Source organism: Singulisphaera sp. GP187, assembly GCF_900129635.1.
Lineage (GTDB): Bacteria > Planctomycetota > Planctomycetia > Isosphaerales > Isosphaeraceae > Singulisphaera.
Genome location: NZ_FSRB01000002.1, coordinates 2,595,221 through 2,652,891 on the forward strand (window position 1 = coordinate 2,595,221; position 57,671 = coordinate 2,652,891).

The 57,671-nt window shown below is 62.3% G+C and carries 39 protein-coding genes (2 of these 39 running past the window's edge); 23 read left to right on the forward strand and 16 right to left on the reverse strand.

The genetic code is table 11. The annotated features are described in order from the left end of the window. Positions 1-132, reverse strand: partial view of a PEP-CTERM sorting domain-containing protein gene (locus BUS42_RS34435; RefSeq protein ID WP_143206609.1) — the 5' portion only. Its footprint begins 981 nt before the window's first position; 132 of the gene's 1,113 nt are visible here — the first part of the coding sequence; the start codon lies at positions 130-132; its stop codon lies off the left edge, out of view. Between the two features lie 1,578 nt (positions 133-1,710). Continuing rightward, entirely contained in the window at positions 1,711-3,405 is a 1,695-nt protein-coding gene (locus tag BUS42_RS34440) for a hypothetical protein (RefSeq protein WP_074314695.1), read from the reverse strand. A gap of 856 nt (positions 3,406-4,261) precedes the next feature. Between BUS42_RS34440 and BUS42_RS34445 the strand changes: the two genes are divergently transcribed. After that, positions 4,262-5,797: a S10 family peptidase gene (locus BUS42_RS34445; protein WP_143206610.1), complete on the forward strand. Its 1,536-nt coding sequence runs from the start codon at positions 4,262-4,264 to the stop codon at positions 5,795-5,797. Between the two features lie 190 nt (positions 5,798-5,987). Here the strand turns inward: BUS42_RS34445 and BUS42_RS34450 are convergent, their stop codons facing one another. Next, positions 5,988-7,022 carry an alpha/beta hydrolase family protein gene (locus tag BUS42_RS34450; protein ID WP_074315699.1) on the reverse strand — a complete coding sequence of 345 codons (1,035 nt, stop codon included), beginning with the start codon at positions 7,020-7,022 and terminating at the stop codon, positions 5,988-5,990. A gap of 744 nt (positions 7,023-7,766) precedes the next feature. Here BUS42_RS34450 and BUS42_RS34455 point away from each other — a divergent pair. The 9 genes from BUS42_RS34455 (at position 7,767) to BUS42_RS34495 (ending at position 20,686) form a co-directional block, all read left to right on the forward strand. Beyond that, positions 7,767-8,237, forward strand: a complete 471-nt coding sequence (locus tag BUS42_RS34455; RefSeq protein WP_254054032.1) for a hypothetical protein — start codon at positions 7,767-7,769, stop codon at positions 8,235-8,237. Positions 8,238-8,528: 291 nt separating this feature from the next. Next, the gene (locus BUS42_RS34460; RefSeq protein ID WP_074314699.1) at positions 8,529-9,701 is read left to right on the forward strand and encodes an acyltransferase family protein; all 1,173 of its coding nucleotides are present in this window, start codon (positions 8,529-8,531) and stop codon (positions 9,699-9,701) included. A gap of 92 nt (positions 9,702-9,793) precedes the next feature. After that, complete coding sequence (locus BUS42_RS34465) at positions 9,794-11,305, forward strand: carboxypeptidase M32 (RefSeq protein WP_074314701.1); 1,512 nt, start codon at positions 9,794-9,796, stop codon at positions 11,303-11,305. 236 nt (positions 11,306-11,541) lie between these two features. Further along, positions 11,542-12,174, forward strand: a complete 633-nt coding sequence (locus BUS42_RS34470) for a hypothetical protein (RefSeq protein ID WP_143206611.1) — start codon at positions 11,542-11,544, stop codon at positions 12,172-12,174. After that, the gene (locus tag BUS42_RS34475) at positions 12,167-13,294 is read left to right on the forward strand and encodes an AAA family ATPase (protein ID WP_074314703.1); all 1,128 of its coding nucleotides are present in this window, start codon (positions 12,167-12,169) and stop codon (positions 13,292-13,294) included. Before BUS42_RS34470 ends, BUS42_RS34475 begins: the two co-directional genes overlap by 8 nt. Before the next feature lie 4 nt (positions 13,295-13,298). Then, positions 13,299-14,033, forward strand: a complete 735-nt coding sequence (locus tag BUS42_RS34480; protein ID WP_074314705.1) for a hypothetical protein — start codon at positions 13,299-13,301, stop codon at positions 14,031-14,033. After that, complete coding sequence (locus BUS42_RS34485; RefSeq protein ID WP_074314707.1) at positions 14,030-16,822, forward strand: hypothetical protein; 2,793 nt, start codon at positions 14,030-14,032, stop codon at positions 16,820-16,822. Before BUS42_RS34480 ends, BUS42_RS34485 begins: the two co-directional genes overlap by 4 nt. Then, positions 16,819-19,578 (forward strand): hypothetical protein, encoded by a 2,760-nt coding sequence (locus tag BUS42_RS34490; RefSeq protein WP_074314709.1) that lies wholly within the window; start codon positions 16,819-16,821, stop codon positions 19,576-19,578. Before BUS42_RS34485 ends, BUS42_RS34490 begins: the two co-directional genes overlap by 4 nt. 274 nt (positions 19,579-19,852) lie before the next feature. Next, positions 19,853-20,686 (forward strand): leucine-rich repeat domain-containing protein, encoded by an 834-nt coding sequence (locus tag BUS42_RS34495; RefSeq protein WP_074314711.1) that lies wholly within the window; start codon positions 19,853-19,855, stop codon positions 20,684-20,686. Between the two features lie 102 nt (positions 20,687-20,788). Here BUS42_RS34495 and BUS42_RS34500 read toward each other — a convergent pair whose 3' ends face one another. The 3 genes from BUS42_RS34500 to BUS42_RS34510 all read right to left on the reverse strand — a co-directional run bounded on the left by BUS42_RS34500 (position 20,789) and on the right by BUS42_RS34510 (position 27,009). Next, complete coding sequence (locus BUS42_RS34500) at positions 20,789-22,138, reverse strand: alkaline phosphatase family protein (RefSeq protein WP_074315702.1); 1,350 nt, start codon at positions 22,136-22,138, stop codon at positions 20,789-20,791. Between the two features lie 91 nt (positions 22,139-22,229). Then, positions 22,230-25,541: an efflux RND transporter permease subunit gene (locus tag BUS42_RS34505; RefSeq protein WP_074314713.1), complete on the reverse strand. Its 3,312-nt coding sequence runs from the start codon at positions 25,539-25,541 to the stop codon at positions 22,230-22,232. Between the two features lie 55 nt (positions 25,542-25,596). Beyond that, positions 25,597-27,009, reverse strand: coding sequence for an efflux RND transporter periplasmic adaptor subunit (locus BUS42_RS34510; protein ID WP_074314715.1), 1,413 nt, complete (start codon positions 27,007-27,009; stop codon positions 25,597-25,599). A gap of 358 nt (positions 27,010-27,367) precedes the next feature. Between BUS42_RS34510 and BUS42_RS34515 the strand changes: the two genes are divergently transcribed. The 5 genes from BUS42_RS34515 (at position 27,368) to BUS42_RS34535 (ending at position 35,063) form a co-directional block, all read left to right on the forward strand. Continuing rightward, positions 27,368-28,069, forward strand: coding sequence for a response regulator transcription factor (locus BUS42_RS34515; protein WP_074314717.1), 702 nt, complete (start codon positions 27,368-27,370; stop codon positions 28,067-28,069). After that, a complete protein-coding gene (locus BUS42_RS34520) occupies positions 28,066-29,544 on the forward strand; it encodes a sensor histidine kinase (RefSeq protein WP_074314719.1) in 1,479 nt (492 codons plus the stop codon). Before BUS42_RS34515 ends, BUS42_RS34520 begins: the two co-directional genes overlap by 4 nt. Positions 29,545-29,717: 173 nt before the next feature. Continuing rightward, positions 29,718-30,083: a hypothetical protein gene (locus BUS42_RS34525; protein ID WP_074314721.1), complete on the forward strand. Its 366-nt coding sequence runs from the start codon at positions 29,718-29,720 to the stop codon at positions 30,081-30,083. A 177-nt stretch (positions 30,084-30,260) separates the two neighbouring features. After that, positions 30,261-31,883, forward strand: coding sequence for an efflux RND transporter periplasmic adaptor subunit (locus BUS42_RS34530; RefSeq protein ID WP_074314723.1), 1,623 nt, complete (start codon positions 30,261-30,263; stop codon positions 31,881-31,883). A gap of 27 nt (positions 31,884-31,910) precedes the next feature. Continuing rightward, positions 31,911-35,063, forward strand: a complete 3,153-nt coding sequence (locus BUS42_RS34535; RefSeq protein ID WP_074314724.1) for an efflux RND transporter permease subunit — start codon at positions 31,911-31,913, stop codon at positions 35,061-35,063. 118 nt (positions 35,064-35,181) lie between these two features. Here the strand turns inward: BUS42_RS34535 and BUS42_RS44500 are convergent, their stop codons facing one another. The 7 genes from BUS42_RS44500 to BUS42_RS34570 all read right to left on the reverse strand — a co-directional run bounded on the left by BUS42_RS44500 (position 35,182) and on the right by BUS42_RS34570 (position 43,770). After that, on the reverse strand, positions 35,182-36,186 hold the full coding sequence (locus BUS42_RS44500) for a hypothetical protein (RefSeq protein ID WP_216821112.1): 1,005 nt from the start codon (positions 36,184-36,186) through the stop codon (positions 35,182-35,184). A 559-nt stretch (positions 36,187-36,745) separates the two neighbouring features. Next, positions 36,746-37,336: an EF-hand domain-containing protein gene (locus BUS42_RS34545; RefSeq protein WP_083670978.1), complete on the reverse strand. Its 591-nt coding sequence runs from the start codon at positions 37,334-37,336 to the stop codon at positions 36,746-36,748. Between the two features lie 53 nt (positions 37,337-37,389). Beyond that, entirely contained in the window at positions 37,390-38,091 is a 702-nt protein-coding gene (locus BUS42_RS34550; RefSeq protein WP_410001731.1) for a dioxygenase family protein, read from the reverse strand. A 67-nt stretch (positions 38,092-38,158) separates the two neighbouring features. Continuing rightward, a complete protein-coding gene (locus BUS42_RS42235) occupies positions 38,159-39,109 on the reverse strand; it encodes a hypothetical protein (RefSeq protein ID WP_083670981.1) in 951 nt (316 codons plus the stop codon). Between the two features lie 327 nt (positions 39,110-39,436). Beyond that, on the reverse strand, positions 39,437-42,001 hold the full coding sequence (locus tag BUS42_RS34560) for a serine/threonine-protein kinase (protein WP_074315706.1): 2,565 nt from the start codon (positions 41,999-42,001) through the stop codon (positions 39,437-39,439). A gap of 93 nt (positions 42,002-42,094) precedes the next feature. After that, positions 42,095-43,099 (reverse strand): hypothetical protein, encoded by a 1,005-nt coding sequence (locus BUS42_RS34565; RefSeq protein WP_074314730.1) that lies wholly within the window; start codon positions 43,097-43,099, stop codon positions 42,095-42,097. A 29-nt stretch (positions 43,100-43,128) separates the two neighbouring features. Beyond that, positions 43,129-43,770, reverse strand: coding sequence for a sigma-70 family RNA polymerase sigma factor (locus BUS42_RS34570; protein ID WP_074315709.1), 642 nt, complete (start codon positions 43,768-43,770; stop codon positions 43,129-43,131). Between the two features lie 452 nt (positions 43,771-44,222). On the opposite strand from BUS42_RS34570, the gene BUS42_RS34580 reads away from it, so the two are divergent. Then, positions 44,223-44,453, forward strand: coding sequence for a hypothetical protein (locus BUS42_RS34580; protein WP_074314735.1), 231 nt, complete (start codon positions 44,223-44,225; stop codon positions 44,451-44,453). Positions 44,454-44,726: 273 nt separating this feature from the next. Here the strand turns inward: BUS42_RS34580 and BUS42_RS34585 are convergent, their stop codons facing one another. Together BUS42_RS34585 and BUS42_RS34590 are read right to left on the reverse strand one after the other, a co-directional pair. After that, positions 44,727-46,325, reverse strand: coding sequence for an FAD-dependent oxidoreductase (locus tag BUS42_RS34585; protein ID WP_074314738.1), 1,599 nt, complete (start codon positions 46,323-46,325; stop codon positions 44,727-44,729). A 31-nt stretch (positions 46,326-46,356) separates the two neighbouring features. Continuing rightward, complete coding sequence (locus tag BUS42_RS34590; RefSeq protein WP_254053982.1) at positions 46,357-47,901, reverse strand: serine hydrolase domain-containing protein; 1,545 nt, start codon at positions 47,899-47,901, stop codon at positions 46,357-46,359. Positions 47,902-48,106: 205 nt separating this feature from the next. On the opposite strand from BUS42_RS34590, the gene BUS42_RS34595 reads away from it, so the two are divergent. Genes BUS42_RS34595 through BUS42_RS34610 form a run of 4 tightly spaced genes read left to right on the forward strand, consistent with a single transcriptional unit; the run spans position 48,107 to position 52,253 of the window. Next, complete coding sequence (locus tag BUS42_RS34595; protein ID WP_074315714.1) at positions 48,107-48,826, forward strand: GntR family transcriptional regulator; 720 nt, start codon at positions 48,107-48,109, stop codon at positions 48,824-48,826. Between the two features lie 29 nt (positions 48,827-48,855). Beyond that, entirely contained in the window at positions 48,856-50,037 is a 1,182-nt protein-coding gene (locus BUS42_RS34600) for a sialidase family protein (RefSeq protein ID WP_083670983.1), read from the forward strand. A gap of 39 nt (positions 50,038-50,076) precedes the next feature. Next, the gene (locus BUS42_RS34605) at positions 50,077-51,336 is read left to right on the forward strand and encodes an MFS transporter (RefSeq protein ID WP_074314740.1); all 1,260 of its coding nucleotides are present in this window, start codon (positions 50,077-50,079) and stop codon (positions 51,334-51,336) included. 2 nt (positions 51,337-51,338) lie between these two features. Continuing rightward, positions 51,339-52,253, forward strand: coding sequence for a dihydrodipicolinate synthase family protein (locus BUS42_RS34610; RefSeq protein ID WP_074314742.1), 915 nt, complete (start codon positions 51,339-51,341; stop codon positions 52,251-52,253). Positions 52,254-52,316: 63 nt separating this feature from the next. Here BUS42_RS34610 and BUS42_RS34615 read toward each other — a convergent pair whose 3' ends face one another. After that, positions 52,317-54,074 (reverse strand): ABC transporter permease, encoded by a 1,758-nt coding sequence (locus BUS42_RS34615; protein WP_254054033.1) that lies wholly within the window; start codon positions 54,072-54,074, stop codon positions 52,317-52,319. 610 nt (positions 54,075-54,684) lie between these two features. Between BUS42_RS34615 and BUS42_RS34620 the strand changes: the two genes are divergently transcribed. From BUS42_RS34620 to BUS42_RS34630, 3 genes are all read left to right on the forward strand, one after another. Continuing rightward, positions 54,685-55,974, forward strand: coding sequence for a hypothetical protein (locus BUS42_RS34620; protein ID WP_074314746.1), 1,290 nt, complete (start codon positions 54,685-54,687; stop codon positions 55,972-55,974). After that, positions 55,975-57,249, forward strand: a complete 1,275-nt coding sequence (locus BUS42_RS34625) for a hypothetical protein (RefSeq protein ID WP_074314747.1) — start codon at positions 55,975-55,977, stop codon at positions 57,247-57,249. Positions 57,250-57,544: 295 nt separating this feature from the next. Further along, positions 57,545-57,671 carry the 5' end (the start) of a TolB family protein gene (locus BUS42_RS34630; protein ID WP_074314749.1) on the forward strand. Its footprint extends 1,163 nt past the window's final position, so 127 of the gene's 1,290 nt are visible here — the first part of the coding sequence; its start codon is at positions 57,545-57,547; the stop codon falls past the right edge of the window.

Here is a 57,671-nt window from a genome sequence, read left to right on the forward strand (position 1 = left end):
GTTTCCACTGGCTTGCGACCAGAAGGTCCATGCCCCCGACCCGCTCACCGCTGTTATCGGATCGGCGAGGGCCACAGTCCCGAGGGTGCTCCATGCGAGAATGCCCACGGAAAGCGTCTTGCGAAAGGACATGGTGAACCTCCTGTTCGGTGCCCGAAAAAGCTTCATCAGGGTGACTCTCAAAGCACGTGATCCTCGCCCTTTCCTGACAAACCACGATCCCCACTCCCTGAAGAGAATGGCGATCAGGTTCATAGGACGTCATCAATGGAATTGAAACGTCAGGATGGGGGGGTGGGAGCGATCAACGAGTGACTGAATTTGAGCAAGTTGTGAGTTCTTCGCCAGGGGGCAACTTCTTCGCGACTCGTGACCTGCGGAACAGTCGAAGGCTCAATCGGAATGGCCTGTTTCCATTACCTATCGTGGAGTCGAATCAAAGGGCGACACTCGAGCTTTCGATTGATTGAAAACGGTGTCGTCTGAAGATCCACTCCCAAGCGTGATGGTGCTCCGCGGCAACCGTCAGGCGACTCCAGTTTGAGCGATATTATTGACTGATCGTCTCTCAGAACGCAAGCGCAAGCCCTGGTCGCTCCCAAGCGATAAAAAACGGTCGCTCCCACTCGATCTCGCCCATTGTCCCGACTCGCACGTCCGTTTCAGCCATTCCCATAAAATGATCTCTCGGCTCGTAAATCGATCGAAAATGGGTGGCCGATCGCCTCGTGAGTCACCAACTGGCCTGATATCGCTAACCACGCGATGCCGTTCGCCTGGACAACATTCCCACCTTGGCCGATTCTCAGAGCCCACTCCTAGGGAGGGTGCCGGCCCTGTTCCAGAAGTTCCGCCTCGACTGTAACGTTTTATGAATTCGCTTCAAATTGCACGGAATGTGCGTTTTTGAAACGAAATCATCAGCTCGCAAGGCGGGACCACGATGCAGGATCTCGTTCAAGAGGGCGACTGTCGACACTCTTGCGTCATTGATCGTGAAACCGACGAGGGGGGGCACGGCCTACGATGTCATGGGCCGGCCGGAGCGGGGGATCGGAGCACCCGGCGTCTCTGTACCTTTGAGTGCTAAACACTCCCGTAGACTCACTCGTGATTCGAACTATTGAGTATTACATAAATGAATGCGTATTAAATATAACACAATGCAATAAGCTAGTAAAATCGCATTCGTTGTCGCAGTGATAAATTCTAATGGTCGAAGTCCGTGGCCAACGCGACATTCGGATTCGCTGATATGTAACTTTGCAAACTTCATAGCCAGGCGAACTCAACTCAGAGCCTGTCGCAGATGGCGAATCCCACCTGAGTTTGGAGTCTGTCGCAAGGAAACCGGGCCGTCGGTCCGCCTCGGAGGCCGAAATTCGCGGGAGAAACTCGTTCCCACGCTCTGCGTAGGAATGCCGTTCTGGCCGCTCTGCGGCCCCACCCGCCGGAGAAGACGACGCGGAGCGTCACAGACGGCATTCCCACGCGCAAGAGCGTGGGAACGAGAACCCGGTTTCCTTACGACAGATTCGGAGTTTTTGATGATTTTCCGGGTCCCAAGCGGGAATGCCTTGGCCTTGGCCTGGGGCGCACGAGTTCCGAGTGTACAGAACCCATGGCACCTGAACGTCCTTCATTTCCCGATTCAGCCTGACCTTGCGAGACGGAGTCTCAGTGCTACCCCCCTCCCCCGGCGTGGCCAGTTCATAATCCGCCGAGGCTGGCTGCGACGACCCGAATTCGCTGTTTCAGCCCGAGTTGTTCGACAATCTCCGGGGTGGCAGGCAATCTCAGGGAGGTCAGAGGCGAGACGCTGAGGCCCGCCAGTGCGGCGAACGGAATCGGCTTCGAGGCTTCTGCCCCGGCGATCGCAAGCCCACTGAGGATCAGCGGTGAACCGTTGTCGACGCGAATCGTATACGTGTCCTTCCCTCTCGACTTCGGACCTTTGATCAGCTCGGCGCGAGTGAGCTTTTCCAATAGGCGTGACGACATCATGTCAATGACCTCGGCCGCCTCGCTCTCGATCGCCCCCGGGTCAGCCGCCAGCGACCCGACCGTAATCTCCAGGGAACCAAGCGCAGACCAGGCCCGTGCTCTCGTGTCCGACGTGGCAAGAGCAACGTTCACCTTGTCTTCATCGATGATCAGGCGACACGCCAGGGCGGGCCCGGGAGGTGATCCCGGGATCCCGCGTTCGGGCTTAAGACCGAGCACGAGATGTTTCTGAAGCAGCAGAGACATGGCGGCTGCGAGCGCATCAGTGCCGGAATCCCGTCGCTCCTCGTCCCAGAACAGGTGACCGGAAGCAGGAGTCCCGAGCGCAACGCCCGTCGGACTGAGAGCCGACACGAACTGTTTCGCGAGGGCCAGCTCTGCTGGGTTCGCCCACGATCGTGAGAGCCGCGAAACCTTCGACCAATCGACTCCCGCCGCAACGTTCCAGAGGACGAGTTGGGCCATGGTCTCGGGAGCATTCTCAGCGCCCAATCGTTGCACGACGAGTTCGGTCGCCACCCCCCGTTTGAGTTGGCCGATCTCACCCAACTGAAGCCGCTCTCCCTTCAAGGGAACGTTCACCGACTCGTCGTCACGCGGGCCGTCGAGGCTGATGGCGAGCGTCGACAGGCGACGGGTTTCCTTCGCCTTGAGCATCGTCTCAGGCGTCTTGCCCGCGGGAACCGAGCGGAACCCGCCGCCACGCCCCCCCGTGCCGACGCCCATTCCCCCCATTCCCATTCCTCCCATGCCCATGCCGCCCATACCCATGCCGCCGCCCATCATCCCTGACATCAACGTTGTCTGATCCCAGCTATCACGGTCGCCCACCATGGACATGATCAGCCTGCCCACCATCATCATCCCCATCGAAGCCGGCATCGTCCCTCCGCCCATCATCCCGCCACTCGCCCCTCCCATTCTCCCCATGCCCATGCCGCCTCCACCCATGCCCATTCCCATGCCCATCCCACCTCCACCCATGCCCATGCCTCCTCCCCCTCGGCCGTCACGCCCTCCGCGGCCTCCACCGCCGCCAAACCCACCGAATTGCCCGGTGAGACCGGACGCGACGAGCCCCGGTGGAAGAACCACCCTCAGCTTTTGCTTGGTTCGGTTGGTCAGGGAAAGAATCATTCGCCCATCCCCGGTTCCCTCGGCCACGACAGCGAGTTGGCGCGACCGAACCCCGGCCAGGACATCGATCACTTCCGCTTGAGCGGCGTCAGCGTGGTTCGAGCTTTCCCCAGGAGACTGCTCGGCCCCACCGTTGCTGGTTTGACCGCGTTGACCCGCGTTCTCTCCACGCGGAGAGTCGGCGGCAACAGCAAATCCACTGTTCAAAACGAGGCCCGAAATGACCACGGACCCGACGTAAAGCGCGCGGACGAACGAGGCCATCGTCGCCTCCTTTGGCCAAGAAAAGGGGGGGAATTCACGGTTGTCGAACTGTCAACGGACCAGGTCTGCGATCCGCCGGCGGGGGCGATCGGCCAGACACAACGAACCGAACCGCAAGGCTTCGCGGCGGTTCAACCTTCGCAGGCTGTCAACTCTTGGAGGTTGGAGACTCGACCAATCGGACGGCACGCCCCGATTGGCATCAATATCGCGATGATGTCTTCACTCACTGACATCGGACGAGAATCGTCGCTCGTCCGGGATTCGCCCGACATCAATAAGTGCGACAGTTCGGCGAAGATGGTCCCAAAAAATCCTGATCGGGTGACATTTTAAGTCGTTTCGATCGGGCGCCTGGCAGATCTCCTGAGGTCACGCTTGAAAGGGAAGGCGTTGCCAAACGAGCGCAGGCGCGTTCTTGCGGAATTTCTTGAATGGGTATTTTGCCCTTTGAGTCGGAGTCGAAGTCGAACCTCAATCGGCGACGCAACGTTACCGATTCGCGTATCGACGTTTTCCGCAGTTCTCATCCTCTTGTAAGTCGATTACAATTCCTATCGATTTACGTGAAAGCCATTAATCCGAACAAGTGCGAGTCACGGTCGGGACGGATGAACCACTGGGACAGACGGTCGAGGCCGACAAAACGCCCCCGCTGAACCTAGACAACAGTGCTTCGACTCCTGTGAGGTCCGTTCTCTGCTCGGAGCTTGAACATTTCGGCGGCGGAGGCCCCCTCAAATGAGGAACCTGGTTCCACACAAAGAGGCGGGCGTGGTATCTCGGAAGGGTGATTGTTACAGTCCTGGAAGTGCCAGGCTGTTTCTCACCTCCCGAGCTGGAGCGTAAAGACACGATGCGACCGTGGTCACTCTTGCTGACATCCTGTTTGGCGGTTCAATCCGCGGGCTTCCGGGCCTCGGCCGACGACGTCAAAGAAACCCCGAAGGCCGCTGAGAAGGAGAAAAAGGACGAGAAGGGCGACGACAAGCCGATCGTCACGCAACACGAAGTGAAGGTCGGCGGAACTTCGATCAAGTACAAGGCCACCGCCGGCCTGATGCCTTTGTACGACGCCTCGGACAAGGTCGAGGCCAAGATGTTCTTCGTCGCCTACACGGTCGACACCAAGGACGATCAACCGCGTCGCCCGCTCATGTTTGCATTCAACGGCGGCCCCGGCTCCTCGTCGGTCTGGCTCCACCTCGGCGCCCTTGGACCGAAGCGCGTGGTCGTTCCCGAGGACCCGACGATCCCGCCACCACCGTATCAATTGACCGAGAACGCGGAATCGTGGCTCGATAAGACTGACCTCGTGTTCATCGACCCCGTGGAGACAGGATATAGCCGTGCGATCAAGCCGGAATCGAACAAAAAGTTCCATGGACTCCACGGCGATATCGCGTCGGTCAGTGAATTCATCAGAATGTACCTGTCGCGGTACGAGCGTTGGACATCGCCGCTCTACCTCGTGGGAGAAAGCTACGGCACCACCCGCGCGGCGGGCCTGGCCGGCCACCTCGCCGACAACGGGATCGCGCTGAACGGGGTGATTCTGATCTCAACCGTCCTCGACTTCCAGACGATCCGGTTCGGACGAACCAACGAGCTTCCCTACGGACTCTTTCTCCCGTCGTACGCCGCCACGGCCTGGTATCACAAGAAGCTTCCCGCGGAGTTGCAACGACTGGGGCTGGGGGAACTCGTCGCCGAGGTCGCGAAGTGGGCCGAGGGCGACTACCTCGCCGCTCTGGGGAAAGGCGACCGCTTGTCGGACGTGGAGCGAACGACCATCGTCAAGCGACTGGCCCACTACACGGGGCTCTCCGAGCGGTTCATCGACCTGAACGAGCTACGGATTCCGCAACATCTGTTCAGCAAAGAACTCCTCAGAGACGAGCGGAAGACGGTCGGCCGGTTCGATAGTCGCTATCTTGGGACGGTGGAAAACGCCGGGTCACCTTCGCCCGAGTTCGACCCGAGCGAGGCCGCGGTCCGTCCCGCCTACACCGCCACGTTCAACCAGTACGTGCGCACGGAACTGAACTACAAGTCGGATCTTCCCTACCATATCCTCGGCGGCGGTCAGATCGGCGCGTGGGATTGGGGCACCCCCGGCCTCGGTTATCCGGAGACGGGAAGCGCCCTGCGCGAGGCCATGGGGAAGAACCCGCACCTCAAAGTGCTGGTCGCTTCGGGTTATCTCGACCTGGCAACCCCGTTTGACGCGACCGACTACACCTTGGCCCACCTGAAACTCGCGGCGCCACTCCGCAAGAATGTCCGGGTCACAACCTATGAAGCAGGCCACATGATGTATCTCCACGGCCCCTCCCTGGTCAAGCTCAAGCACGACGCGTCGGAGTTCATCGATGACTCCGACGGACGATAATCGAGCTGGACCGCGGAGCTCGCGTCAAGAATCGCCTGAGGCCTGATCCCGGCCGATGTCTCCCGAGCGATCTGGGTGTCAAAGTTCCTGAATTCATTCCCTTGTGCGAATAAGACTCAGCCCCTGACACCCAGATCCGCCACGAGATCGAAGCCGAGTCCTTGATCAACCGAACCGATGATTCCTCAACTCACTTCTTGAGCTCGGCCTCGAGGAGCAAATAGGCTTTTTCGCGCATCTCTATGGGAAAGTCGTGAGGGCAATCCGGATGCTCCACATTCAGTCGTGACGGTCGATCGTACAGTTTGTAGACCTGGCTTGCCGCGGCGATGACCCGGTCCACACTTTCCGCGCTGAAGTTCGCGTCGTGTAAAGGAGCCACGATGAGAACCTGCCGAGGCGCAAGCGCACCGATGAGTTCATGAAAGTCGAACGGAATGTCCTGGAGGCGATTCCGATAGTCCGCCAACCGCGCCATGTAACGCGTCTGTGTCCAACCCTGTTCGGGCATCCAGACCGATTCCTGGCCCCCTTTGTAGTCCAGAAACGAGTCGAGCCCACAACTCGAGATCACGACCTGGATCCGGTCATCGAACAGGGCGGTGTAGACGGCGTTGTGGCCACCCAGCGAGTGCCCGATCACGCCAAATGCGCCTGGCTTCACCTCGGGGAGTGACTGGAGCAGGTCGAGACCCCGGATGTTGTCCCAGACGGCCTTCAGCGTCCCGCTCTGCCAGCCGAGCGCCTTGAGGTCGGGTTGGTACTTGGCGAGTTGGGGATAGTTGGGGGCCAGTGTCACGAATCCGCGCTCTGCGAGTTCGCTCGCGTATTGCCGATTTTTCTTGTTGCCGACTCCGACCACCGTGCCGTGCCCCACCTGATTGTCGGTGCCATGCAGGCAGAGCACGGCCGGGGCGGGCTTTCCCGCCGAGCCGAGGGCCGACTTGGGGATCAAGAGATAGGCGGGGACGCGGCAGCCGGGCTCCGAGGCGTAACTGATCAACCGCCGCACATAACGGCCGCAATCCACTTCGTCCTCGACCTTCATGTCCAACGCACAGCGTTTCTCAGGGCCGGGCAGCCGGCCCATGATCGCTTCCGCACCCGCGACGATTTCGCCCCGACGCCGAAGCCAATCGGCAACAGTTCGCACCGGCTTCACGTCATGACCGGCATCATGGTAGAGCAGCAAATTGTCGCGGGGCAGCCGAGGGACTGGGGACACCACTCCAACATCCGCGACCTTGTCGTCGGCAAGGCTCGGTCGAGGGACAAATAAAGGCGTCAACGAACCAACGAGAATCGATGCGATGGCCAATTTCCTTGAACATCCCCCGCGCCGTGACTGGTGCATGTCACGAATGACCATCAATGCTCTCCTATCGATGTCTTGAGCGGCCGAAAGTGAGACGACTGGCCGGTCTCACGTGTGAAGTCCGATTTCCGTCCGAACCATTGCGGTGCGACGAGCGAACCCAGCATGAGACGTTCGCTCCGTCGTTTCAAGGTCCTCTCGGTTCGATCACCTCAAGCGGTTTTCGTTCGGGTGGATCACGGTCCGAGCCATCGGGGTCATGCAAGGGGCAACCGTGGGAGCTGGCAAACGATGGCCAAAAGACCACTGGCCAAACGGGGTTGTCGGACGACTCCCACTCCACCGGTTGTCACGACTCGGAGCTCGAGGCTTTTACCGCGATAATCGGAATAATCCCTAAAAACAAACGAATCGGTATTCTACGCGAAACTTTTCCTAACCTGCCCTGTTATGTCTAGATTGCCAGAAGCTCTCGTGGTAATGTTTTTCATGGATTGGTTTCAAGCAAGGTTTGGGTCAGTTTGCGTTGAGTAGGGCTCTCCCATCCACCTCCAATGACGTGACATCGAAAGAGGTTAACGAGCAATGCGAGTGAAACACCAATTCCGCCCTTCCGGACAATGGGCTCTCGAGGATCGAATTGCCTTGAGCCACGTGTCGGCCATTGTCGATCGCGCCGCGGCACCCGCCCCGACTGGGCTTCGCGCTACGTTCACGGGTCGATACAACGCGAGCCCGGCGTCCGTACCCGGGGGTGAATCCGTGTTAAATCTGTCGGGCTCGGCGCGCATTCCGAGCCTGGGATTGGTGCAGATCTCCGGCCCGCTCGCGTCGAATCCCTCTCTGCCCCCTTCCCCAACCAATACGCATGGCGTGTTCACGCTCGTCGCTCGTAAGGCGGGAGGCAATGTGGTGACCTTGGTGACGGGGCCCACAACCGACCTGACGTCACGAAAGCCCACCAGCACGCAACTGAATTACACCGTGCTCGCCGCTCCGCCGAAGCTCGCATCCTTGATCGGAACCGAGGGGGTCGCCACCCTGAGCCTCCGGCCTCGGGGGCGGAGTGGGCCGGCGGGAGCCCCCGTCACCGGCCAGTTCACGCTTCGCGTTGTGCAGAGCTGAATCCCTCGGGCCGCTCGGTCAAGTCAATGACCGAGCGGCCCCCCCTACCCTCCCTCAAGTCCCATCCCTCCCGTTTTCCGTCCCCACGGATTACGGCTCCCTTGCTACAAGTCACACCCGTGCAACCAGTCCCTCCAGCTTGGCCGCGATCGCCATCGACCCGCTCGATCCTCGGCGGACCGGTCAGACCCGGGTAGACCGTCCGGGAACGAGTGGATAAATTCAACGTGAGCGACACTCACCCGTTTACGACGGGAGGCCGAGCCGCGCACCACGATCACGGACGATCCGATGACGATACCACAGGAAACCGATCGGCCGCTCGCGTCCACCCCACTCTCCGGCCACCTCACGGTGCTCGACGGCGCCCGTGGCTTGGCCATTCTCCTGGTAATGACCTATCACTTCACGATGGGCATGGCGGGACAGAGCTTCTCCTCCCGACTCCTTTTCAAGCTGACTTCGGTCGGCTGGTGTGGCGTCAATCTCTTTTTCGTCCTCTCGGGGTTCTTGATCACCGGGATCCTCTACGACACTCGAACGTCTGTGCATCGCTTCCGAAATTTCTATATGCGTCGAGCGCTCCGGATTTTTCCACTGTACTACGGCACCCTCCTGATCCTGTTTGGACTGATCCCCTGGATGAACCGCTGGACTCATGGGTTCCAGGGCGTTGAACGCGCCTGGCCCTGGCTCTGGTCCTATGGCACGAACATACTCATATCGCTTGACGGCAAATGGTTTCCCTTGAGCCACTACTGGTCGTTGGCCGTTGAGGAGCATTTCTACCTGATCTGGCCTCTGTTCGTGTTCACGCTGGATCGAAGGTCTTCCATTCGGGCCTGCCTGGCGCTCATCGCCATTGCTCTGGTCGTCCGCTTTTGGCTGGTCGGGCAGGGTCTCGTGCTGAGCGCCTACACCTTGACCCTGAGCCGAATGGACGGGTTGGCGATCGGGGCACTTGTCGCGCTCTCGATCCGAGGGGAGCACGGCCTGGGTGCGATCGTTCCCCTCGCCAGGAAAGGGGCAAAGTTCTGCGGCGCCGCGCTGGTTATGCTCATGCTCTGGAGGTTGGGGCTCCGGTTCCATGACGCGTTGGTACAAACGCTGGGTTATTTGTTGCTCGACCTCTTTTTCGCCTGCTTGATCGTCGTGCTCGTGGTCACTCCCCAGGTTGCTCCACTGGCTCGTTTCTTCAACCTCGGTGTTTTGCGCTCGCTGGGTCGCTACAGCTACGGCATCTACGTGTATAACTCGATTTTCATCCTTGTTGCCGATGGACTCTCGGTTCCCTCCAGGGTGGCGGCGTGGACCGACTCGGTCGCGGTCGAACGCCTCGTCTACGTGGCGCTAGCCACCGTTTCCACGCTGTCCATGGCCTGGCTGAGCTGGCATCTTCTCGAGAAGCATTTTCTCAAGCTCAAAGTCCACTTCGAAAGTCGGCCGATCGTCTCGGTCGAGTGACGACAAAACCGATTGGGATCATGGCGAATCGGCCCGGTTGAAGACGACTCAAGTTGACGATCGACCGACCGATTCGCGAGGAGTGAAAGTCGATGTCATTGGACACAGCTTATGAAGAGTTGATCCGACGCTCCCGTGAGGCTTCGCTCCTGGCGTCGTGCTCATCGCTTCTCGGCTGGGATGAGCAAACGTATATGCCCACGGGAGGGGTCGAGCACCGGAGCCGGCAAATGGCGCTCCTGGCCGGCCTCCATCACGAGAAGGCGACCGACCCGATCATCGGCGAGCTCATCGCTCAACTGAACGGTTCGCCCTTGGTGCAGGACGCCGACTCACCGGCCGCGGTCAACGTCCGCGAGTTGAATCGCAACTTCCAGCGGCTCACACGGCTGCCCCGCTCGCTGGTCGAGGAGATGGCGCGAACGGTCTCGATCGCTCAACAGGAGTGGATCACCGCACGCGCCAAGAGCGACTACGCGCATTTTCAACCCTGGCTCGACCGGATCGTCGCGCTCAAGCAGCGCGAGGCCGAATGCTTGGGGGAGGGAACCGCGAGTTACGACGCGCTGCTCGATGAATATGAGCCGGGCGCGAAGAGTGCGGAGATCGCGGTTCTGTTCGACGCTCTCCGCGCGGACCTGGTCCCGTTGGTCCGGGCGATCGCCGACTCACCGATCAAACCGAACGTCGCGCTGCTCCGCGGCGAGTTCCCGGTCGAACGCCAGCGGATCTTCGGCGAATTGGTCGCCACCGCCCTCGGCTTCGATTTCTCGAAGGGTCGGCTCGACACCACGGCCCATCCCTTCTGCAGCGGAATCGGCCCAGGCGACTGCCGGATCACCACGCGGTTCCACCACGACCAGTTCGCCGACGCCCTCTTCGGGATCATGCACGAGGTCGGTCATGGCCTCTACGAACAAGGGCTCGACCCCGCGCACTTCGGGACGCCGATGGGCGAGTCCGTGTCGCTCGGGATCCACGAGTCGCAATCGCGACTCTGGGAAAACGCGGTCGGACGCAGCCGCCCGTTCTGGAGCCACTTCCTGCCGATCGCCCAACGTTTCTTCCCCGAGGCCTTCCCCAAGGTCACGCTCGACGAGTTCCAACTCGCGATCAATCGGGTCGAGCCGTCGCTCATTCGCGTGGAAGCCGATGAGGTGACGTACAACCTTCACATCCTCGTCCGCTTCGAGCTGGAACGCGAGCTCTTGTCCGGTCAACTGACGGCCGCCGACCTCCCCGAGGCCTGGAACGGCAAGTACGCGGAGTATCTCGGCGTTCGTCCCAGCCAGCACGCCGAAGGCTGTCTCCAAGACATTCACTGGAGCGCCGGCCTGTTCGGCTATTTTCCGACGTACACCCTGGGCAACATCTTCGCCGCCCAATTGTTCGCCCAGGCGAACACCGACCTCGGAAACCTTGATGAACTCTTCCTACAAGGGAACTTCGCCCCGCTCCTCGCCTGGCTCCGGGACCGAGTGCATCTCCAAGGCCAGCGCTACCGGTCGTCCGATCTGATCGAGAAAATCACCGGTTCTCCGTTGAATCATGCGCCCTTGGTCCAGTTCCTGAAGCAGAAGTATGAGCCACTTTACCGGATCTGACCGTGCGGCAACCCTCGGGATCAAGCCGGGGATGAGCGGCAACCCCGCATGAGGAATCGAGCGAACCCGTCGGACGCACCGGGAGATGGACTTTCCCGGTTGCGTTCGGTTGCGGTATGCTCGACAGCGATTGATGGGATCGGATGGTTCAAGCCCGCCGGGTTGAGACGTCCAACGAGAACGCCGGCCGGCGGACCTCGCCCTTGGCACGACGAAGGGCAGAAAAATGTCGTTCCATGAATTGGCTCGAAGAACTGTTGCCGCTTCTGCTTTATGAAGGCCGCCTCGTCTTCCGGCAGAGCCCGTACAGCGACGCTTCGAGCCCCGAGGCAGGTCGGCTGCTGCATGCGGCTTTCGACGCTTATCGCCTCGACATCGCCGGACCTCTGATCGAGTTTGATGCGGGGACAGCCCTTGAGGCCGGCTCGCTCGTGATCCGGGCGAGTTGGGCGCTGGTCAATCACGACGTGCCCAACACGGAAATCGCACGCTGGGTCGCCATGTCCCATCGTCCGACGACCCCCGCGCATCACTTGTCCGCCGACCTCGTTTTTCGATTTCTCCCCCAGATTCGCAAACGGGCGTTGGCCCACAGCGCAACCGACCCGCTTGCGGAACGGATTGAGGCGGTTTTACGCCAATGGCCGCTCTCGGGAGTCGTCGCCGACCTGGAGATCGGTCCGGACAGACCGCCCGAGTTCGGTGGCCATTTCGGGTTGATGCAGCTCTATGCCGAGCGCTGGGCCAATCACCAAAATCCGAGTTGGCAGCCTGACGACTCATTAAACGAACACGTCGATCTTGTTCTGACCGATCGTGCCCGAGTTGGGTCATTCGTGGGAACTTCGAGGACGAGGCGAGATGACTGAGGACCCGGCAGGACGACTTCGCCACGAGGTCGTCGACGTGCTCAAAGGGCGGTTTGTCGGCCGCGATGAGGTCATCGACCTGATCGCATTGGCGGTTGTCGCGGGAGAGCACTTGTTCCTGCACGGCCCGCCTGGGACCGCCAAGTCGGCCTTGATCCGTCAGTTCGCCGCCACGGTTCAAGGACGTTACTTCGAGTACCTGTTAACCCGGTTCTCCGAACCCAACGAAGTCTTCGGCCCGATCGACCTGGTACGACTTCGGGAAGGGACGGTGGCGACCGTCACAACCGGCATGCTTCCGGAAGCGGAGTTTGTCTTCCTGGACGAGTTATTCAACGCCAACAGCGCCATCTTGAATAACTTGCTCTCGGTCCTCAATGAACGGGTCTATCGACGCGGGGCCGAGACCCACCGGTTGCCACTCCTCTCACTGTTCTCGGCCTCAAACCACCTTCCCGAGGACGAGACGCTTCGCGCCTTATTTGATCGATTCTTGTTGCGTTGCCATGTTGACAATTTAAAGCCTGAATCGATGCCGCGGCTCCTGGCCGCGGGCTGGGAAATGGAGCGGTTTCAAGGGACGGACGCGTCGATATCGGCCGCCGACCTCCGCGGCCTGTCGCGGCGAATTTATGAGATCGACCTCTCGAAGATCACGGCTCCGTACACGGAGCTCGTGTTCAAGATCCGCGACTTGGGAGTCACCGTTTCCGACCGGCGAGCGGTCAAGGTCTTGAAACTCGTGGCGGCCTCGGCGGTGCTCTGCGGTCGGCCGGCCGCCTTGATCGCGGACTTCTGGCCGCTCCGCTACGTCTGGGATCGCGAGGAGCAGATCGGCCCGCTGGCCTCGCTGGTCGAAACCGTGATCGAGCCACACACCGGCGCCGAGCGGGTCCATCCGCTCGCGACCGTCCCCGAACGGATGGGGGGCGAAGAGATCGCCCGATGGCTCGATACCCTCAGCGCCGAGATGCAGAGCGGTGCGATGACCCTCCTCTCGACCGCTCGACTTCGCGAACAGGTCGCCGACCTGGGCGACCGTGCAACCTGGCTCGCCGACGAGTCGGTGAGACGTCACCTCCTCGAACGAACCGCCCAGCTTCTCGGGCGATTGGGTTAAACCGATGGCACCCACCCTGGACCAGATCTGTTGCGCAAGCTTGCCGCGGGCTCAGCTCGGCGTGCTGGCCGACCTCCGCCGTGAGGCCGCGATCCGGGTCTTGGTCCGGGGCGACCGTGCCTGGGTGCGCTGGCCGGCCGGTCATGAGGGGGTGATGCGACGGCTCTTCCCGGTGTCGACGGTCGCCTTGTTCGCCAAGCAGGACGGGCTCTGGTATCAGCTCGGTCGACATCTGCCGACATTTGGAATCCCTCGTGAGTTCGACGCGGATTCCGTGCCGTTGGCGACGGCGCTCGTGCCGGCCCCGATCGATGTGACGATGCCGCGCCCAGGGGCACCGCGCCCCGCCCAGGTCGGACTGGTCCGCGACGAGGAGGTCCGTCCGGCGAGTGCCCTGCGCTGCCGGTTGAACGCTTTGTCCGTGTGGGCCGAGACCGTTCCCTCGTCGCAATTCAAACCGCTCAGGGCGGCTATCGCGGGCGATCTGGTCATGTTACTGGGGTCACCCCTGCCGGCCATCGCCGGCGGTACGCGCTACTGGGGAACAAGGCTACTGATCCCGCTCGGCTACCGCGTGGATCCCGGCCTCTCGGAGAACGCGTTACGAAGAGCGCTGAGTCTCGGTTCCGCGGAACTCCTCGTGCTCACTCCCGACGGCTATGAAGTCATTCCTCCTCATGTCTTCAATCCGCTGAGCCTAGCCGGCATCAGGCTCGCGGAAAGGACAGGGCACGCATGAGCCGCGTGGAGGATTACCTGGCGATTTCCGAAAGCTACTGCCGAGGGCTGGGCGACCTCCGCTGGTGCCCCACAGGCGAAGCGGTGGAATACGCCTGCGACGGCCCTGAAGTTGGCATGACGTTCGCCATGGGGGCCGAAATTTCCCTTTTCCTCGAAGGCTTCCATTCCGGATCTCCGCCGATCGCGTTCAGCCTGATCCTTCACTTGCTGCGGCTCCTCGGACTTGGCCCCCGCTCTCCGCGGTCCAAGAGTGTCTCGACTCTGGAAAAGGCGTTTCGCGAGTGGGGGCTTCCGCTCCGCAACGCCGGCGCGCTCTGCGCTCGGCTCTGTCGCAACGTTCCCCCCGCGCTCGACCCGCCCGACCTCGCGGAACTCTATCTTACCTTGACCCGGCCGTCGGCCGATCCGCTTGGTGAACCGCGAACCGGGGTCGCGGTCCTCCCTCCCCTCGATCCACTCCATTTTGAACGCTTGATCGACGAGGGGGTCTCTCAGCTCACGCCCGAGGAGCTACGTCACTGGCTCCGCTACGGGCGCGGTCCGATCCACGAAGACGTTGCGGAACCGGTCGCAACCCTCCCCCGCCCGAGGACGCTCTCCGCGGCTCTGGTCGCGCTCGAACGCCGTCCCCGGCTTGCGGGGACAACCTCGTTGGCCGTCCACTTGGCCGGAGCGTTGACCCTGCCACCGCGTCGCCTCGCCCCTGCCACCCTGCCGATGGGGGGCTACTCGGACGTGGCGACGCGCGGTCAGCCCGAACGGATCCTCCCCAGTCAGCTCGCACTCGATCGGGACGAGTTTGTCCGGCGATTCGCAGAACACGAGCTCCTCTTTTATCAGCGTGAGGAGCCACGGGCGCCCGTGCCTGAAGAGATCGTGGTCGTGCTGGATCAGGGGGTGTTGACCTGGGGGGTCGTCCGCCTGGTTTTGGGGGCCGCGGCGATGGCGCTGGGGCGGCAGGCGGAGCGCCGGAAGATTCCGTTCTCGATCGCGGCGACCAGTCGGGAAGGGAGCGCCGTCGATCCTTGCCAACTCGATGGCGAGGCGTTGGGCGCCTTGCTCGAATCCAGCGACCTCTCGTCCGATCCTGGCCTCATCCTCGAGTCGGTGCTCGAGCAACCGGGCACGGCGCGGCTTCGCGACGTCGTCTTGCTGACTCATCCGAGAACCGTGAGCGCACCGGCCGTCGTGGCGGCGGCCCGTCGGACCGATCCCTCGACCCGACTGTTCGCCGTCTCGGTCGACCGCGCGGGACACGTGACGTTATCAGAACTGACACGCGGGTCGGCGATCGTCCGGTCCACGCTCCGCGTCGCGCTGCCTCGGGAGGATGAGCGCAGGCCGACCCACGACCCCAACCCTCCAGAGACCGTGGGCTGGCAAGGCGACGTCGAGAGTCCCGGATTCCCGTTCGCGCTGGGCGCCCTCAGCCCGATCCCCGATGGGTTGTTCGCCTTTGATGGGTCGGGCGAGTGGATCCTCTTCACGGGGCAGCAAGGGATCCTGCACGCCTGCCGGATCGATGGAACGCGCGTGGAGATGCTCCCTCGGGTCGTCCTTGAGGGACACCCACTCTCCCAGGTCAAGTCGATCGTGGGAGTCGCGGGAGGGTTCGTGGTGATCGGCACGTGTGGCACGAATCATGTCATCGGTCGCTATGATTTCAACACGCGACGCTGCCATGCTCATTCGCTGGTGTCGGCAATGGCATCCACCCTTCATTGGTCCTATCTCAGGAGTCACGAGGCGCTCGTCGCCCGCATTTACGACGGGCCCGTTTTCGCGCTCGACCTCAGCGCAGGACCGGAGGAGTGGCGGTTCCCGCCGCTCAGTCCGTCGGCCCCGGCCTCGAATCGCGCCGAGCTTGCGTTCCACCACGCTCAGCGCCATCTCCCGGACCATGCTCTCGCCGTTCCGAGTTTGCTCCCACTCCCCGCTCACGGGGTCGCGCTTCGACTTCACGAATCCAACGGTGCCATCGACATCCAGGACAACTCGGGCGTCGTCAAGACGATCATCCCCACCCTCGATGGGCGGCCGAGTCTCCGGGGCAGCCGCATCTTCATTACGCGCCAGGGAGGAGACGTCATCGCGGCGGTTGTCGCCGATCGCGTGCAGATGTCCCTCCAGTCCATCCAGTTCTTCTCGACAAGTTCGTTTCGGCTGATCGCCAATATCCCTAGCCTACCGAAAGCACGCGGCTTCGCGCTTTCGGCCGACGGACAATTCTTCGCGCGCAAGGCGGGGGATCGCCACCTGGAAATCAAGGCGATCGCGGGCGAATCGACTCCCATTTTCGTTTCCCCGAAAGGACGTACTCACCAACGCGTAAACGTCAGGCTCGGAAAATGGGCATTGGTGATCTACGTGGGCGAATTTGTTCATCTCCTTCGTTGGGACAGACCCGTTCTTGAGTGGTCACAGAGTCGAGGAGACGTAACGGCCGTTCTGGCTCGGGAATTCGACGAGCCATCGATGCGGACCGTCCCCGCTCCTCGAGGTCGATCCCCGCTCACCACGGATTCGAAACGATTTCTTGGGTCATGCTTATTCTCCGATCTTTCGGTGCTCGTCGACTTCATCGGTCAAGTCTCGGTTCTCGGGAAATCCGGCGAGCTTGTGTGCATGTTCTATATTTTCCGCACCCATCTCGCGGGCTGGATGCCGGATGGGACACGGATCGGCCCCCCCCATCTGACCGGGGGGCCGGCCACCGAGGACGGGGCAACGCGTTTCGGGACCGCCTTGCGCAAAGCCTCGGGAGTCGAGAGGAGCCAGAGCCCGTGAAGGTCCCGCTTCAGCTCAAACGACGCGCCTGGAATGAGCCGGCTGTGGCACTCCTGTTCGTCGGTTCGGACACAACCGAGCTCTTCCGGCTCTGTGAACGGCTCGAGCTCGATCCGACGGGCCGGCTTCACCGAGTCGAGGGGGGCTTCCTGATCAAACTTGCGAGCCCTGCTTCGCAGTCGTTTCCGGGATCGGTTCGGCTGCGGAGAATGGCGGCCGACCTGTACGTGCCGGTCGACGCCGACTTGGTCCCCGCGTTGCTGGACGATGAGGCCGCGGGGCTGGTCCAGGGGCGTGCCCTGGTTTTCCCCCCTTGGGGTGGGGTGCTCAGTTTCGATCCGAGGCGCCCGCTCGACCTGGGTGAATTCCTCTCGGTCGACGCTTCGCCCGGGCTCAACTGGCAGCCGTTTCCCGAACGGATCATCTTGGCCGAACGGCTCGAGGAAATCCTCCTCGAGTTGCCTCACGAGTCGACGGATGCGTGGCTCGAGTCGAGCGATCCAGGAATCGGGTCGGAGGCCCCTCGCCCGGATGACGCGGGGCCGATCTCGACGATGGCCGGCCGCGCGACCCTGGGCGCCGGCCGAGGTCTGATCTGGCTGGGCCAGGCGCTCGGGCTCAAGGGACTCGCCAAGCTGGGAGCGGAGTGGGTGGGCAGCGCCATCAACCTGGCCCCTCGCTTGAGCGAAGCGGTGCTGGGCCGCCAGGCCGCGGCCTTGAAGTCGCTCTTGCACGAGTTCCGCGAAGGCGATCTCGACCTCGCGCTTCGGCGTGCCCTGCCCCTCGGCGACACCGACAATTCGCGGGGCGAGTCGATCGGGACCGGCGATCAATTGCCGCTCAATCGGTTCGCCTACTCGCTCAGCGAGCTGTTGGGAAACTCGGGTCGAAAACCGGCCAACGTCTGGCTGGGCGCGGACGACGTCCTGAATGAGCTGAAGCGCGAATATCGCAAGGCGGCCGAAGAGGCCGAACGACGCGGCGATCCCCGACGCGCGGCCCTCATTTACGGCAAGCTCTTGAAGGATTACCGGATGGCGGCGCACGCGCTCTCTCGCGCCGCGCTCCATCACGATGCTGCGATCCTGCTGCTGACCAAGCTCGAGGATTGGCGCGGTGCGGCCCGTGAGTTCGAGGCGGCCGGCGAGATCGATCGCGCCTTGCGGTACTTCCAACAAGTTGCCGACCACGAGGCCGCCGCGGATCTGCTCCAACGGATCGGCGAACCGGACGCGGCTCTGGTCGAATATCAGCGGGCCGCGGATCGGTTGCTTGCCACGGAAGGGGGGCACCTCTCCGCCGGCCGCCTGTTGAGTCGGAAGGCCAATCGCCCCGACCTGGCGCTGGGGCACTTCCTTGCCGGTTGGAACCAACGCCCTCTGGGCAACTCGGTCGCCTGTCTCATCGAAGCCACGGGCCACCATGCCGAGGCCGGCTCAGTACGAGCAATCATCCACTTACTCGATGAAGCGGATGCGTATCTCGCAACCATGGGAACGATCGGAGCGGAATGGGACCGATATTTTCATGACCTTGCCCGCCTGGCGGGGCAACCGCAGCTCGAGGTCATCCGCGACGAGCTCCACGACCGGGCCCGCCTGGGCCTAGCGGCGCGAGTTCGGGGACTGGCCAAGACCGGAATCCCCGTGGGGCGAATCGCGTCGGAGGTCTTCGGCAGGTCGTCGATCTGGCCGACCTCGGTGGTCCGAGACGCGGAGTTCGCCGTCCGTGCCGTCGCCGCCAAGCCGCCCCCAAGACCAGGCGGGCCAACCTCGGGGCATGGCGAATCCCGAAAGAAAAAGATCGGCACGAGCCTCGTCACCGCCGTCTGTTCGGCCCCCGGGTCCGATGACCTCTTCCTCGGCTTTGAATCGGGCGATCTGTACTGCTTTCGGCCCGCGAAATACGAGGTGGTCCTGGTCGCCACAGCGCCTTCCCCGGTCGCCGCGCTCGCCACCAGCGTCGACGGCCAATCGCTCGTCGTGCTCCATGGTACGAGCCATGACTCGGGATTGCTCAGCTCCTACGCCGCCTCGCCCGACGGATCCTATCGCCTCCTGCTGAGTATGACGGTCGATGACCTGTCGCGGCCCTGGCTCACTCCCATCCTCACGGTGGATGACGTCGAGCTCGTGGGCGTCTGGGATGGCCAAGCCCTCTACTACCTGGCCGTCAGGACGCTCACCTCGTGGGGAAGCACCGCACTGACCAGGCCGGACGCGGACCCGCCCGCCGGCTTGCTCCTGCCTCGACCCGGGAAAACCGGGTTGCCGTTCGCGGTGCTGATCCACGACGGCCGGGAATGGTGCCTCGTCGAGCCGACCGGCACGACCCGCCATGCCACGGGACTCGTTTGGCGACCTTCACAAAATCAATTAAACACACTCCACTCGGTTGTCCTGGCCTGGATCTGTAGCGATGGCGAGCATCTCGAGCTCGTCGGCCCGGGGCGAGACGGGGCGCTCTTCTGGGCCGCCTTGCGGTTCGAGGAGGGCCGGCTCGACCTCGTGGCAAGTCATCGGCTGCTCGGCGCAGAGCCCTCTCTCGCGGCCACGCTGATCCGCTCGCGACTGGTTGCGGCGGTGACGGCGACTCAGGTCGAGTGGCTCCGTTGCGGCGCTGATCGGTTCAATCCTGCTTCCTCGACCCGAATCGAGCTTCCGTCTGCGATCGCTTGTTTTCCCTGTCGAAGGACCGGCGAGTTGATCGTCGTGAGCCGTGATGGGTGCCTCGATTGCATCAACGTCCCGTTCTGAGAAACGCCGTCGCCAAGGCCTCGGTCAACGCGTTTCGTCGTCGTCACCGCGAGTATCGCCCTCACGGTCGAGCGACTTGCACCGAGCTTGCCCTGCGATCATAATGCGGACCCAGGCTTGTTTTTGAGCGATCCCCGATCCGCCGCTCCGTGGCTCGACGGGGTGTCATGCCTTGTCGAGCCGCCTTGGACGAACCTCCCGGCCTTCGGGCGGAAGCGCTCCCCTTGCTTCGAGTCGCACCATTGCGGTCGACTCTCTCTCCAGGAGCCTCTCAATGAAACGACGCTATGCCGAGACGTGCCTGCTCGCTCTCTTCGCCGGGCTCCTGGCCCCGTTCGCCTCGGCCGCGGACCCTCTCATTCCCGACAAAAACCTCGAGGCTGCGATCCAGGCGGTCCTCAAGCACGAGCCGAAGGCAGAGCTGACCGAGGCCAAGCTACAAAACGTTTACGTACTGGAAGCGCCCGGCAAAGGGATCAGCAATCTCACCGGCCTCGAGAAATGCAAAAATCTCGCCCTGCTCCGGCTCTCGAAGAATGAGATCGTCGACCTCAAACCCCTCAAAGGATTGGCAAATCTCCAATCCCTCGACCTTGCGGACAATAAGATCGAGGATGTCTCCCCGTTGAGCGAGTCCAAGGCGCTCCAGTACCTGGAATTGTCGAATAACAAGATCGAGGACCTTCAGCCGCTCGCCGGCCTGACCAGCCTCTCCGCGCTCTATCTCACCAACAACCAGATCAAGACCCTCGCACCGCTCGCGAGCTTGACCAAGCTTTCCTCCCTCTGCGTCGGCAAGAACCAGGTGACCGACCTCGCACCGCTCGCCAAGGTGACGCGGCTCTCCCTGCTGGAACTTCAGGACAACCAGATTGAGGACTTGTCCGCCCTCGCCCCCCAGACCGACCTCAAGATCCTGATCCTCGAACGGAACAAGATCAGCAACCTCGGACCGCTCGTGAAGTGGGTCAAAGATGATGCGGCCGGCCCGAAGCGGTTCGCGCCATTCTTGCGGCTCTACCTGACCGGCAACCCGCTCTCCGACGAGGCTCGATCCAAGGAGCTCGAGGAGTGCAAGACCGCCGGCGTTCGCATTGAATTGAAATGAGTCGATTCCCTGGTGGGCCGTGCCCACCCTACAAGAGATTCAAGAAGTGATCTCGTCTAGTAGGGTGGGCATGGCCCACCAGGGTTTCACTTATGCCGATCCTCAGTCGCCTTCCGCAAGGAGCTCGGTGAGGATCCGCCCGGTGGCCTGCTTCAAGGGAACACCCAGCAGTCGAGCCGCGGTCGGCGCGACATCACTGTTGTCGAGGCTCTTGAGCTTGACCCCCGGCTTGATACCCGAACCCGAGGCGACGAAAATCGCGTTCATCTTCGGTTCGGTCGACACGAACCCGTGCGATCCCGTGTTACCCGCCTTGTTCTCCACGACGAACTCGTCGCCGGCGGTCGAACCGCCGACGGTATAACCGTCCTTGGCTACGAGAATCAAATTGGCCATGTCTTTATGAGTGGCCGGCGTCGGCATGTGGTAGCGGGCGAAGTCGTCGGGTCCGAGCACCGCCACAATTCCCTCGGCGCCTTGAAAGAGTCGACGCACGGTCTCGGCATCCTGCGTGGCGGTCTCCGGATCGGTGAGGTAGACCAGGCCGGTTCCCCCTTCGGGGATCACCATCGCTCGCGCCGACGTGATCTTGCCCTTCTCGACCGTGATCAACCCTTCGCGTCGCAGCACCGCATTGGGGCTGATTGACTTCTGAATGGCCGCGAAGCCATGATCGGCCACGACGAAAATCGTGGTTCGATCGCGAAGTCCCGCGTCGTCAATGGCCTTGACCACGCGGCCCACCATGGCGTCGCAGAGCGCGGCGGCTGTATAGCCAGGCGCGGAATTGGGGCCGTACTTGTGATGGGTCGAGTCCAGATTGAGCAAGTGAAACGCCAGCAACCTCGGCTTGCGCTGGCGAATCACGTGGCAGGCGGCGTCGGTCCAGACCTCGTCCCGAACGATCGATCCGCCGTCCTTGAAGTGACGAAGTACGCCGGACTCGGTCAGTTCCTTCACCAGGCGAGGGCTGGAGTGTTGGATTTCATCCGGCACGTCGGGGAAATTGTCATCGATCGATGTTGAACCGCGCGTGCAGGGCCAATTGATCGCCGCGCTGGTCAAGCCGGCCTCTTTGATGACATCAAACAAGAGCGGGACCTTGACCAGCTCCTGCTGCGTCTTCTTCGGATTCACATGAACCGCTTTGGTGACGCTTGACCGTTCGAGCCCACCATTGAAAAGCACGCCGTGCGTTTCCGGGTGAACGCCGGTCATCAACGTCGTGTGGTTCGGCCAGGTGACCGACGGGTTGGAAACCTGCATCCCGTCGACAGCCGCGACCCCTGACTTCGCCAGCCCGCGAATGACGGGCAGCGAAGCGTGAGGATCGTTGAAGTAGGACGAAGGGAGGCCGTCGATCGTAATGACCACAACGTGCCGCTCGACGGCGGAGGCCACCGAGCTCAGACTGACGACCAGTCCGAAAACGAGCGTCAGAACCTTGGACATCAGCATTATTCCTCAATCGTGGTGGTTACCGAGTCATCAACGTCGAGCGGGCGAGTATAAACGTCGTTATGCCCGTCGGCCACAAGCGAACTCAGACGTCTTCCTGTTCCTGGTACGACTCATCCTCGAAGGTCGACTCACTCGGTCCCTGGCTCGCCACGCTGTCACGAACGACCAACGAATAGAGCGAAGGGACGACGAACAAGGTTGTGAGCATGCCGGCAACGATACCTCCGATGACCGAACGGCCGAGCGGACCGTTCGCCTCGCTGCCCCGGCCGAGCGCCAGGGCCATCGGGATCAGCGCGAAGAACGACGCCAGGGCGGTCATCACGACCGGACGAACGCGAATCGAGGCCGCCTTGCGGATCGCGGCGTCGGGCGTCAGCCCCTCTTGAACCCGCAAGTTCTGGGCGAAGTCGACCAGCAAGACGGTGTTCGAGACGACGATGCCGACCATGAAGATCACGCCGAGCAGTGATTGCACGTTGATCGCCGAGCCGGTGACGAAAAGCATCAGGACCACCCCGATCAGACCGAGCGGCACGGCGAACAGAATCACCAAGGGGGTGAGATACGACTTGAACAGGCCGGCCATGAGGAAGTAGATCAGCATCGTTGCCAGGACCAGGCCGATCCCGAGACTGCTGAACGTCTCCTGCATTCGGGAATACTCACCGCTTAGCTCCATTGAGGCTCCCTTGAGCGGCGTTCGAGGCGGCACCTTGTCCGACGGGTCGTAGGGAATCCATGAGGCGGTCCCCGTCGAGTCACCGAACTCGTTGACCATCTTGGTGACGTCGTCGGCCACGTGCCCGAGGTCCCTTCCGTCGACACCCATCGTCAAGTCGATGGTCGACTGCAAGTTGGTGTGCGTAATCTCGGTGGGCACCGTACCCCGTCGCAAGGTGGCAAAATTCCGGATCGGGATCGGCTGCGCCTGCTTCGGGCTCGTGATCGGAATGTCCAGCAAGGTTTCGACCGAGTCGATATCCTCCTCGAAATACTGCACGCCGACGAAGTACTGGTTCCGGCTGACCGGGTCGATCCAGAAGTTCTTCTTATGGAACTGAATGCTCGAGTTCATCGCGGCGACGACGTTCTTCATCACCTCGGCCTGGTTGAGTCCGAGGTCGGCAACCTTGGCGCGGTCGACTTCGATGATGTACTGCGGGTAGTCAAGCCGCTGGATGATCCGGGCGTCGACGACGCCCTTGATGTGCGTGACCTTGCGCTGAACCAATTCCGCGACCTTACGCGCCTGGGCCATATCCTTGCCGGAGATCCGGATGTTGATCGGCGAGGACTTGCCCTCGTTCATGGCGGAGCGAATCATCCCGCCGGCATCGAAGGCGAACTCCAGGTCGGAGAACGACCGATCGTTCGCGAACCCGGCGCGAAGCAGGCGAACATACTCTTGCGCGGAGTGATGGCGATGCTCCACGAGCTGGACCTTGACCACCCCATCCATCGGCCCGGCGTTGGGGGTGTAAGCGGCCGACAGGTCGGCGACCACGCCCAACTCTGAGATAATAATTTGCACATCCTTGCCAATTTTGTCGCGGACGAATTGCTCGACCCTCGCGATCTTCTTCTCGGTCTCCTCAATCCGCGTGCCGCTGGCCGCGCGAGCGTAGATCTCGAAGGCACCGGCATCGACTTCGGGGAAGAACTCGCGGCGGAGCTGAGTTCCCAGGAGCCCGAGCACGGCGACCAGGGTCACCAAGGAGCCCAGGACGGTCATGAGCCGGTAGTTCATCACCCGCTCGAGCTGGCGGACGTACCAGCAAATCCCGGTCTCGATCACTCCCTCCCACCACGCCTGAGCGCTCAGGAACAGATTCCGCAGGGTCGCCTTGCGTCCCCCGTGCTCATCGGCTCCCGCGTGCCCGGCCTGATCGCCATGTCCGTGGCTGGCGTGGGGACGCAACCAGCGGGCGGACCGGGACGGGACCAGGGTCTGGGAGAGGAGGTAGGCCGAAGTCATCGCGAACGCCACCGACGCGGCCATCGGCCGATAGAGGAACTCACCCAGGCCAGGCATGAGGGCCAGCGGGGCAAGCACCAGCAGCGTACAGATACAGGCGACCAGCGCGGGCATTGCCACCTCGCTGGCCCCCAGGTAGGCGGCCTCCTCGGGCGATGCGCCCATGCCGAGATGGCGGTGGGTGTTCTCCAGGCAGATGATCGCGCTGTCCACGAGCGGACCGATCGACAAAGCCAGGCCCGCCAGGGTCATCACGTTCACCGTGTTGCCCGTCGCATTCAGGCCGATCATCGCAGCCAAAACCGCAATCGGGATCGTCATGAAGGCGATGACCGTCATCCGCCAATCGCCGAGGAAGAGCAAGATCACGAGCGAACAAAGAACGGCGCCGAGCACCCCTTCCTCAGCCAAACTCTCGATCGATTGGCGAACATAGACCGACTGGTCCATGACAAGCTTCAGGTCGATCCCACTGCGGGTGAGCCGGGCCTTCATCGTCTCGAGCGACGATCGGAGCGTGTCCACCACTTGCAGGGTGCTGGCCCCCGCCTGACGGAAGACCGGCACGTAGACCTGACGCTTGCCGTTGACGCGCACAATGTTGGTTTGAATGAAGTTGGCGTCTTTGGGGGTCGCCACATCCGCCAGGTAGGCGGCGTTCCCATGCTCGTTGCGGAGTGGGATCTGGCCCATGTTCTGCACCATATCGAACATCGAGTTCGAGTCGATGGCGTAGTCGGTGGTGCCGAACTTGACGCTGCCGGTCGGGAGAAAAACGTTATATTCATCAACCGACTTGAGCACATCCAGGGGCGAGAGGTGGCGGGCCTGGAGCTTGACCCGGTCGAGGTAGAGCATGATCGCGCGGACCTTGCCGCCATAGACCAAGGGGGCGTTGGCCCCCGGCTGCGACATGATCTGGGGCCGGACTTCGTAGCGGCCGGTGTCGAACAGGGCCGCTTCGCCCTGATTCGGACTGTCCAGGGCGAGCAGGCAGACCGGGGTCGTCCCCGTCGGGTCGTAGGGCAGAACGACCGGCGGGAGCGTCCCGGGGGGCATCGTGGGAAATTCCCAACCGGCCAGCGAGTTCGTCTCGGTTAAAGCTCCGGCCGGGTTCACGTTGCTGCGGAAGTAGTCGCGAACGATGCTGACGCCGACGATCGAGCGTGACTCCAGGCGCCGTCCTCCCGTCGCTTGAACGACACCGCGTTCCAGTCGGGCGGTGATGTTCTTCTCGATACTGGCCGCGGGCATCCCGCCGTAGAAGACCAGCGTCTGCACCGCCGGACTGCGGAAGACGGGCAAGATGTCGATCGGGATCGAGTAGACGGACAACGTCCCCAGCACGACGATCGCCAGTGACAATACGGTCACGGCGATCGAGTTCTTGAGGGACGATCGAATCAAACCGTTCATGGGTCAAGCCTCTCCGAAGGGGCGATCAACGACGTCCGCGAGCGTTCCATCGGGCTCAACCGGATACCTTGGGGCTAACGGTCATTCCCGGCTCGATCACGCTGTTCGAGCGCAAGACCACGGCGTCGTCCGGCTTGATTCCCGAGTCGATCTCGACCAGAGTGCCGTTGTCGGCTCCCAGCTCGACCTTGACCCGTTCCACCTTGCCGTCGCGAACGACCTGCACCACGCCTTGCCGCTTGCCAGAGCGCTCGAGAACGCAGGCCGTGGGCAACGTCAGACGTTCCGAAAGCGCTTCCAGGCCGATGCTCGCACGGCCGTACATGCCCTCACGAAGCAGACGATCGGGGTTCTCCAGGTCGATCTCCACGCGCATCGTCCGGGTCTGATGATCCTCCGACTCGGCGATCCGCGCCACCTTGCCCTTGAACTCACGGGTCCCGACCCCGTCGATCGTCACCACGGCCGGGTCACCCGGATTGGTGAGCACCACGTCCCGATCGGGCACGCGGACGACCACGCGCATCAGGTCCGTCCGCACCACGGTTAGCAAGGGCAACTCCCCCCCCGCCGTCGCCGCGCGAACAAAGGCGCCCGGATGGAAATTGCGGCGGGTGACCACACCATCGAAAGGCGCGAGAATGTTCGCGTATCCCAAATCCACCTTTGCCTTGTCGAGTTGCGTTTCCGCGACACGTACCGACGCCTGCGCCTCGATCACATCGGCCTTGGCTTGTTCGACTCTCGCCACGGCGCCTGAAAGCTTGGCCTTGGCGGTCTGAACCGTGAGCCGAGCGGTCTTTTCCGCCGCTTTGGCGGCATCCACCGCATTCAGGTTTTCATCGACCACGCTCTTGGGGACGGCACTGCGCTCGAACAGGCTCTTGATGCGGGTGTATTGACTCTCGGCGAGCCGCAGGCTCGAGACCAGGCGGTCGATATCGGCCTCGGTCTGGGACACGGTGGCGACGGCCGTCTCGCGCTCGGCGTCCACCGCATCGACCTTGGCCGCGGCTTGCAGGGCCTTGGCCTTGGCCTGATCGAGCATCGCCGCGGCGAGTTCCACGGCGTTCTTCTCGCGTGGAACGTCGATCTCGGCGAGCAGATCGCCCTTCTTGACTCGCGAGCCGATGTCGACCGACTGTGACTTCAAGTAGCCCGAGACCATCGAATAGAGGTCGACCGCCTCGAATGAGTGAACCGAGCCGGGCTGGACTGTCACTCGCTCGATTCCCCCTTTTCTCGGGTGAATGACTTCAACCTCAGGAACGGCACCGTCCGCGGTCAACGCCGATGCCGCGGTTCCGGGCTTCGAATGCCCTCCCGTCTCTTCCCCGTGCCCCGACATCTGTGACCAGGTAACCACCACGCCAAGGACAAGCAAGACCGGCAGTGAAAGCCACCACCGAAACGACTTCGGTCGCGTCTGCCGTTGCGGCGAGCTCATGCCTACTGGGGTGCTCGACATGAGGATTGATCTCCAATACTTGAGAAAGGTAAGGTCGGGAGGGAAAATTTCGGAAGCGGCGTGTAACTCGGCTGGGGGACTCTCGAGCCAGGCGATCCGAGGAATCGCCCGACGCACTCTTCGCGATGTGTCATCTTATGCCATGGTCGATAAGCTCGCAATTAACGGAAAGTAAATTCCACCTTACCTTTACCGCGATGGCGAACCGGACGGTTGGCGGCAATTCCGAACTCAAAACCTGGCTGCGGACCGACGATTGGGAGTCGGGAATCGTGGTCAAACCAAAACAAGTTGCGACATGATTGAGTCTTAAATTGATCATTTAATGCGCGCACGAGGACGGGGCAAGGGAAACGACATGAGCATTCGCATCCTCGTCGTCGAAGACGAAACGAACATCTCCGACTTTCTGATTCGCGGTCTGCGTGAGGAGGGGTTTCTGGTGGACCACGCCGCAGACGGGCTGAGTGCCTGGCGAGCGTTGCGGACCGGCACCTGGGACCTCGTGCTCCTGGATTGGTGGCTGCCCGGCCAGGACGGCTTGACCCTGCTCCAGCGGTTCCGGCAGTTCGATCGCAGTACCCCCATTTTGTTTCTCACGGCGCGCGACCAGGTCGAGCACCGCGTGCAGGGGCTCGACAGCGGCGCCGACGATTATCTCTGCAAGCCGTTCGACTACGAGGAGCTTTTGGCCCGGATCCGTGCCCTGATCCGCCGTCGCGAAACGGGGGGCGGCACCTTGGTCTCCTGGGGTGAGCTGACCGTGGACCTGGCCACTCAGCGCGTGGAACGTGCCGGCCACCCGCTCGACTTGACCGCCCGAGAGCAGAGCCTGCTCGTCTACTTCCTCCGTCACCCCGGGCAAGTACTTTCGCGCACCCGGCTCTACGAGCACGTCTGGGACGATCGCCACGACGGAGTCTCGAAGACCTTGGAGGTTCACGTCATGGAGCTGAGACGCAAGCTCGAAGCCCACGGCCCCCGCGTCATCCATACGATGCGCGGTCGCGGCTACATCCTTGGCAACTCACCCCAGGACCTCTTCGGAGCGAAATCGTGAGGCTGGTCACCCGGTTCTCAGCCTTTTTCCTCACCGCCCTTGCGCTCGTCCTCGTGGGGTTTTCGACGACCGTTTACCTCGTGGCGCAAAGCCATCTCTTCCGCGAGCTCGACGAGCGGCTGGAGCGTGCGCTCGACACGCTCGAGGCCTCCGTCGACATCGAGCCTGGCGGGCTGGAATGGGAGCCGACGGACCGCCGAATCGCCTTGGGCCTCGATCTGGGCCAGGACGAAGTGCGCTGGGCGGTGCGCGATGGCGAGGGAACGCTCGTCGATCGCTCGGCGAACGCCGGGAGCGGCGGATTTCCGGCCGGCTGGGAGGCACGCGCCTGGCCGACCAACCCTCCCGACGGCACGGTCGTCGGCAAAGTCGCCGGTTGGCGGATGGCCGGGCGACGGATGCCGCTCAAGGCACTGCTCCGGCTCGGTCGCGGTCATCCCGACGATGAGCCTGGATATGAGGTTCAGTACCCGGTACTGGTCCTGATCGCAGGCTTGAGGCCAGGCCCGGTCAAGGCGACGCTCAACCAGCTTGGGGCCACGTTGGTCCTCTTGTCGCTTGGGATCTGGCTGCTCGCCCTGGCGGGCGGACGGCTGCTCGCGCGCCGGGCGCTGGCGCCACTGACCCGGATGGCGGAAACCGTCAGCACGATGTCAGCCACGGACCTCGGACGACGGGTCCCGACCCCGCGAACCGACGATGAGCTCGACGCCCTGGGGCAGGCTTTCAACGGGCTGCTCGACCGGCTCAATGAGGCATTCGACAAGCAACAGCGGTTTGCCGGTGACGCCTCGCACCAGCTCCGCACCCCACTCGCCGCGCTTCTCGGTCAGGTCCAGCTGGCGCAACGTCGCGAGCGCCCGGTGGCAGAATACCGCCAGGTGCTCGACCGCGTGCTCGAGGAAGGGATGCGGCTCCGGGTCATCGTGGAAACCCTCCTCTCGCTCGCCCAGCCCGAGCCGCCAAGCCTCCTGCTCTGCGATCTCGACCTCGCCGAGTGGCTGCCCCACCACCTGGAACGCTGGGCCGACCACCCGCGCGCGGCCGACCTTCGGCTCGAGGTTACTCCCAATCCGTTAGCGGTACGTGTTCATCCGCCGATGCTGGCCCAGCTTCTGGACAACCTGATCGATAACGCCACCAAGTACAGCGAGCCCGGCACACCGATCCTCGTGCGGGGGGAGCGGGAGGGAAGCTCGATCGTCCTGGGTGTGGAAGATCGCGGTCGCGGCCTGAGTACCGAAGAGTCGGCCCACATTTTCGACCCGTTCTTCCGCGCGGAGGGGGCACGGAACGAGGGCTTGCCGGGCAACGGCCTCGGCCTCACGGTCGCGCGGCGAATCGCCTCGGCGCTGCACGGCACGCTCAGCCTCACGAGCCGATCGGATCAGTTCACCCGGTTTACACTCCGGCTCCCCGAGCGACCGGTTCCCACAAATGTCAGCCCTGGAATTGACACTCAAGCGTCGGTTTAAATCATTCGCATTTCAGATTGGACGGGATTCACCCGATGATGATGTAGAAGAGCGAATTGCGGCACCAGAGTCGACCAGTCGTCCGCGGGATTGAAGGATCCCTTGACCTGGGGCGCCGTAAGCTTATGCTTAAGAGACTTGGTCCCGCGCAGTCACGAGAGGTTCCCAAACGCGTGCGATCGTTATTGGCGTCCTTCCTGGCCCTCCTGATTACCCTCTGCCCGCTCCTCTGCGGGGCGGCTGAGTTCGGCCAGGGTGCGCATCGGCACGACGTCCCGGAAAGCACGTCGCACGACTCGTCGACGCCTGACCAATGCCCCGAGGAAGGGGACAACTGCATCTGCCAAGGTGCCGTTCAAGCAGGTCACGTCCGCTTCTTCGGTGCCGACGCCGTCGACCACACAATTTTGGTCGGTGTGCTCTTTCCCTCCGCTCTGCAATCACTCACCTATCTGACCAAGGAACGGTCGTCAACCGGTCTGGGTCATTGGGGCAACGCGCTCGCCATTCGCTCGTTTCTCCAGAACTATCGCTGCTGAGTCGCCCTCCCCGCGCACCTTCATCAATTGCGCGGTACCTCGCCGCCGGCCCGCCATTTGGGCCCACGGACCCTCACGTCAACTGGTGATCACTCGCGCCAGTCAGCCGGCATGCGCCTGCGCGGCTCGCGGTGAGTGAGTCAATCAATCTCGACACTTTGAGACGAGGCTAGACTCATGAAGCGAACGATCCTGATCGCGATTGCGCTGCTCCTTACCGTAAGTGCTGCCGGAGTGGGCCTGACCGTGGCACGCCCCAGTTGGCTGCCCCATTGGGCACGCGTGGGACCATGGAACGGTGAATCCCCTGCAGACCACGGTCACGGTGAGGCGGGACACTCGGCGGCCGATGCGGGCCTCTATTGCAAAGAGCATGGCGTTCCCGAGAAGTTCTGCACCCTCTGCCACGAGGAGTTGATCAAATCGCTCCCGCTCTGCAAGCAGCACGGCAACATCCCCGAGGAGATTTGCACCAAGTGCCACCCCGACGTTGAAAAAACGTATAAGATCGAGATGTGTCCGAAAGGGCACGGCCTTCCCGCTAGCTTCTGTGTCGAGTGTGGGAATACGTCGACGAGTTCGGCCTCACTCCCTGATGACGGCTGGTGCGCAACCCACGGCAAGCCCGAGCTGCAGTGCCCCGACTGCGCCAAGAGCCCGAGGAAGATTGGTCCCCTCGCGGCGGGGGAGCTCCCCGAAGCTTGCCGTCAGCCCTTGCCAATCGTTAAGTTGCCGACTCCCAAGCTCGTCCGTCAGGTCGGCATCCAGACGGCCCTGGTGACGGAAGAGGTTCATGCGCACCGCTTGAGCGCGAATGCCGAGACCGCCTACGACGCGAATCGCTATGCCGAGATCAGCCCGCGCGTCGCCGGCTTTCTTTCCGAGATCCGCGTCGACCTTGGCCAGACCGTGCGGCGCGGCGATGTGCTGGCGGTCGTTGACTCGGCCGAGGTCAGCTCCGCCAAGGGGCAGCTCCTGTCCGCCCAATCGGCCGTCCGCCTGGCGCAGGCCACGGCCGAACGAACAAAGTCGCTCACACAGTCGGGTGCGGTGCCGGCTCGCGCCGAGCTCGAGGTGCTGACGACGCTCAACCAGGCCCAGACCAGCGCGATGGACGCCGAGCAGAAGCTTCGCAACCTCGGGTTCGACAATGACCAGCTCACTACGATCATCAAGACCAAGGACACCCGAAACCTGCTGGACATCGTCGCGCCGATCGACGGGGTCGTCGTCCTCCGCCACGCGGTTAAAGGGGAAGCGGTGCAAGCGACCAGCCAACTCTTCGCCGTGGCCGACACCGCGAAGATGTGGCTCTGGATCGACGTCTACGAACATGATATTTCCTTGATTACAACGGGGCAGCCGGTCTCGTTCACCATCTCGGGCGCCAATCCGACCGGGCAAGGATATGCCTTTCTGGGTGAGGTGACCTGGGTCGGGACCGAGGTCAACAACAAGACCCGGACCTCCCGGATCCGCGCCGAGCTGGCCAACCCAAACGGCCGACTGCGTGCGAATCAGTTCGGGGAAGCCGAGATCCAGATCGGTTCCGAGCACAAGGCGATCGTCGTTCCCAAGACGGCCGTGCAACGTAAGGACGGCACCGACCTGGTCTTCCTCCCCCTCGAAGCGTCGGGTCAATATCGCGCTCAGCGAGTCGTCACCAAGCCGACCGACCAGATCAATGTCGTCGAAGTGGCCTGGGGCTTGAAGCCAGGCCAGCGAGTCGTCACCAAGGGAGCCTTCATGCTCAAGACTGAGATCATGCGAGGCGCAATCGGCGCGGGCTGCTGCGAATAAGCGCGACAACCAGGAAGGAACCCCGCGATGCTGAATGCGCTGATTGATTTCAGTCTGAAGAACCGCTTCGTCGTTCTCTTGTTAGGCGGCGTGCTGATCGTCCTGGGAGTGCGGGCCGCGATCTACCTGCCGCTGGACGCGTTCCCCGACACCACGCCGGTCCAGGTTCAGATCAACACGACGGCTCCTGAGTTAGCCCCCGAAGAGATCGAACGGCAAATCACGTTCCCGGTCGAGATGGCACTCGGCGGACTGAAAGGGCTCGAGGACGTGCGCTCGATCTCGAAGTTCGGCCTCTCGCAGGTCGTGGCCATCTTCGAGGACGGGACCGACATCTACTTCGCGCGCCAACAGATCAACGAGCGGCTGGGAGAGGTCCAGCTTCCCAAAGACATCGAGCGCCCCTTGATGGGTCCGGTGGCCACCGGGCTCGGCGAAGTCTTCCACTACATCCTCACCAGCGAGAACCCGGAGTACGACCTGGCCGAGCTCAGAGCGATTCAGGATTGGGTGGTTCGCCCTCGCCTGTTGCGCGTACCGGGGGTCGCCGAGGTGAACCCCTGGGGCGGTCTCGCCAAGCAGTTCGAGGTGCGCGTCGACCCGATCAAGCTCGCCAAGTACGGCCTGTCGCTCGACGAGGTCATCCAGGCACTTGAGGATAACAACAAGAACGTCGGCGGCGGTTACATCTTGCGGGCCGGCGAATCGACCCTGGTCCAGGGCGTCGGCCGGGCCCGTTCGCTCGAGGAGATCGCCAAGATTGTGATCACGGCCCGCGACGGCGTGCCGATCCGGATCGGCGATCTCGGCGAGGTCGCACTCGGCCACCGAATCAGGCGCGGGGGGGCCACCGCGAACGGCAAAGGCGAGGTCGTCCTCGGCCTCGCGTTCATGCGGATGGGGGAGAACTCCCGGCAGGTGACGATGGCTCTTCATAAAGCGATGGAAGAGGTCAAGTCCGCACTTCCTAATGGCGTCGAGATCAGCTCGGTCTATGAACGGACTCACCTTGTCGACCAGGTGCTCAAGACCGTCGAGCACAACCTGTTCGAGGGGGCCCTGCTCGTCATCGCCGTCCTGTTCGCCTTCCTGGGAAACCTCCGCGCCGGAGTGATCGTGGCCTCGGCGATTCCGTTTTCGATGCTCTTCGCCGTGACGATGATGGAGCGCGTCGGTATCGCCGGCAGCTTGATGAGCCTGGGGGCGATCGACTTCGGCCTGGTGGTCGATAGTTCGGTGGTCATGGTCGAAAACTGCGTCCGGCACCTGACACTGGACCAGTCGAACCGCTCGAAGCTCGACGTGATCCGTGAGGCGGCGGTCGAGGTCAGGAAGCCCACGATGTTCGGCGAGTTGATCATCATGATTGTCTATCTGCCGATCCTCACGTTGGAAGGGATCGAAGGCAAGCTGTTCCGGCCGATGGCCCTGACGGTCGTCTTTGCTCTGGCCGGATCAATGGTCTTGTCGCTGACCTTGATGCCCGCCCTGGCTTCGCTGGGACTCCCGCGCACGATGCGAGACCACGAGACCTGGGTCGACCGGATCGCCCATCGCCTCTTTCAGCCGATGCTCCGCCTCGGGCTCCGGTTCCCCTGGACGACGCTCGGATTCGTCGGATCGATTACGGTGGGCACGACGATCCTCGGTCTCAGCCTGGGCTCGGAATTTGTGCCTCGGCTCAGCGAAGGAACGATCGTCATCAACACGATCCGACTGGCCAGCGTGAGTCTTGAAGAGTCGCTCGAGTACGGCACCCGAATCGAGTCTCTCTTGAAGGAATCGTTCCCTGACGAGATCGACCAGATCTGGAGTCGAACCGGCACCGCCGAGGTCGCGACCGACCCGATGGGATTCGAGGTCTCGGACGTCTACGTCACGCTCAAGCCGCGCGACCGCTGGAAGAAGGCGACCTCGCAGGATCAACTCGTCGGGGCGATGGCCAAGCTCACCGAGACTTTGCCGGGCATGAGAGCTGTCTATAGCCAACCGATCGAGTTACGACTCAATGAAATGGTCGCCGGGATCCGGGCCGACCTCGGGATCAAGTTGTTCGGTGACGATCTCGAATTGCTGAAAGACAAGGCGGCCGAGATCGAACGCATCGTCAAGCAGATCCAAGGCGCCGCGGACGTCAGCACCGAGCAGGTCACGGGTTTGCCCGTGCTCCGCATCGAGGTCAATCGCGATGCGCTGGCGCGTCATGGGATCCCCGCGCGGCAGGTCCTCGACACGATTAAGGCGGTGGGAGGAATCCAGGTCGGCGCGATCCTCGAACATGACCGGCGGTTCCCCTTGGTCGTTCGCCTGCCCATGTCCTATCGAGACGATCCGCGCTCTCTCGAAAAGATCATGATCGAAACCGCGGCGGGCCAGCGGCTTCCGCTGACTCGATTGGCCAGCGTGGTGGAGACGACCGGTCCATCGACCATCCAGCGTGAGTGGGGTCAGCGCAGAATCGTGGTCCAGTCAAACGTGCGTGGCCGCGACATGGGCTCATTCGTCGAGGAAACCCAGCAACGGATCGAACGGGAAGTGAGCCTGCCGACCGGCTACTATCTCGAATGGGGAGGCCAGTTCGAGAACATGCGCCGGGCCGAGCGGCGGCTCTTGATCGTGGTTCCCCTGGCCCTGGCGCTCGTGCTCAGCCTGCTCTACCTGACCTTCCATTCGTTGCGCGATGCCCTGATGATCTTCAGTGGTGTCCTCTTCGCACGAGTCGGCGGCGTGTTCGGTCTCTGGCTGCGCGGGATGCCGTTTACGATCTCGGCCGGGGTCGGCTTCGTCGCACTCGCCGGAGCGTCGATGCTCGAGGGTCTGGTCCTGGTCAGCTACATCAGGGACCGGATGTCGCACGGAGTCTCCAAGCGCGAGGCCATCGAGCAAGCCCGGCTCGCGCGGCTTCGGCCGGTGCTGATGACCGGCGCCGTGGCCGCGCTCGGCTTTGCCCCGATGATGCTCTCAACCGGGGTCGGCGCCGAGGTCCAGCGGCCACTCGCCACGGTCGTCTTCTTCGGGATGGTCTGTGACACATTCCTGACCATGCTGGCGTTACCGGTCCTCTATCTCCTGTTCGGAAAAGGGCCGGCCCCATCCGTCGAAACGAGCGATGACCAAGCTGTTGGCGATCGTCTCAGGCCAACGCGAGAAGAGTCATCCGTTCCACTCGTCGAAGTGTGAGGCGAGCGCCTCTTGAGCCGGCAAGAGGCGTTCTTTTGATCGCGTCCTTCTCAATTGGCGTACCAAGGGTTCGTGAGTTCGAAGCGTCAGGGGCAGGTTGATCGAGAACAGCCCTCGTTTACGTCTTTCGGAGCAGCAAATCCAGGACCCAGCACCCTCGATAATGCTCGCGCTGCTGTCGGCAGTGAGCGAGGATTTCGGGATCGTGGCAGCCGGCTTGTTCAAGGACATCCGCCAGGACGGGCAAGTCCGCAAACGCGCGTTCCTCGTAGATCGCCTGAGCCAGCTTCGGGACCGCCCGGTCGTTCGCTAACAACCATGATTCATCAATCGTCACGGGTTGAAAGATATTGCCGAAAAGGTCGAGGATCAGGAGGGCCTGGCGGCTCTCGGCCACACCCGCCGGCCAAGCCCGATCCTCACCGTGGGGACCGCCGATCCGGGCAAGCCCCACCGCCTTTTCAGCAAGCTCGAGAGCATAGTCCGCCTCGTTGACGACCATCCGAAGCGCTGATTCCTCTTCATTGGGGAACAAGGCGCGGTAGTGAACCAGCGAGACGGCCAGCAGCTCTTCCTTGCTAATGAGGCTGTCTGCATACTTTTCGACCGCGTCGAGCTCGGCTTCAAACAAAGGGTCGGCGAACTGGAATTCAGCAACCTGCTCATAGCATGCGACGGCAAACAACCGCATCTTTCGTTCACTGTAAGAGGGGTGCTCAAACAGGAAAAACAACATCGAACTCGAATCGTGCGTGGCGAGCCATTCGAGTTCGTCCATCCAGGGTATCGAGGCGTTGAAGAATGGGCCATCCTCTTCTCGAGATCCCATGCCTTGATTTGGCGCATTCGCACAAATTGACTGCGTAGCCGGGTCGGTCAAAACGACAAGCGACGCGAAATCCGACTGTTGGATCACCTTACGGATCAAGTCCACGGCATATTGACGATCGATCTTACCGGCAACAAGCTGGTCTTCGATCTGAGTCGGTGACGCTCCGTTGCGGAGGGAATCCATGATCTGAACCGAGAGACGCTGATCCAGCCGTTTGAGGTAGAGCGCAGCGGCAGCCAGCAACCCGAGAATTGTCAGGCCAAACGTCAAGAGGAGGATCCGAAATTCCACGTTCACCCCTGTCCCAAAGAGCTGATCGATGGGCCATCCCGCGGAGGAGTTCAACTGGCAGACGGACGGACGCGCAGACCCGTTCCTACAGCGGTTCTCCGTCGGATGACGCAGTCTTTGTGGTGTGAGATACGAGACGGTCGCCACGTGATAGGGGCGCTTCGTCCGTCGGAAGACAGGGAGCTTACACTCCCCGCTCGCCTTTCAGAGGCGAGCGAAGACCAACGAGTAAGGGACGGCACCGATCGTGGTTCCATGAATTTCGCTCGCCTCTGAAAGGCGAGCGGGGAGCGTGAGCTCCCTGGCTTTGGGCCGTCGAATGGGCGGTTCTTTTGACAGTGTAGCAACGGCACTGGGTTGATGAATCCGGGCGGAAATCAGGTCCCTTGACGACAGTCTCTGAAAATCCCGCCTTGGCCAGACCAGAAGGGGCTGGCCAAGGCGGCATTACCCCGCTGGCAAGTGTTCCCGTAGGCAGATTGACGATATCCTGATAGGACGAGCGCGTACACAATCCATTGGCAACCGCAACGATCACCAATTTCTCATAGGTCTCCCATTACTGAGGTCGATCAGCAGGAAGACGAAGCCGATCGTACTCCAGGCGACCACGTCCGCCGGGACCGCCGGGGCCGCCAGGGCCACGTTCGCGAATTGCTTTGAGCTGCGCCTTCTGTTCGTCGTTCAGGATCTTCGCGAGCGAAGCGTCGACTTCTTTCTGAAGGGCGGCGAGTTGTTTCTTCTGGTCGGCGCTGAGTTCCAGTCGGTCTTGGAGCATCGCCGGCAAGACGTCGCCGGGGCGGAATCCGCCCCTCATGAACCCGCCCGGCCCCCCACCGGGAGGGCCGTCCGGCCTGGCGGCCGGTGCTTTGCTCTCCAGAGTGGTGAGTTCTTCCTTGGTGACGGAACCATCCTTGTTTTCGTCCGCTCGGTCGAAGAGTCGGTGCAATCGTTCATCCGTGACTTCGGCCTTCGACAACGCTCCGTCCTGATCTTTGTCGAACACCATCATCCGGGCCACGAGGTCGTTCGTGTTCCCCGATCGGGGGCCGTCCTCTCGTCCACGGCCCGGCCCCTGAGCCGTCGCGATCGAAGCCGAGGCCGCGACCAATAATCCCAGTGCTGATGCAATCCAGATATGCGTTCGCATATTCACACTCGTTCCCTGGCGAATGGTGAGTCAAAATCCAGAATGTCCCGCCGTCAACGCGATGAGCTCGATTTCGGCTTGAATGCGCTCTCGTCCGGAGTCCGGCCGAGAATCAGGTCAAAATGGGCGGCCAATTCACCGATCTTGGATTCCTTGATCGGCTTGAATTCGGCCATCAAGAGTTCCCGGTCAAACACGCCGATCCCACCCAGCACCACACCATCAACCTCATTCCCAGGATGACCGGCAATGTTCAGTTGGGTGGTGAGAAGCTCCCGCCCCCCCTTCTTGACCTTGATATGAATATGTGGGGCCGGCCTGCCAGGATAGGGAACCGGCTTGATCGTCCGGAAGTAGTATTCTCCGGTCGACCCGGTCGTGAACCGGCCGAACCCCTGGAAGTTCTTGTCCTGCTGATCCCGCTTGCCGTCGCTATCGCCCGTGTGGAGATAGACCTGGTTGGCGTCGCACTGCCAGATCTCGATCGTCGCGTTGCGGATCGGAGAACCCGTTTCACTGAGGATGCGACCGGTCAGGTGGGTGATCTCCCCCACGGCCGGCGTAATCCCATCATTGACAATGATCAGGTCATTGTCGGTGTCCAACGGCAGCCGATCCGGATAGAACGGGCCTTCGGTCCGCGAAGGAGTGAGTGCAAGCTGCTCGGCAAAGAGCCCACGCGTCGTGAACAAGGCAGCGCCTGCCGCGCACGTACCAAGAAAAACACGCCGGCTCAAAATCTCGTTGTCACGCATCATCAATTTTCCTCGATTGTCATTATGTTCTTTTCTGCAAATCAATTGCCGTTGTGACCAACCTCAATCAAGGCTCGTCCGTAGCCCGTCCTCCCCCATTTGAGCCAGCACCTCCAGGACCGCCGGCACCACCAGCGCCGCCGGCACCACCGCCACCGCCGCCACCGCCACCGCCAAAGCCTCCGGGGCCGCCAGGACCTCCGGGGCCGCCGAATCCACCCCCACCAAAGCCACCGGGACCTCCAGGGCCACCAGAACGGATCTTCGAGAAGTCAAACGGCTTACCGAGCAATTTCTCGTATGCGGTTTTTTGCTCCGGGTTGAGAACCTCGTTGATCTTCTCGGACGCGGTTGTACGAATCTTCTCGACAGCCTCGCGCATCTTGGCAAACTGCTCGCGAAACGCGGCAGTATCGAAGTTGGGGCGACCGCCGCCGCCAGGACCGCCGCCGCGGGACCGCCTACCCCCCTGGTCTCCTCCTGGGGCTGCCGGAGTTCCATTCTCCGCGGCAAGCGCACCGTTCTCGGCAGCAGCTCCTTCGTCACCGGGTGCAGCGCCATTGGGCGTGGCATTATCCTGACCACCACGACGGCTCCCTTTCGTCGCGGGATCCCCCGCATCTCCCGAACGAGGACCACCGCCTGGCGGTCGTGGCATCTTACTGGCCATCTCCGAGCGCATCTCATCAACGATCGTTTTCACCTTCTTGCTCTGTGCCGAGGTCAACTTGACCTTGGCCGCAATCTCCTTCCGGGCGAGCGCCGACGGTCCTTCACGCTGAAGCTCGAGTTGGGCCAGCCGATCCTTCTGCCGCTTGTTGAGCGACTTGGTCACCGACGACTCCGCTTCACGTTGGAGGCTGCCCATCGCCGACATCATCGCCTGTGGATCGCCCCCCTCGGCGCCCGCTTCCGCGAACAGTTCCTGGCGCTTCCGGTCCATCGACGCCGCCAGACGCTTGATCTGCGCCTCTTGCTTGTCGGTAAACCCAAGCTCCTTCTGAACTTCCGGAGACATGACCAGCGACGGTCCTCCCGGCCCACCAGGACCGCCAAATCCACCAAACCCACCGGGTCCTCCGCGGCCACCAGGTCCTCCCGGTCCTCCGGGGCCACCAGGAGGCCCTTGAGCGTTGGCTGCGGCAATCGTCATTGCGAGCGTCAGGCCAATCGCCATCACTCCGCTGGTTCGCCAGGACATTGATCCCATTGTGCCGATCTCCTTGAGTCTTGATGGGTCAGGAATCGCCATAAAAGCGACTACGAAACGGAGATTGCGGAGTCGCGAAAGATTTCAAAACCCTATTGCATGTGGGTTTGTTTAGACCTTGGTGCAACCGGGCCGCTAAGGCAATTCCGCTCCGCTTGAGGGGGACGAGTGATCGGTGTTCCGCGCAGAAGGTCGGTGACCTCGCCCCAGTCGGGGTGAAAAACCACGCGGCCGAGCTCGGGCGTCGGCCGCCCAGCGACTGATTTCGTCCGCGCGCTCGGTATCGCCCAGTCTAGCAAAGGCCTCGGCCAAGGTGTCGAACGACTCGGGAGGGGGAAAGAACATCGACTCTTCCTCCGAGAGCGCTTTAAGATCCGCCACCGCGGCATTGAGGAGCCGCCGAGTCTCCTCGTTCTGCCCGCGCTGAAATTGAAGCAGAGCCAGGGCCTCTTCACTGAACGCACGATCCAGGTGGGCCCGCCGGGAATTCTGAGAGCGATCGATCAGCGATCCTCCTAATTCAATGGCGCGTTGATAGCATTCGGAAGCCGCGGCGACCTGGTTGCGGCGATGGAGAACGGCTCCAAGCTTGGCATAGACGTGAACACGTTCCTGAATGTATCCCAAATTGTCGGGCGACTCGTCTCCCAACTCATCAATGAGGATTTGCGCCCTGCGAAATCGGTTCTCGAGCCGTTCAAGGGAGTCGGGAGGGGCGGACCAAGGGTCGGCCATGATGGAGGTTTCAACCAGCTTGGAGCGATATTCGGCCACGTCGGGGAATTGGAGGATCAGCTCCTCGAACATGTCGATCGCTCGTTGGTAGGCGGATTCGGCCTCCTGGGTGCGGCCGAGCCTGGAATAGAGCGAGCCCACTTTACGATAAGCCCACGCGGCTTCGCCCTGAAGCCTGGGGTTGGTTGCGTTGCGCTGTGCGAACCGGTCATAAAACATCAGCACGCTTTCAAGCAGGGCCCGGTCCTCTTCAGGCTTTCCCGGGGGCGGTGGACCATGCGGCCCGTCCATCGGCGACGGCACGTGCAAGGACGGGTCGACGGACACTCCGGGCGGCGAGTGGCCCATGTTCGGCTTGTGTTGCATTCGAGGGAGACCTGGCGGAGGCGGAAGGAAATGATTGTCGTTGGCGGCGAGCTTCTCGAACAGTTCTTCGAAAACCTCGAGTGAGAGTGCCACATTTTCTTCCGCGCGTCGCGTGGCCTCGCGTGCGCGTTGGGTCGCAATTTCGGCCTCCGACCGCCGATTCCTCTCCCCTCTGAGCGCCCTGGTCGTCATGACATATCCCGTCCAGCCCACCACGGCCGCCAGCAGGACCGCCCCCACGGCGGTCACGGCAAGCGCGGCGGTCGTGCGATTGCGCCGGCTCCAACGACGCGTTCGCTCCGTGAGCGTCGCGCGGCGGGCGAGGATCGGACGATCTTCGAGATAACGCCGCAGGTCTTCGGCCAACGCGCCGGCCGAGGGATAGCGATGGATCGGATCCTTCTCGATCGCCTTATGCACGATCGTCTCCAGATCCCGCGGGATCGTCGGGTCCCGTTTGCGAAGCCGGGTCGGCTCCTCCTGATGGACCTGACGGATCAACTGATTACGATCGGTCCCCTCAAACGCAGGGGCCCGGGCGAGGAGTTCATACAGCGTCAAGCCCAGCGCATAGACGTCGGAGAGCGCATCGCACCGACCGTGGAACCGCTCGGGGGCCATGTATCGAATCGTCCCCACGATGTCGCCGGTGTGGGTCAGATCCTCATCCGCCGTGGCCTTGGCCAATCCAAAGTCGGTGACCCAGGGAGTCCCGTGGTTGTCGAGCAAGATGTTCGAGGGCTTGATGTCCCGATGCAGGATCCCCTGCTCGTGGGCATACCCCAATGCCTCGGCCACGTGGGCACCGATCCGGCCGATACTGCGGGCATAGCTCGACCCCGTTTCGCTCGCAACCGAAAGCGCGGACGGTCCCACAATGACGGAAGGGTCGCTGGAATCCGAGAGCGTCGACGGCCGTGCGCTTCCCTTCAGCGCGTCGGACTCCAACCGCGGAACCGAAGGTCCATTCAAGAGCGAGTGAGCGACACTTGCCGACGGCTCCCGGACCGGATCCGGCGGCGGCGCCGAGGAGGGCTGCCCCAGCTTCAAGGCTTGGAGCCGTCGCACGTCATCCAGGACCTCGTCGAGCCCCGCGCCCAAGATGAACTGCATCACGTAGTAATGGACCCCGTCGACCTCGCCGACTCCAAAGACCGGGACGATGTTCGTATGATGGAGTCGCGCGGCCGCCTTGGCCTCACGATGAAATCGGGCCAATCGCTTCGGGTCGAGCAGCGACGGCGATCCCAACACCTTCAGCGCCACCCGGCGACTCAACGACTCCTGTTCCGCCTCATAGACAACCCCCATTCCTCCGCGCCCGACCTCGCGGATGATCCGGAAGTCACCGAGTCGATCCATGCCGAGTCCGCGGATGGGTCGGAGACCACCGAACAACGAGTGGGTCAGGTCCTCGTCTCTTGGCTTGAGATCTTCAACCACCATCAGGGCCGGGAAGAACGCGCGGATCTGATCGGCCAGTTCCGGATACTTTTCCGCATACTCGGCGACGGTCGGTCGCTCGCCGCGAAAGCGACGGTCGAGGAACTCCTCGGCGAGCGCTCCGAGCGGGTTCGAGTCTGCTGACGGGTCATTCATCGGAAGGCGTCCGTAAACCAATCTCAGTCAAAAGCCTGACCCCACCGGGTTCCAGTTCCATCACTACAAGGTGACCTGAGCCCACTGCGGCGGTCAAGTTCCTGAGATTCCTTCGGAGATTCGCGTGAACAGGCCGACGATGGTTCGGAACGAGCCCAAGGTGAAGTCACGGACCAACGTGGCTTCACGACCCGCCGGGCTGGCAAGCGCGGCCAGTTGATTCTTGAGACTGCTCGAATCGTTGCCCAGGATCTGCTCCTGAATCCCGGCCGTCTGCTCCCGCGTGGCTCGGCGGAACGCCCCACTCTCGGAGACTTCGTCGAGCAACGCTTGCAAGGAGACCGTGATCTTGGCGTCGAAATCCGGACGGCTCGCCGCCGGATCAATTTTGCCATGCGGGTCAGGCGCCAGCAAAATATTCTTTACTTCCTGATAGTAATCATCCATAAATTCTGAGAAGGCATTGCGGACCCCGGTCAGGCTTTGTGAGGACAGCTCGATCGTCGCATCGTCGTTACCCGACGTGACCACGGCCGTGGTCGCGGGCACGATCGCCTGAATGACCAGGGGCGAGTTGGGTCCATTGACGACCGACTGTGTCACCTGGGTCGCGGCCTGAACGATGGTATGGAGCGTGTCACCCGTGAGCGTCCCCGCCGCGGCGTCCTGGACGATCGTCGCCGTGGAGAGCCCGAGCAACTGATTTTCAAGGCTATCCGGCCCGTCACCGAGAATCGCGTCGACGACCTGAGCGACCTCGGGCGAATTGAGTGAGACGTTGCCCAGGGACTGAACAAGCTGGCTCGTGAGTGACGTCAGCGCCTGCTTGACAACAGCATCGAAGGCCTCCCGATTGGCTTCGGGATCGATCGAACCATTGGGCCCGGGACCGAGCAACACGGTCTGAATCGCTTGGGCGTAGCGCTGGCGGAACGCGTCGAACGCCTCCTGAGCTTGACCGCCATTTTGCAACTGGGGCGGCAGCGGAACGGTATGCCCGAACAGGGCGGGAGGTAACGCCACACTCGCCGTGCTCGGCACGACGCGGCACTCGAGGTCATCCAACACGACGGGACGAAACCAACGACGAACTCTCATAGATGTGGTCCCCCTGCTTGCTTGCTCAGCTATTCGCCGGGCCGGTCCAGAAAGCCGGGCAGGCTTTCGAGAATGGTCTGGAGTCGAACCATGGCACGAACGTAGCGATTGCTCGCGGCGGCCTTCGAAAGGCTGAGGATCTCGGCGACCTCACCGTTGCTCAACTCCTCGAAGTGGCGAAGCGCGATCATCTCCCGGTCGATCTCGTCCATTCCATTGATGGCGGCTTGCAGTTGGAGTTGTCGCTCGGCGCGAACGGCCGCCTGGCTGGCCGAGGTGAACCGACCGAGCAGTTGAGCGGCGAGCGAGACCGAACTGGCCTGTGGCAACGCCCCTTTGTACAGGGAAACCTCGCGACCGGCGTCTCGCATCGCGGCGCCCAGGTGATGGCGGTGGACCCGCATCAAGCGCTGTCCCGCCAGCAACCGTAGCCAGAGAAAGAACGGTAACTCCGGCCGCGCGAAATACGCGGGAAGCTGCTCGGTCAGATCAATGTAGGCATCCTGGAGCACGTCGGAAGGGTCAACGCGCCCCTGAAGCCGACGGTCAAGGCGCAGGCGGATCATCTGTCTCAACCGCTTCCGATAGCGGTCGAAAAGCTCGGTCACCGCTCCCTCGTCGCCATCCCCGGCCCGACGCAGGAGCTCTTCGAGATCAGTCGGTCCCATCATCGTTGCGTTCCCCATACCCGGATACTTGCGCGGTCTCGGGGATCGTACACAGCCTTGCGTCTCATTCTCCTGGTTTTCCAAAGTCAGTCGCCGAACCACGACTCCGCGCTCAACAAACGGATGCGCGTGCGACACCCGCACTCTCTGGCAACGCCACCGAGCGCGAAACAGGATGCCGCGATTCGAGCCTCCCCGGCGGTATCCCAAAGGAGGAAATTTCCCTCACTCAAGCGTTTCGCCCGCAGTTTCCTCACTGAGTTCGAAGCACGAAGTCGCTCAAGAACGCACAAAACATCGCTCGAAGTGGCGGAGAAGCAACACGCATCGATCCAATCAATCTCCAGAATCACATTTTGGACGTCGGCCATGAAATCCTGAGATAGCATTGACTAGCTGGAGACGATGGAGTCCGGCGTATTTCCCTGACTGGAAAAAAAGAACGAGAATCGAAGATGCACCGATTGTATGTCAATCACTCGACTCGACGCCTAATCGTTGCCGTCCTCCCCCTGTTTGTCCTGTACTTCTGCCTATCGGACGGCACGGCCGCCGAGTGGGTGCCCGGTGCGAATCCACAGGACTTACCCCACCTCCCCACGCTCAAGGCAGAGACCGCGGTGACGAGCCCTTTCGTCCCGCTCGAGGCTGGTAAGGGGCGATCGCCCGCAACGTTGAGCGACTGAAAGCTCGCAAAATTCGTACCCGTAAACTCAAGCATTCGGCAACGCGAATCTGGCGCCGCTGATCGGGAGTGCGGTGAGCGAGCACCTGGCCCTTCCTTGCATTGAATCATGTGCAAGCCCTGGATGCCATGGGTTGTAGCCAACCCGTGCGCCACCTCGGGGTGACTGGAGTCCGAGTACGAACTCCCGCCACCCCGAGGTGCGCGACTCGCAACGAATCCACCGTGGGTGGTGGGACGAGCCACCCAGCAAAAACCTTTCGCTCCCTGACATTCAAGGAAGTTCAAGCGCCTGCTTCTGAGCAAGCATCCGCTCTTTCAAAGTCAGATACTCCAATTGCTGGACAGGCTGATCGCGTTTCGCCGCCAAGGCCGCGGCGATCCCGGCGCTCTGGCCGATCGTCATCCAGGATGGTTCCACGCGAATCGAGCTGTAGGCGACATGCGAGGCGGAGAGCGCCACCGGAACGAGCAAGTTCGTGCACTCGTCGGCCTTGGGCGTGATGGAGCGATAGGGGACCTGATAGGCCTGTCCCCGACTCAGGCCCTTGAGACGAACCGGGAAGATCGTCCCTTCGGTGATCACCTCGTTCGCGCCCCGCGCAACGCGTTGGCAGTCGTGCGAGTCGATCGGGAACGACGCGACGGCGATCGGGTCGGACTTCACACCATTCGTGAGGATATCGGCCTGGGTCAACACATAGGCGCCGCGCATCCGGCGCCCTTCGCGCACGTAAAGCTGGGGTGACCAATGGTCGGTCGCGGCGAACTCATCCTTGCAAAGGCCGTATTTCGCCAGTGACTCGCGCAGGTTCCGGGGCACCGCGGGGTCGGTGGTCAGAAATCGATACAGTTCGAGGGTGTACTGCTTGTGCGTTTCCCAGAGTCGCGTGCGTTCCTTCGGGTCGGACTCACACCACGCATTTCCGCCGCCGATGATCCCCATCGAAAACTGTTTACCAATGCCATTGTTGGCGTCGACCTTACCGCCTGGCAAGGGATAGAGATCCCAGAGTAGGATCGGCTTCTTTTCCTGCGTGAAGTACCGTCGGACCACCTCGAACCGCGCGGGGTCGTAGTGCTCCGGTTCAGGAAACGGGACGCGATTTTCAGGGTTCGCCGTCAGGCAGAGACGGAAGCTATAAGTCATCACGTTGCGGTCGCCGGATTCGGCCGAGCCCGCGTCCTGTGTGGTGATCAGCGGCAAGACGGCTCCCTGGGCATCGAGACCCGAAATGGCGATCGGTGGTTTGGGATACTGCTTGCCTGCGAGCGACTCCCCGAACTCGTTTCGGCCCTCGCGGCCGATCACCCAATGCACCTCGGCCGCCGCGAGGAGGTCGCCCTCGTAGGTGGCATCGACGAACGTCTTTGCACCAAAGAGCTCGCCATTCGTCGTCGCAATCCGTTTGAGCTGGGTTCCCGCTTTTGTGACGGTCCCCAACCGGTGTCGCTTGAGGACGGTCACCTCTGCTTCGTTGAGCATCGCGTCGATCACCCGCGCGGCAACGTGCGGTTCATAGGTCCAAACCTTCTGATCTTTTTGCGTCACGGAGTAAGGTAACTGGATCCCGCGGCGCTGATAGTCGTCCTCGATCCGCTGGTGAAACTCCTCGAACAACCCACGGAGCGCGACCCGTGCCATCTGATTGGAGTCGCTAAAGCAAAGGCCGCCCGAATTCACCCCGCCGACGTGATCGCTTGGTTCGAGGAGCAAGACCGTCGCCCTTTCGCGTGCCGCGGCGACGGCCGCACAGACCCCCGCGGGCGTCGCGCCATAAACAAGCACGTCAGATTCCCGCAGGACGGGCTGGGCGTCGGCGACGCGCAGCGTGCCGAGGACGATCAAGGCGACGAATCGTAGGTTTCGCATCGGTTCTCTTGTCAGGAGTGAGGTCATTCTTTCAGTCGGCCCGGCCGACCAATCGCGGACTTTTGGTCGGTCCGAACGCCACGTTGGATTCCGAGTCGAAGAGGAGTTCGCCCTCACTGAACTTCAAGCGGATGGTTGCCATAAACGGCGTCTCATAGAACGCGATCTTGGCTTTATACGTATCATCATCGGTCCAGTCGCCGCTGACGGCCGCGGGTTGCTCGGCAAGGGGTCCAAACGCGAGCCGCCCTTTGCGCCATTCGCCTCGACCGCAGGCAATCCGTTGATCGACGCCGTTGCTCCGCATCACGAGCGTCACCGCATCCGTTTTGCTGTCGCGTTCGAGCGTGATCGCTTCGAGCTCACGGTCATTGGTCGGGAACTGATACTTCGTTCCCGCGACTTTCGCCCCCGCTCCCGACGAGCCCGACCCCTGCTGGGGCCGCATTGACAGAGCTTTGAGCGTGCGTTCGAGGGTCTCGGCCGCCGCGCGATCGGCGGCCAACGGCGTGGGCTTGAGGGCCGGGAGAAGCTGGTCCCAGACCAGGTTCAGAACGGCCTGCATGTCCTTGACGCTACTCGTGATGGCGATCACGGCATCCTGCTCGGGTAATACGAGACAGTATTGCCCGAACGCCCCATCGCCCCGGAACGCTCCATGACGACAGCGCCAGAACTGATAGCCGTAACCTTGCTCCCAATCACTCGACGGATTGCTCCCGTTCGAGGTCTGCCGCGCGGTGGCCGCCTCAATCCAGGCGGCGGGCACCAACTGCGTCCCTTGCCACTTCCCCTTTTGAAGGTAGAGCTGGCCGAACTTCGCGAGATCCTCGGTACGCACGCTCAGCCCGTACCCACCGAGCGAGACGCCTTGCGGGCTGGTCCCCCAGGTCGGGTCCTCGATCCCCAACGGATCGAACAGGCGCGGTTTCAGGTAGTCAAGCACGGTGATGCCCATCGTCTTCTGGACGATGGCGGAAAGCATGTAGGTGGCCGGCGTGTTATACATGAAATGGGTGCCGGGCTTGTTGGGCACGGGTTGCGCCAGAAACGTCTTGGTCCAAGGCGACTCATTGCCAGGGGAAGAGGCCTTGCGCTGCGGCAGAAGCGGACCGAGGTTCGGCTCAGCCTGGTGGCCCGTAGACATCCGCAAGAGGTCGCTGATCCGCATTGCCTTGAGGTGATCGCTCGGCGCAGCCGGGGCATCATCGGGAAAAAACGACAGCACGCGATCATCAACGCTCAGCTTCCCTTCCGCGACCGCCAAGCCCACGGCCGTGGAGGTGAAACTCTTGCTCAACGAATAAAGTGAGTGGCGTGCCGCCGCGTCGTAAGGTGCCCACCAGCCTTCGGCCACGACATGGCCGTGGCGCACCACCATGACGCTGTGCATCGCGTCGATCGTCTGGTCGGCCTTCGTGACAAACGCGAGGATCCCCGGGGACGACACCCCTTGAGACTCCGGCGTACTCCTCGGCAGCGACAACGGCGCGGCCGCCAACCCCATGGGGCCGCAAACCACGATCGTTGCGATCAAGGCGAATTTCTTCATGTGATCAACCCGTCGAGTCATCATTCGATTCGCTCCCCGTCGAGTGATCTCCGCCCACTCGACCCGACCACCCGGAACCGTTGCACGTTATTGGACGGGGCCGCCCCGACCCGGTCAAGTGTGCACCGGCCAAACGGGAAATCCCGGCCCACTGCCCCCTTGCCATCCCCTTTCTCCGACGATATATCGTGGTATACCAAATCAATTCGAGCCCTTGAACGAGGCCGATGTGGACCAGGTGTCTCTCGCGCAACGCGTGTACGAGCAACTACACCAGAGGCTGCGTTCGGGGAGGCTTCGACCCGGAACGCGGCTGGTCAACCGGACCCTCGCCGCCGAGTTGGGGACGAGTACGATCCCGGTTCGGGAGGCGATCGGCCGGCTGGTCAGCGAGGGGCTGCTGGACTTCACACCGGGGGCCGGCGCCTTCGTCCGGGCTCCCGACCCGAACGAGCTCGGGGAGCTCTATGACGTGCGCGAGGCCCTGGAAGTCATGGCGGCGGTGCAAGCCGCTCGATTCGCGAACGACCATTTGCTCGGGGACTTGCAGGCGATCTGCGCACGATTGCGTCAGGTCGCCGCGGCGATTCCGCCTGGCCAGCACGCCTCGCGTCCTCAATTCGAGCGCTGGCTGGAAGACGAAGAGGAGTTCCACACCCGATTGGTGGCGGGCTCGCACAACCGCTGGCTCGTGAAGGTGGTCAAGGAGATCCGGGTGATCGCCCAGGTTTTCGCGGCCCAGAAGGCCGCCCCCCGGCTGCTCACGCACGCCTTGGCCGAGGCGACCGTGCGCCAGCACGACGCGTTCCTGGTGATCTTGGCGGAACGCGACATGGAGCAGGCGACCCGCTGGATGACGGCCCACATCCGTTCCGGCCGAGATTCGGTCCTCCGCCATCTTTCTGCGAGCGATCGCAACCCAACCCCGACAAAGCAAGACGACGATTGATCCCCACCACCCCAAAGTGAGCGTCCGTCATGCGAGGTCTTTGCTGGGGCCTGTTCCTCTGTTTGATCGCTTCGATCCGGAGCAGCGGGACGGAGCCGACGACAACCGACGTCTTTGTCCCGAAGACTGACGGGTTCAAGTCGATCCGGATCCCGGCCGTCGTGGTGACCAACCAAGGGACGCTGGTCGCCTTCGCGGAAGGACGCGCGGCCAACGCCGATCAGGCCAAGAACAAGCTCGTCCTGAAACGGAGCCAGGACGGTGGCAAGTCGTGGGGACCGATCGCGGTGGTTGCCGACGCTGGCGACCGATCGCTCAATAACCCTTGCATCGTGGTCGAACGCGAACACGGCCAACTCTTATTGATGTACCAATCCTTCCCGGCGAATGTGAGCGAGCGGAGCAAGGCGGTTGAACCGGGTCACGAGGGTGACCGGATCGTGCGCAATCACTTGATCATGAGTAATGACGATAGTCTGACCTGGTCGAAGCCCCGTGACGTGACCGGCCTCACCAAGCGAGCCGTCGGGGTAACGACCATCGCCAGCGGCCCTGGACTCGGGATCCAGCTCCGTCACGGCCCCCACGCCGGCCGACTCCTGTTCCCGATGAACGAGGGACCGTTTGGGCTTTGGAACATCTACGCCGTCTATAGCGATGACCAAGGCAAGACCTGGGCGATGGGTGACGTGGCACCGGGTGGTCTGATCGACACCCCCAACGCCAAGGGTGGAAAAACGAGCACCGTCAACGAGGCCCAGTTCGTCGAGCTGAACGACGGCTCGATTCGGTTCAACGTCCGGCGTTGGGCTGGCAAGGCAGTCCGGAAAACCTGCCTCAGTCGCGACGGCGGTCTCACCTGGTCGAACGTCGAGGATGTCCCGGACCTGATCGACCCGAGTTGCATGGCCTCGATCTACCGTTACACCGACCCCGCGGCCGGCGGAATCGGCCGACTTCTCTTCTCGGGACCACAAAGTACCAAACGCGAGAACGGCACTCTCTTCCTAAGTGACGACGAAGGTGTATCGTGGCCTGTCCATCGCGTCCTCTGCGCAGGGAGCTTCGGCTACTCCTGCCTGACCGCACTGCCCGACGGGTCCATCGGCTGTCTCTACGAGGCTGAGGGAGCGAACCGGATCGTCTTCGCCCGGGTCACCCTCGATTGGCTGACTCACGGTAAGGCTCGTGCCGATCGCAACGAGGACTGATGGCGCAGAGTTCTTATTCTCTCCCTCGGTGAATCCCCTATGCATGCCGAAACCGTCTCGACCGATTCTCAAGGACTCCGCCGCGCGGCCTGGCTGGCGGTCGCGCTGCTCGCCCCGGTTGCCCTGCTCAACTACCTCGACCGGCAGATGCTCGCCGCGATGAAGATGTCGATGATGACGGACATCCCCGACATCGGCTCGCGGGAAAACTGGGGCTTCATGCTCGGCTCCTTCAAATGGGTCTACGCATTCCTGAGCCCGATCGGCGGCTACATCGCCGACCGATACAGCCGGCGGCTCGTGATCATCGCCAGCCTGTTCGTCTGGTCGGCGGTGACCTGGTCCACCGGCTACGTGACGACCTACGACGGCCTGGTTGCCACCCGCGCCTTGATGGGAATCAGCGAAGCCTTCTACATCCCGGCCGCCCTGGCGCTGATCACCGACTTCCACCGCGGTTCGACCCGGTCGCGGGCCGTCGGCATCCACCAGATGGGGATCTACGCCGGGATCGTCCTCGGCGGTTTCGCGGGGCATGTGGCGGATCAACCCAACCTCGGTTGGCGGTTCGCGTTCCAGACCTGCGGGGTCGTCGGAATCCTCTACTCCCTGCCGCTCTTCTGGTTATTGCGCGATCCGCCACAGTCGCCGGCCTCCCAAAAACGCCACCCGACCTCATTGTTTCGGGCTTGGGCCGAGCTGGTGAAGAATCGAGGCTATCTCCTTCTGGTGATTTATTTCACCTTACCCGCACTTGCCGGATGGGTCGTGAAGGATTGGATGCCGGATATCCTCCGGGAACGATTCAACCTCAACCAAGGGAAAGCCGGTGTCTACGCCGTGATCCCGGTGCAGCTCGCATCCTTGATCGGCGTCGGGATCGGCGGCTGGATGGCGGATCTCTGGATGCGACGCTCCGAGCGGGGACGGATCTTCGTCAGCGCGATCGGGATGATTCTCTTCCTGCCCGCGCTGTTCGGCGTCGGTCTCTCGGAACGCCTCGGGTTCGCGGTCGGCTTCCTGATTCTCTACGGCATCGGCTGGGGATTCTTCGATTGCAACAACATGCCGATCCTCTCCCAGATCGTACGGCCCGAGCTCCGCGCCACGGGATATGGCTTCATGAACCTGGTCAGTATCAGTTGCGGTGGGTTCGCCGACTGGGGCTTTGGTTTGTTGCGTGACCAACATGTTTCCCTGGCCGTCATCTTCGGGATCTTCGCGGGGATCGCGTTGTTCTCCGTGGCAATCGTCCTGATGATCCACCCTCGACCCGACCTCGCTCCAAAGGATTCCTGAGGATGTCAATCAAGCTGAGCGGTCTGATCGCCGCGACCCACACACCGTTTCAGGCTGACGGTCAACTCAACCTCGCCGTCGTGGCGCGTCAGGCCGAGCATCTGCTCGGCACCGGCGTCAAGACCGTCTTCATCGGCGGAACCACCGGCGAGAGTCATTCACTCGCCGTCGAGGAACGCCTGACACTGGCGCAGCGTTGGAGTGAGGTGGCCCAGGGCTCGGAGCTCCGCGTGGTCGTCCACGTCGGTTCCAATTGTCTCGCCGACGCCCGCACGCTCGCCGCGCACGCCCAGTCGCTGGGGGTTGCCGCCATCGCGGCCTTCTCCCCGAGCTACTTCAAGCCCAAGGACGTGCAAACTCTCGTCGCCTGTTGCGCGGAGATCGCCGCCGCCGCCCCTGCTTTGCCGTTCTACTTCTACGACATTCCCAGTATGACCGGAGTGCGGCTCAGCATGCCCGCCTTCCTGGACCTGGCCTCCGCGACGGTGCCAACGTTGGCGGGCCTCAAGTTCACGAATCCCGACTTGATGGCCTATCAGCAATGCCTTCATTCACAAAACGGTCGTTTCGACGTCCCTTGGGGTTCGGATGAAACCTTGCTGGGAGCGCTTGCCCTGGGCGCATCGGGCGCCGTCGGCAGCACCTATAACTTTGCCGCCCCACTCTATCACCGGGTGTTGGCCGCCTTCGCGCAAGGCGACCTGGCCCAGGCCCGCGCCGAGCAATACCGCTCGGTCCAACTCGTCGACCTCCTGGACGGCTACGGCTTCATGGGGGCGGCCAAGACCGTGATGTCGTTCCTGGGCGTTGAAGTCGGCCCCGCCCGGCTCCCGCACTCGAATCTCACGTCAGAGCAGGTGGTCACGCTGAGGGTGGGCCTCGAACAACTCGGATTCTTCGACTGGGTGCGTGCATGACATGCCGCCGTTTCGATGAATGACCAGTCCTCTCAGCCGGTTGATGGCGCCCGCTCGCCCGGGTTACTTCCGGGCGAATTCCGAATCATGAATCGTTTCCGTCCGCACTCGCTCGGCCGGCCTCAAGGAGCGGACTCTCCACTCGGAGGGCCTGCTCTTGATCCGGCCGAGGCAGTGGTCGAATGTCGCCAGAGTGGCGGCCAGGAGAGCGACTGAGGCCAGGACGTAGGTGCTAATCCAGAGGACGACGCCCCCGACGTCGCCCCAGTCGACCGACGCCGACTCGAGTTGCGAGGTGATCACGATCGGACCGAAAAACGGGCTGCCCGCGATACAAGCAAAGCCGTACGGATGGGGGCTCATCATGGCCATCACCAGAAACATCCAACCGACCGTCACGATGACGTAGATTGCAACGGCCAAGCCGACGGCCCGGCCCAGCCTCGTGCACCAGGTCGCCAGCGTGACCCCAAGACTGGTGACGGCCGCGCCCACGGCGATCACGTAGACGGTGAGCAGGATCGCCACCAGCCATTTCATCCCGTTCCACCCCGTTACCGCAAAGGTAACTAGACTGGGGAGGATCGCAAGCAGGGGCACCAAGCGAAACGCGCCCAGCCACTTACCGAGCACGATCTCCCGGGTGGACAACGGGGTTGCCATCAAAACATCAAGGCTGCCGCGCGCCCGCTCCTCGGCCAGTGAGGTCGACGCTGTCACGCTCAGGCAGAGGAGGCCAATGGAAATCAGAAATCCATTGATCAGTTGCGCCGCCTTGGGCGTTCCGGTGGCGACCGTCACCAGACTGAAAACCAACGTCGTCACCACGACCAAGGCGGTGACGGCACGAATCAAAATTGTCGGCCGGTTTCGGTGCCACTCACGCCAGAGCACGGGATTGAAGTCGAGCGACGGCGCCGGCAACCGCGAAACCAGGTTTCGCATTCCTCCGAGCCCCGGAATTGGCAACCTCAAGGGAACAGCCCGCCGCCACCATCTCCGCCGGCCTCCATCCCGCGTACAGACGGCCCGCAAGCGAATGACAGCCAGGGTGGTCAGCCCGGCCGAGAGCGCCCACGTCACGCCCAGGAACGCCAAGTAATCGCTCAAGCCGACGGAATCGGGTGCGAGATAGGGCGCAAACGCCAGTCGGAACGGGTTGGCGGACGTCGGAGGTATCCAAACCGAGACACCCATGGTCCCGCCGAGCGAGGTCACCATCATCGGACCGAGCAGCCAGAGGCCCCAGACGGCGTAGGTGCCGAGCAACGCTTCGTGAGTCTTCCCCACCCAGAGCGAGAAGGCCAGTGCCAGGCTGCTCCCGAGCACGGCCACGCCAAGCGTGACGATGAGCGCCCCCAGCAGCGCATCGGAGTCGACGCCCCCCAAAAGGGTGAGGAGCGTCATGACCGGGAAGACGCAGACGACCATCGAGATTACCGGGACGAGCCGCGCGGCGAGCTTACCCAGAACGATCTCGGCGTCGGAAAGGTCAGTCAAAAGCAGATACATCAACGTCCCCCGTGCCCGGTCGAGACAGATGGCTCCAGCCGTCACGGCCGGGGCGGCGAGAAGGACGACAGCCAGTTGCGTACCGACCATCGCCTTGAAGAAGAGTTCGGCAACCTCCGCCAGCCCACGAAGCGAAGGCGCGATCGGACCGCCGGCTCGGCCCGACCAAACGACAACCAAGGCAGCCAGCAGCGACGCGACGAACAGCGAGCGGAGGGCGTACCCTTGCCAGCGTCTTGACGAGATTCTCCACTCGTAGACGAATACCGGTCCTAGTCCCAGGCGCTGCCCCGACCCCATGCCGCCCATTCGCACCCCCCGTTTCCGCGGTCGACGTACCGTCAAAGTCCTTACCGTTTGCTCGATTAAAATATTGACATGACCATTTTTAGTGATTTGATATTTTAAACACATCAAATTGTCAAAGCAAACCATGGCCAGCCGCTAGGAGCGGGTTACCCCAGGCCACTCTCCACAAGTTGGCCGGGGACTCGAGACCATCTGACCTCGTTCTGTGTGGCCGGGGGTCTCCGACCCCGGTGCAGCGTGCCATCGAGTTTACGCTGACAGACTGCCGACCATCCCACAATACCTTGCGCCACCAGGCGAGGCGATGGATCCGGCGCTCAACTCATGCGCCTTTTCAGAGATGACGACCGCGAAACCTGTCAGCCCCCTTCGATTCCGAAAGACATTTTTTGTAACTTTGTTGGATAACCTCGGGTCTCCCGTTACTCTTGGAATGCTTGCGGACGGGTACAGGGCCCCGTTAGGGCGACTCGCGAGGGCCGAGACGACAGAACAGGAGGCCCGCCGCCACCCGTGCCGAAACCAACTTGAGTGATCCGCTTGGGATCGCGCGAGTTCAGGTGGCGGACGACGGATCAGTGAGCCCGGCTTCGATCAGGAGATTCGCTGAATGAGGTATTCACGTCGGGATTTTCTGGCGGGCGCAGGATCAACCTTGGTTCTCGGAAGTACCGGCTGGTCCGCCCAACGCCGGCCGAAAATCGCCGCGTTGACCACGGTCTTTTACAAATACTCCCATTCCGAACACATCATCGACCGTTTTCTGGATGGGTACGGCTGGGAGGGTCAGCATCATCGGCCCCCGATGGACGTGGTCTCCCTTTATGTCGAACAGGTTGGGAAGAACGACCTCAGTCGAGAGCGTTCGAAGCGGCATCCGGGGATGAAGATCTACCCAACCATCGCCGACGCCTTGACGTGCGGGGGAAGCACGCTGGCCGTCGATGGTGTCCTTCTGATCGGCGAACATGGGAAGTACCCAACCAACGCGAAGGGGCAAACGCTTTATCCACGCTACGAGTACTTCCAGCAAGTCGTTGACGTCTATCGCCGGAGCGGCAAGACGGCCCCCTTGTTTAACGACAAGCACCTGTCATGGAGTTGGGACCACGCCCGAGAGATGGTCGAAACCGCCAAGACGATGGGGTTTGGGCTGATGGCCGGATCGTCACTTCCCGTGACTTGGCGGCAGCCCTCGGCCGACCTGCCCCGAGGCGCGGTGGTCGAGGAGGCCGTCGGCGTGTGGGGGGGTGGGATTGATGGCGGAGACATCCACGTGATCGAGGCCTTGCAGGCGATCGTGGAACGGCGCCGCGGCGGTGAGACCGGGGTGCGGGCCGTCCAGGCGTTGCGCGGAGACGCCTTCTGGAAGGCGCTGGAATCCGGCTCGTGGGACGCGGGCGGTTGGGATCCGAAACTGCTGGAAGCCTGCCTGAGCCGGAGCCATCAGCTCAACCCAAGCCGGCCCTCCTACAGCGACGTTTATCCTTCCCACGCCGACCTGCGCCGGCTTGCCCCCAATTCGTACGCCTACCGGTTCGAGTACGCCGATGGACTCAAGGCGAGCATCATTCAGTTCCAGGCCGCTCGTGGAAAGTCCGAGGGCGGAGTGGTCGGCGATTGCAATGCAGCCGCCCGGCTCCAGGGCAACGATATCTTCTCCGTCCAGTTTTATCTCCCCTACTCCACGATGCGAAACTTCTTCAGCCCCTTGACTCATCATATCGAGACCCTCTTCCTCACCGGCAAGGCCCCCTATCCGATCGAACGGACCTTGCTCACCACCGGGATGACCGCCAGCGGCGTCGAGTCGCTCTTCCAGCAGCAGAAACGCCTGGAAACCCCGCACCTGGCCGTCCAGTACCAACCCACCGCCGAATCCACATTCTGGAGGTCGTGAATGCTTACTCGACGAAACTTTCTGGCGGCGGCGGGCGCGGCTCCCTTGCTGTTCAACTCCGCTTGGGGCGAGCCCACGCCAACGGCCCGCAAGAAGATCGCGATCATCAGCACGGTCTGGACCTACCAATCGCATAGCCAGCATATGGGCGACCGTTTTCTGGTGGGCTACCCCCTCAACGGCCGGTGGCACAAGCCACCAATCGAGGTCGTCTCCCTCTACGTCGACCAGAAGCCCGAGGGCGACCTCAGCGCCAACCGCGCGGCGGAACACGGGTTTACCGTCTATCCGAGTATCGCGGAAACACTCCGATGTGGCGGAGACAAGCTGGCCGTGGATGGAGTGGTCATCATCGCGGAACACGGCAACTATCCCCGCAACCCGAAAGGACAGACCCTCTACCCGCGCTACGAGTTTTTCCAGCAGGCGATCGAGGTTTTCGACAAAGACGGCCGCGCGGTTCCGATCTACAATGACAAGCATCTCTCCTACAGCGCGGAGAAGGCCGCTCGGATGGTCGCGGACTCGAAGCGACTGAAATTCGCCTTCCTCGCGGGATCATCGTTGCCCGTCACCTGGCGCCTCCCTCCGGTCGAAGTTCCCTATGACGCGGAGATCGAGGACGCCCTGATGGTCGGCGTCGGCGGTTCCGACGCGATGGACTACCACGCACTCGAAGCGATGCAATGCATGGTCGAACGCCGCAAAGGGGGCGAAACTGGGATCAAATCGGTGCAGATGCTCGAGGGTGACGCCGTCTGGAAGGCCGGTGAAGCGGGTCTCTGGTCCAAACGCTTGCTTGAAGCCGCACTCTCGCGGAGTGACTCGCTCCAGGGAGATTCCGAGTTGGACTCGCGTCCCCAGGACCTGGCCAACAATGGGTCCCTTCCCGGCCTGGTCAAGAACCCGACGGCCTACCTGATCGAACGCACCGACGGAGTTCGCACCACCCTCTTGATGCTCAACGGCGCACTCGAGGATTACACCTTCGCAACCCGTCTCAAGGGCGGACAAATCCTCTCGACCCAGTTCTTCCTGACACCGAAGCCGAACGTCACCTATTCGGCCTGCCTGGTCGCCCAGATCGAGGAAATGATCCTGACCGGACAGGCCCCCTACCCCGTCGAACGCACCCAGATCAGCAGCGCCATGCTCGACCGCCTGCTCGACTCCAAAATCGAAGGCCACCGACGTCTTGAGACCCCCGACCTCAAGATCGCATACCGAGCGCCGCGGGAATCTCGATTTGGCGACTCAATCGCCCCAATCCAATAGGCAAATCATATCATTGTTAACTTTAATGTCATCATAAATATGCCGTAATCTCGTTCCCACGCTCTGCGTGGGAATGCCGTCTGCGACGCTCCGCGTCGTCTTCCCTGGCGGGTGGGGCCGCAGCGCATGGGAACGGGTTTCTCCCGCAAATTTCGCTCTCCGGGACAGACAGACGGCCCGGTTTCATTTTTGACAGACTCTTCACTTGCAATGATATTCCTGCCGTTCCGTTGGCGGCCCTTCGAAACCGCGAAAGAGTGGGCGGTTGAGTTCCGAGTTTCCGAGCAATCAACCTATGCATGAACCAACGTGCCATCGTCTCCTCACCTTCACGGGAATGTCCCGCCGCGGCTGTCGCACCACGGTGGGGCTCCTCGTGATCGTCGCGGCGTTTACCGTCGCCACCCAGGCCCAAGCAGGTG

Excerpts from the sequence above, each read along its gene's own strand:
- BUS42_RS34535 (WP_074314724.1), top strand. The coding sequence starts at position 31,911 with ATGCTGAATGCGCTGATTGATTTCAGTCTGAAGAACCGCTTCGTCGTT.
- BUS42_RS34545 (WP_083670978.1), bottom strand. The coding sequence starts at position 37,336 with ATGCGAACGCATATCTGGATTGCATCAGCACTGGGATTATTGGTCGCG.
- BUS42_RS34625 (WP_074314747.1), top strand. The coding sequence starts at position 55,975 with ATGCTTACTCGACGAAACTTTCTGGCGGCGGCGGGCGCGGCTCCCTTG.
- BUS42_RS34510 (WP_074314715.1), bottom strand. The coding sequence starts at position 27,009 with ATGTCGAGCACCCCAGTAGGCATGAGCTCGCCGCAACGGCAGACGCGA.
- BUS42_RS34485 (WP_074314707.1), top strand. The coding sequence starts at position 14,030 with ATGAGCCGCGTGGAGGATTACCTGGCGATTTCCGAAAGCTACTGCCGA.
- BUS42_RS34550 (WP_410001731.1), bottom strand. The coding sequence starts at position 38,091 with ATGCGTGACAACGAGATTTTGAGCCGGCGTGTTTTTCTTGGTACGTGC.
- BUS42_RS34530 (WP_074314723.1), top strand. The coding sequence starts at position 30,261 with ATGAAGCGAACGATCCTGATCGCGATTGCGCTGCTCCTTACCGTAAGT.
- BUS42_RS42235 (WP_083670981.1), bottom strand. The coding sequence starts at position 39,109 with ATGTCTCCGGAAGTTCAGAAGGAGCTTGGGTTTACCGACAAGCAAGAG.
- BUS42_RS34585 (WP_074314738.1), bottom strand. The coding sequence starts at position 46,325 with ATGCGAAACCTACGATTCGTCGCCTTGATCGTCCTCGGCACGCTGCGC.
- BUS42_RS34445 (WP_143206610.1), top strand. The coding sequence starts at position 4,262 with ATGCGACCGTGGTCACTCTTGCTGACATCCTGTTTGGCGGTTCAATCC.
- BUS42_RS34465 (WP_074314701.1), top strand. The coding sequence starts at position 9,794 with ATGTCATTGGACACAGCTTATGAAGAGTTGATCCGACGCTCCCGTGAG.
- BUS42_RS34505 (WP_074314713.1), bottom strand. The coding sequence starts at position 25,541 with ATGAACGGTTTGATTCGATCGTCCCTCAAGAACTCGATCGCCGTGACC.
- BUS42_RS34480 (WP_074314705.1), top strand. The coding sequence starts at position 13,299 with ATGGCACCCACCCTGGACCAGATCTGTTGCGCAAGCTTGCCGCGGGCT.
- BUS42_RS34470 (WP_143206611.1), top strand. The coding sequence starts at position 11,542 with ATGAATTGGCTCGAAGAACTGTTGCCGCTTCTGCTTTATGAAGGCCGC.
- BUS42_RS34560 (WP_074315706.1), bottom strand. The coding sequence starts at position 42,001 with ATGAATGACCCGTCAGCAGACTCGAACCCGCTCGGAGCGCTCGCCGAG.
- BUS42_RS34605 (WP_074314740.1), top strand. The coding sequence starts at position 50,077 with ATGCATGCCGAAACCGTCTCGACCGATTCTCAAGGACTCCGCCGCGCG.
- BUS42_RS34500 (WP_074315702.1), bottom strand. The coding sequence starts at position 22,138 with ATGTCCAAGGTTCTGACGCTCGTTTTCGGACTGGTCGTCAGTCTGAGC.
- BUS42_RS34615 (WP_254054033.1), bottom strand. The coding sequence starts at position 54,074 with ATGGGCGGCATGGGGTCGGGGCAGCGCCTGGGACTAGGACCGGTATTC.
- BUS42_RS34475 (WP_074314703.1), top strand. The coding sequence starts at position 12,167 with ATGACTGAGGACCCGGCAGGACGACTTCGCCACGAGGTCGTCGACGTG.
- BUS42_RS34600 (WP_083670983.1), top strand. The coding sequence starts at position 48,856 with ATGCGAGGTCTTTGCTGGGGCCTGTTCCTCTGTTTGATCGCTTCGATC.
- BUS42_RS34570 (WP_074315709.1), bottom strand. The coding sequence starts at position 43,770 with ATGATGGGACCGACTGATCTCGAAGAGCTCCTGCGTCGGGCCGGGGAT.
- BUS42_RS34590 (WP_254053982.1), bottom strand. The coding sequence starts at position 47,901 with ATGATGACTCGACGGGTTGATCACATGAAGAAATTCGCCTTGATCGCA.
- BUS42_RS34565 (WP_074314730.1), bottom strand. The coding sequence starts at position 43,099 with ATGAGAGTTCGTCGTTGGTTTCGTCCCGTCGTGTTGGATGACCTCGAG.
- BUS42_RS34515 (WP_074314717.1), top strand. The coding sequence starts at position 27,368 with ATGAGCATTCGCATCCTCGTCGTCGAAGACGAAACGAACATCTCCGAC.
- BUS42_RS34495 (WP_074314711.1), top strand. The coding sequence starts at position 19,853 with ATGAAACGACGCTATGCCGAGACGTGCCTGCTCGCTCTCTTCGCCGGG.
- BUS42_RS34440 (WP_074314695.1), bottom strand. The coding sequence starts at position 3,405 with ATGGCCTCGTTCGTCCGCGCGCTTTACGTCGGGTCCGTGGTCATTTCG.
- BUS42_RS34460 (WP_074314699.1), top strand. The coding sequence starts at position 8,529 with ATGACGATACCACAGGAAACCGATCGGCCGCTCGCGTCCACCCCACTC.
- BUS42_RS34610 (WP_074314742.1), top strand. The coding sequence starts at position 51,339 with ATGTCAATCAAGCTGAGCGGTCTGATCGCCGCGACCCACACACCGTTT.
- BUS42_RS34620 (WP_074314746.1), top strand. The coding sequence starts at position 54,685 with ATGAGGTATTCACGTCGGGATTTTCTGGCGGGCGCAGGATCAACCTTG.
- BUS42_RS34580 (WP_074314735.1), top strand. The coding sequence starts at position 44,223 with ATGCACCGATTGTATGTCAATCACTCGACTCGACGCCTAATCGTTGCC.